Annotated in this window: 39 protein-coding genes and 2 pseudogenes (1 of these 41 cut by a window edge); 22 read left to right on the top strand and 19 right to left on the bottom strand. The window is 46.1% G+C overall.

The features are described 5' to 3' along the window. Positions 1–100 precede the first annotated feature (100 nt). Both CRECT_RS06405 and CRECT_RS06400 read left to right on the top strand, forming a co-directional pair. Positions 101–2,071 (top strand): methyl-accepting chemotaxis protein, encoded by a 1,971-nt coding sequence (locus CRECT_RS06405; RefSeq protein ID WP_002945855.1) that lies wholly within the window; start codon positions 101–103, stop codon positions 2,069–2,071. A gap of 517 nt (positions 2,072–2,588) precedes the next feature. After that, positions 2,589–3,017, top strand: a complete 429-nt coding sequence (locus tag CRECT_RS06400) for an EamA family transporter (protein WP_002945846.1) — start codon at positions 2,589–2,591, stop codon at positions 3,015–3,017. A gap of 489 nt (positions 3,018–3,506) precedes the next feature. On the opposite strand, the gene CRECT_RS06395 is transcribed toward CRECT_RS06400, so the two are convergent. Further along, a complete protein-coding gene (locus CRECT_RS06395) occupies positions 3,507–3,968 on the bottom strand; it encodes a methylated-DNA--[protein]-cysteine S-methyltransferase (RefSeq protein ID WP_002945836.1) in 462 nt (153 codons plus the stop codon). Positions 3,969–4,218: 250 nt separating this feature from the next. On the opposite strand from CRECT_RS06395, the gene CRECT_RS06390 reads away from it, so the two are divergent. Both CRECT_RS06390 and CRECT_RS06385 read left to right on the top strand, forming a co-directional pair. Beyond that, a complete protein-coding gene (locus tag CRECT_RS06390; protein ID WP_171992695.1) occupies positions 4,219–7,530 on the top strand; it encodes a bifunctional aconitate hydratase 2/2-methylisocitrate dehydratase in 3,312 nt (1,103 codons plus the stop codon). A 1,081-nt stretch (positions 7,531–8,611) separates the two neighbouring features. Continuing rightward, positions 8,612–8,758, top strand: coding sequence for a hypothetical protein (locus CRECT_RS06385; RefSeq protein WP_002944735.1), 147 nt, complete (start codon positions 8,612–8,614; stop codon positions 8,756–8,758). Between the two features lie 909 nt (positions 8,759–9,667). Here CRECT_RS06385 and CRECT_RS06380 read toward each other — a convergent pair. The 4 genes from CRECT_RS06380 to CRECT_RS06365 all read right to left on the bottom strand — a co-directional run bounded on the left by CRECT_RS06380 (position 9,668) and on the right by CRECT_RS06365 (position 12,734). Further along, positions 9,668–10,858 carry a sensor histidine kinase gene (locus tag CRECT_RS06380; RefSeq protein ID WP_039888217.1) on the bottom strand — a complete coding sequence of 397 codons (1,191 nt, stop codon included), beginning with the start codon at positions 10,856–10,858 and terminating at the stop codon, positions 9,668–9,670. Then, positions 10,851–11,513: a response regulator transcription factor gene (locus CRECT_RS06375; protein WP_002944807.1), complete on the bottom strand. Its 663-nt coding sequence runs from the start codon at positions 11,511–11,513 to the stop codon at positions 10,851–10,853. Before CRECT_RS06375 ends, CRECT_RS06380 begins: the two co-directional genes overlap by 8 nt. Continuing rightward, positions 11,513–11,758, bottom strand: a complete 246-nt coding sequence (locus CRECT_RS06370; RefSeq protein ID WP_002944746.1) for a hypothetical protein — start codon at positions 11,756–11,758, stop codon at positions 11,513–11,515. The genes CRECT_RS06375 and CRECT_RS06370 overlap by 1 nt, the downstream gene beginning before the upstream one ends. A gap of 64 nt (positions 11,759–11,822) precedes the next feature. Further along, positions 11,823–12,734, bottom strand: a complete 912-nt coding sequence (locus CRECT_RS06365; protein WP_002944781.1) for an AEC family transporter — start codon at positions 12,732–12,734, stop codon at positions 11,823–11,825. A 148-nt stretch (positions 12,735–12,882) separates the two neighbouring features. Here CRECT_RS06365 and CRECT_RS06360 point away from each other — a divergent pair, with 148 nt between their 5' ends. From CRECT_RS06360 to CRECT_RS06350, 3 genes are read left to right on the top strand one after another with little or no spacing between them, the layout of a single operon-like run. Further along, entirely contained in the window at positions 12,883–14,076 is a 1,194-nt protein-coding gene (locus CRECT_RS06360) for an efflux RND transporter periplasmic adaptor subunit (RefSeq protein ID WP_039888216.1), read from the top strand. Between the two features lie 17 nt (positions 14,077–14,093). Further along, positions 14,094–16,016 carry a MacB family efflux pump subunit gene (locus CRECT_RS06355; RefSeq protein WP_002944727.1) on the top strand — a complete coding sequence of 641 codons (1,923 nt, stop codon included), beginning with the start codon at positions 14,094–14,096 and terminating at the stop codon, positions 16,014–16,016. A 1-nt stretch (position 16,017) separates the two neighbouring features. After that, positions 16,018–17,373, top strand: coding sequence for a TolC family protein (locus CRECT_RS06350; RefSeq protein ID WP_002944763.1), 1,356 nt, complete (start codon positions 16,018–16,020; stop codon positions 17,371–17,373). 554 nt (positions 17,374–17,927) lie between these two features. On the opposite strand, the gene CRECT_RS06345 is transcribed toward CRECT_RS06350, so the two are convergent. The 3 genes from CRECT_RS06345 to tgt are packed head-to-tail and all read right to left on the bottom strand — an operon-like array spanning position 17,928 to position 19,961. After that, a complete protein-coding gene (locus tag CRECT_RS06345; RefSeq protein WP_002944826.1) occupies positions 17,928–18,119 on the bottom strand; it encodes a hypothetical protein in 192 nt (63 codons plus the stop codon). Positions 18,120–18,122: 3 nt separating this feature from the next. Beyond that, positions 18,123–18,815, bottom strand: coding sequence for a CorA family divalent cation transporter (locus CRECT_RS06340; RefSeq protein ID WP_002944824.1), 693 nt, complete (start codon positions 18,813–18,815; stop codon positions 18,123–18,125). Between the two features lie 9 nt (positions 18,816–18,824). Continuing rightward, on the bottom strand, positions 18,825–19,961 hold the full coding sequence (tgt, locus tag CRECT_RS06335; protein WP_002944812.1) for a tRNA guanosine(34) transglycosylase Tgt: 1,137 nt from the start codon (positions 19,959–19,961) through the stop codon (positions 18,825–18,827). Positions 19,962–19,996: 35 nt separating this feature from the next. Here tgt and CRECT_RS06330 point away from each other — a divergent pair, with 35 nt between their 5' ends. Genes CRECT_RS06330 through mog form a run of 6 tightly spaced genes read left to right on the top strand, consistent with a single transcriptional unit; the run spans position 19,997 to position 27,555 of the window. Further along, positions 19,997–21,400, top strand: a complete 1,404-nt coding sequence (locus CRECT_RS06330; RefSeq protein ID WP_171992694.1) for a COG3400 family protein — start codon at positions 19,997–19,999, stop codon at positions 21,398–21,400. Positions 21,401–21,433: 33 nt separating this feature from the next. After that, positions 21,434–22,471, top strand: a complete 1,038-nt coding sequence (gene aroB, locus CRECT_RS06325) for a 3-dehydroquinate synthase (protein WP_039888221.1) — start codon at positions 21,434–21,436, stop codon at positions 22,469–22,471. Then, the gene (locus CRECT_RS06320) at positions 22,468–24,054 is read left to right on the top strand and encodes a mechanosensitive ion channel domain-containing protein (protein ID WP_002944838.1); all 1,587 of its coding nucleotides are present in this window, start codon (positions 22,468–22,470) and stop codon (positions 24,052–24,054) included. Before aroB ends, CRECT_RS06320 begins: the two co-directional genes overlap by 4 nt. Continuing rightward, positions 24,051–25,346, top strand: coding sequence for a tRNA (N(6)-L-threonylcarbamoyladenosine(37)-C(2))-methylthiotransferase MtaB (mtaB, locus tag CRECT_RS06315; protein ID WP_002944820.1), 1,296 nt, complete (start codon positions 24,051–24,053; stop codon positions 25,344–25,346). The genes CRECT_RS06320 and mtaB overlap by 4 nt, the downstream gene beginning before the upstream one ends. Continuing rightward, on the top strand, positions 25,333–27,000 hold the full coding sequence (locus tag CRECT_RS06310) for an AAA family ATPase (RefSeq protein ID WP_002944784.1): 1,668 nt from the start codon (positions 25,333–25,335) through the stop codon (positions 26,998–27,000). Before mtaB ends, CRECT_RS06310 begins: the two co-directional genes overlap by 14 nt. A gap of 15 nt (positions 27,001–27,015) precedes the next feature. Next, on the top strand, positions 27,016–27,555 hold the full coding sequence (mog, locus tag CRECT_RS06305) for a molybdopterin adenylyltransferase (RefSeq protein WP_002944788.1): 540 nt from the start codon (positions 27,016–27,018) through the stop codon (positions 27,553–27,555). A gap of 945 nt (positions 27,556–28,500) precedes the next feature. Here mog and CRECT_RS06300 read toward each other — a convergent pair. The 10 genes from CRECT_RS06300 to pbpC form a co-directional block, all read right to left on the bottom strand. Beyond that, a complete protein-coding gene (locus CRECT_RS06300) occupies positions 28,501–28,674 on the bottom strand; it encodes a hypothetical protein (protein ID WP_002944756.1) in 174 nt (57 codons plus the stop codon). 366 nt (positions 28,675–29,040) lie between these two features. Further along, on the bottom strand, positions 29,041–31,374 hold the full coding sequence (locus CRECT_RS06295) for a DUF4214 domain-containing protein (protein WP_039888214.1): 2,334 nt from the start codon (positions 31,372–31,374) through the stop codon (positions 29,041–29,043). A 392-nt stretch (positions 31,375–31,766) separates the two neighbouring features. After that, on the bottom strand, positions 31,767–32,393 hold the full coding sequence (locus CRECT_RS06290; protein WP_002944773.1) for a DedA family protein: 627 nt from the start codon (positions 32,391–32,393) through the stop codon (positions 31,767–31,769). Positions 32,394–33,691: 1,298 nt separating this feature from the next. Then, positions 33,692–34,465 (bottom strand): MetQ/NlpA family ABC transporter substrate-binding protein, encoded by a 774-nt coding sequence (locus tag CRECT_RS06285; protein WP_002944789.1) that lies wholly within the window; start codon positions 34,463–34,465, stop codon positions 33,692–33,694. Between the two features lie 255 nt (positions 34,466–34,720). After that, positions 34,721–35,395, bottom strand: coding sequence for a methionine ABC transporter permease (locus tag CRECT_RS06280; protein ID WP_039888213.1), 675 nt, complete (start codon positions 35,393–35,395; stop codon positions 34,721–34,723). Then, positions 35,395–36,351, bottom strand: coding sequence for a methionine ABC transporter ATP-binding protein (locus tag CRECT_RS06275; RefSeq protein ID WP_002944726.1), 957 nt, complete (start codon positions 36,349–36,351; stop codon positions 35,395–35,397). The genes CRECT_RS06280 and CRECT_RS06275 overlap by 1 nt, the downstream gene beginning before the upstream one ends. 31 nt (positions 36,352–36,382) lie before the next feature. Beyond that, entirely contained in the window at positions 36,383–37,369 is a 987-nt protein-coding gene (locus tag CRECT_RS06270) for a diaminopimelate dehydrogenase (protein ID WP_002944730.1), read from the bottom strand. Positions 37,370–37,480: 111 nt separating this feature from the next. Further along, a complete protein-coding gene (locus CRECT_RS06265; RefSeq protein ID WP_002944733.1) occupies positions 37,481–40,429 on the bottom strand; it encodes a valine--tRNA ligase in 2,949 nt (982 codons plus the stop codon). A 130-nt stretch (positions 40,430–40,559) separates the two neighbouring features. Continuing rightward, positions 40,560–45,725, bottom strand: coding sequence for an alpha-2-macroglobulin family protein (locus CRECT_RS06255; RefSeq protein ID WP_002944795.1), 5,166 nt, complete (start codon positions 45,723–45,725; stop codon positions 40,560–40,562). Beyond that, positions 45,725–47,893 (bottom strand): penicillin-binding protein 1C, encoded by a 2,169-nt coding sequence (gene pbpC / locus CRECT_RS06250; RefSeq protein ID WP_002944790.1) that lies wholly within the window; start codon positions 47,891–47,893, stop codon positions 45,725–45,727. The genes CRECT_RS06255 and pbpC overlap by 1 nt, the downstream gene beginning before the upstream one ends. Before the next feature lie 103 nt (positions 47,894–47,996). On the opposite strand from pbpC, the gene fumC reads away from it, so the two are divergent. The 9 genes and pseudogenes from fumC to CRECT_RS06210 all read left to right on the top strand — a co-directional run bounded on the left by fumC (position 47,997) and on the right by CRECT_RS06210 (position 55,552). Further along, positions 47,997–49,424, top strand: coding sequence for a class II fumarate hydratase (gene fumC, locus CRECT_RS06245; RefSeq protein WP_002944766.1), 1,428 nt, complete (start codon positions 47,997–47,999; stop codon positions 49,422–49,424). A gap of 233 nt (positions 49,425–49,657) precedes the next feature. Then, positions 49,658–50,065, top strand: coding sequence for a hypothetical protein (locus CRECT_RS06240; protein WP_227932229.1), 408 nt, complete (start codon positions 49,658–49,660; stop codon positions 50,063–50,065). A 627-nt stretch (positions 50,066–50,692) separates the two neighbouring features. Then, a pseudogene (locus tag CRECT_RS13215) lies at positions 50,693–51,288 on the top strand (Kae1-like domain-containing protein). Between the two features lie 146 nt (positions 51,289–51,434). Then, on the top strand, positions 51,435–51,602 hold the full coding sequence (locus CRECT_RS12600) for a Kae1-like domain-containing protein (protein ID WP_407643368.1): 168 nt from the start codon (positions 51,435–51,437) through the stop codon (positions 51,600–51,602). Between the two features lie 36 nt (positions 51,603–51,638). Then, positions 51,639–52,052: a nickel-responsive transcriptional regulator NikR gene (gene nikR / locus CRECT_RS06230; RefSeq protein ID WP_002944845.1), complete on the top strand. Its 414-nt coding sequence runs from the start codon at positions 51,639–51,641 to the stop codon at positions 52,050–52,052. 136 nt (positions 52,053–52,188) lie between these two features. After that, positions 52,189–53,361, top strand: a pseudogene (gene nhaA / locus CRECT_RS06225) (Na+/H+ antiporter NhaA). Positions 53,362–53,365: 4 nt separating this feature from the next. Next, positions 53,366–54,649: a DUF2157 domain-containing protein gene (locus CRECT_RS06220; protein ID WP_002944787.1), complete on the top strand. Its 1,284-nt coding sequence runs from the start codon at positions 53,366–53,368 to the stop codon at positions 54,647–54,649. Next, positions 54,646–55,173 carry a GDYXXLXY domain-containing protein gene (locus tag CRECT_RS06215; RefSeq protein ID WP_002944822.1) on the top strand — a complete coding sequence of 176 codons (528 nt, stop codon included), beginning with the start codon at positions 54,646–54,648 and terminating at the stop codon, positions 55,171–55,173. The genes CRECT_RS06220 and CRECT_RS06215 overlap by 4 nt, the downstream gene beginning before the upstream one ends. Positions 55,174–55,405: 232 nt before the next feature. Next, positions 55,406–55,552 carry a hypothetical protein gene (locus CRECT_RS06210; RefSeq protein ID WP_157752384.1) on the top strand — a complete coding sequence of 49 codons (147 nt, stop codon included), beginning with the start codon at positions 55,406–55,408 and terminating at the stop codon, positions 55,550–55,552. Positions 55,553–55,643: 91 nt separating this feature from the next. Here CRECT_RS06210 and CRECT_RS06205 read toward each other — a convergent pair whose 3' ends face one another. After that, positions 55,644–57,671, bottom strand: the 3' portion of a protein-coding gene (locus tag CRECT_RS06205) for a YhdP family protein (RefSeq protein WP_002944839.1). 522 nt of this gene lie beyond the right edge of the window; only the last 2,028 of its 2,550 coding nucleotides appear in the window; its start codon lies off the right edge, out of view; the stop codon is at positions 55,644–55,646.

The raw sequence follows: 57,671 nt of genomic DNA, 5'->3' as shown, positions 1-57,671 counted from the left end.
TTTTTTAAGCGCAGTTTTATGCTAAATTTTAATTTTATTTAATTTTTAAAGTAGTAAAATAAATTTTTTATTTAAAAACTACAAAATTCAAGGAGAGAAAATGCGTTCTATTACAAACAAAATAGCAACGATGCTCATTATCTCGCTCGTCATTTCTTTTGCCGCTGTTTCGGCCGTTAGCTACTATATGGCCGAAAGCAAAGTGATAGAGCTCGTCAGCCAAAATCAGACTCAAATTTTAAAAGACGTAAATGCCGTTACGGATTCGTTTTTTAAAGACTATACCGATCTGGTGAAGAAGCTGGGCGCAAACATCCAAAAAGCCGGATATAGCGAGGATGAGTTGCTAAAGGTGCTGGTCTTTGAAAAAGAGCAGGCAAATTCCATCGTGAGCTATATTTACTTCGGCAGAGAGGATGACGGACACTATTTTCAGTCCGACAACACCAAATCCACTCCCGAAGCCGATAACTACGATCCTCGCAAACGCGACTGGTATATGCAGGCAAAAGCGGCTAATAAGGCTATATATACCGAGCCTTACGTAGACGCTATAAATCAAGCCTTGGTTATGACTTTCGCCGTGCCGATAAACGAGGGCGGTAAATTTGAGGGCGTAGCCGCGATAGATCTAAAAATCGACGCCCTAAGCAAAAAGATTTTAGATATGGGCAAGACCGAGCACGGTTACGTTTATCTGATGAATAAAGACGGCTCCGTTTTAGTTCATAGCGACTTGCGGCTTATAGGCAAAGTGCCGGAATTTGCTAAGACCGTATCGGATAAACTGACAAACAAACATTTCGATAAAAACGGCCTCATCCCTTACGTAAATCCCAAAGGCGAAAACGTAACGGCTAAGATTTTAGAGCTAAACGAAAACGGATGGCTGGTAGTCGCAGCCATAGGTGCGGATACCTTTTCTAGTAACACCTTGCCTTTGCTTAAAGCCCAAATAGTTTTAGCCGTAGCGTTTATAGTCATACTTTCGGTTATCGTATTTACGCTTCTTAAAAAATCCCTAAGCCCGATAAAAATCATCCAAGAAAAACTTGAAGATACGTTTAAATTCGTTACCTATGAGGTAGCTAAGGCTCCCGAAAAGCTAGACGTCGCCACCCGAGACGAATTTGGCGCTATGAGCCATGCGATAAACGAAAATATCGACAAAGTAGTCCAAGGTATCAAAAAAGACAGCGCTTTAATCGAGGAGATGAACGGTATCGCAAATCTAATGATCAAAGGCCATATGGGCGCTACCATCAAATCAGACCCCAATAACCCTGCGCTCGTTGAGCTAAAAGACCTGCTAAACCGCTTCTTTAGCTCGATCTCGTCAAATTTAAAAGATATCGCGCGCGTGCTAAACTCTTACAACAAAAACGATTACACTGCTAAGGTCGAACTAAAAGAGGAGCTGGAAAGCGACCTAAAAGATATGATCTTGGGTATACAGAGCGCAGGCGTTGCCGTCAGCAATATGCTAAAAGAAAACCTAAACGAAGCTCAAAGCCTGGAAGAAAAAGCCAGAGTGCTGGCAGAATCGATGAGAACTCTAACCCAAGGAGCCCATAAACAAGCGGACTCTATCCAAGAAAGCGCTGCTGCGGTCGAGCAGATGAGCAGCTCAATGAATGCGATAAGTCAAAAAGCTCAGGACGTAACCAGACAAAGCGAAGAGATCAAAAACATCATCGTCATCATCCGCGATATCGCCGATCAGACCAACCTCCTAGCTCTAAACGCGGCGATAGAAGCGGCCCGTGCGGGAGAACACGGTAGAGGATTCGCCGTCGTCGCCGATGAAGTTAGAAAACTGGCCGAAAGAACTCAAAAGTCCCTAAGCGAGATAGAAGCCAACGCTAACGTATTGGCCCAGAGCATCAACGAAATGAGCGAAAGCATAAAAGAGCAAAGCGAAGGCATAAATATGATAAATCAAAGCGTAACTCAAATAGACGAGATAACGAAACAAAACATCGGTATCGTAAGCACTACCAACGACATCACCGCACAAATAGACGATATGGCGAAGGTAATCGTAGCGGACGTAAGAAAGAATAAATTTTAATCCCGGCCGAATCAAGGGTGCAGGTTAAATTTGCACTCTTGGGTTTGGTTGGGTTTGACAAAAATTTGTCCGCTTTTATAAATTTACCCCGCCTTTTGGTATCATCGCGCATCTTAAACTTAGGAAAATCAATACAAATAGTCTTAGTTTCGTTAGCTTGCGCCGTTTTGGCGTCTTGCGGGCAAATGCCGTAACTTTAGCTACGTTTATTGCTAGCTTGCGGAGATAACGTTTACGCCATCGTAAGTCCGCTAAGCGCAGAACAAGCGATCGCCAAGATCAAAGTGGGCTCTTTGCCGTGTCTTCGCGCGCGGGCATTACGGCGCTCACAGCTAACGGCGAACTACGCCATATCCCGATCCGGCGATTTACGGGCGAGCAAATTTGCCCTCTTTTTAACTTTGCGCTTTTGCCAAATTTCGATCTATTTTTAAAATTTAACGTCGGTTTTGCTATAGCCCGGCGTCAAATTTAAAATTTACCCGAAATTTACTATAATCCCAAAAAAGGATAAAATATGCAAGAATGGGCTTTGTGGGCGTTGGCTTCGGCGGTTTTTGCCGCGCTTACGGCGATTTTCGCTAAGGTCGGGCTTGAGGGCATCGACTCAAATTTCGCGACTTTTATCAGGACGCTCGTTATCGCCGCGGCGCTGGTTTTGTTTCTCACGTATGCTAAAAAGTGGCAGCCGCCGGGCGAGCTAAGCGCGCGAAACTGGCTATTTTTGACGCTTAGCGGACTTGCGACAGGAGCGTCGTGGCTGGCGTATTTTAAAGCGCTTCAGATGGGCTCTGCGTCGCAGGTAGCGCCGATAGACAAGCTTAGTCTCGTTTTGGTCGTTATTTTTGCGGTTATGTTTTTAGGCGAGCGCCCGAGCGTCAGAGAGTGGCTAGGTATCGCGCTGATCGCTAGCGGCGTTTTTACGCTGGTTTTTGCAGATAAATAGCTACGCTAAATTTGATTGGGTTAAATTTATACCGTCTAATAAATATTAAAAACGCTATTTTTGGTGCCGCTAGCTAGAAAACGTCATCAAACTAAACGAAATTTTGCCTAAAAGCTTACTAAATCCGCTTTATCTAGGCGCAAAGCAAGTCGTTTTTAAAATCGCTTTTTTGCAGATAATTTAAAGAAACGCGCTAAGGCTTAAAGCGGTTTTGGCGTAAAATTTAGAGTTTTGATTTTGCTAAATTAGCGGTGTGTCGATGAAATTTATAAAGGGTAGAACCGATATCAAAACTCGGTAACGACGTAATCTTCGCAAATAAAACGGCGGCAAATTTAACCCGAATTTTATCAAATTCGCGCTTTGTAGAAGACTTAAATTTAAAAATTTAGTGGATAATTTGTCGTTTCGGGTCAAATTTGCGCCTCTTGATCGTAAATTTACATCCGATTTTACGTTTTATGCGCAAGAGTTACGCAAAAACCGAAATTAGTCCTTATACTTCGCTTCGTGCTCCAAAAGCCAAATTTTAGTCGCCAGTCCCTTGCCGCCGCTGTATCCGCCAAGGCCGTTTGAGGCGACCACTCTGTGGCAAGGCACGATGACGGGTATGCGGTTTTTCGCGTTTGCCGAGCCCGCCGCGCGAAACGCCTTCGGCCGCCCCGCCATCGCTGCAAGCCGGGCGTATGTGACGCGCTGCCCGTAAGCGATCTTTTGCAGATTTTCGTAAATGCACCTCTGAAACGCCGTGCCGCCGATGTTTAGTCGCGCTTTAAAGGTTTTAAGTTCGCCTTTAAAATAGCTTTCAAGCTCGCTTAAACAGAGCTTTAAATTTGCGTCCGTTACCTCCGTGCAGATAAACTCGCGCACGAAATTTAGCTCGCAAACTCCGCTCTCGTCGCCGCAAATCTCCAAAACGCCGATAGGCGAGTTAAAATACGCTTTTTGCACCTTCGCTCCTTTAAATTTTAAAATTTGAGCGAATTTTACTTCAAATTATTTTGCTTTTTGATAAAATTGGGCAAATTTAGGACGATAGCAAAATTTAAATTTTAACTCACTCAAAGCAGTTACCTACCAAATTTCGGCTTCGCTAATGCCGCTTAGCGCGAAATTTGGAGGCGAAAGCTTTTTGCTCATTAAAATTTAAATTATAAAAAGCAGCAAAACGACTTTGTAAATTTAAAAGATAGGAAAAGGGATGGATTTTTTCACGCAATACGAAAAACACGTAAAAGAGCGCGAGGCCTTAGGTGTGCCGCCGTTGCCGCTAAACGAGGAGCAAACGAGAAAAGTCTGCGAGCTTTTAAAGCTTGAAAGCGCGCACGAGAGGGAGTATCTAGGTTTGCTCTCGGGCCGAGCACCCGCTTTTGAACCCGGTAGTGAAGGTGAGGCGAAGACTGCAGCAAAGCTAAACGAAAATCAAAAGAGGGTAAAGCGGCTCATAAATTTACTCGCAAATCGCGTAAATCCGGGCGTAGACAACGCGGCAAAGGTAAAGACGGAGTTTTTAAACGAGATTATAAATCACGGGCTGGTTATAAGCGGAATCGATAAAATCGCCGCCGTAAATTTGCTGCGACCGATGCTGGGCGGATACAGCGTTATCGTGCTGCTTGAAAGTCTAAAAAACGCCGACGAGGCCATAGCGCAGGCCGCCTGTAACGCGCTAAAAGAGACGATTTTCGTGCATGATTATTTTAACGACGTGGCAGAACTTGCCAAAAGCAATAAATTTGCGCTCGAAGTCTTGCGCTCGTGGGCGGAAGCGGAGTGGTTTAAGGCGCGCGAGAGCCTACCGCGACGCATTAGAGCGGTCATATTTAAGGTCGCCGGCGAAACCAACACCGACGATCTAAGCCCGGCCGGCGAGGCCTACACGCGCTCAGACATCCCGCTGCACGCAAATGCGATGCTCGTTAAGCGTCAGCCAGGCAGTCTGGAAACGATCGGCGAGCTTAAAAAAAGCGGACTTGAGGTCGTCTACGCGGGCGACGTCGTGGGCACTGGCAGCAGCCGAAAGAGCGGCATAAACTCCATCCAGTGGCACCTCGGGCGCGAGATAGAGGGCGTGCCGAACAAAAAAACCGGCGGCATCGTGATAGGCACGGCGATCGCGCCGATATTTTTCAATACCGCCGAAGATAGCGGCGCGCTGCCGATCGTAGCCGACGCGAGCGCGCTAGAAACGGGCGATGTCGTCGATATCTACCCGTATGCAGGCGAGATTTTCTGCGTCGGGCGGGTAAATTTGAGCGCCGAGGGTAAATTTGACGGAGTTGAAATTTGCGGTTGCGAAAACGGCGGTAAATTTGCAAACAGCGATGCAGACGGCGTAAATTTGGGTGCTTATGCCGATGAACGGACGAATTTGGAAAAAGCAAACGATGCGGAGATCTCGTCAAAATCGGGTTTAAATTTAAGCTCGAATTTGACGCATGCGGACGCTTCGGTCGGTATCGCAGATAAAAAATCCGTGCAATGGATCAAATTTGCGAGCGACGGGACGAAAAAGGGTTTGGCTAGCGAAAACTACGGAAAATTTGATGGCGAGCGCGGCGGTGCGGACGGCAAAAAAAGCGGCGAAAATTTAACTTGCAATGCGGAAAAATTTGAAAAGTCGCAGAAATTTGACGGCTCTGTGATTTCGTCAAATTTGAGATCAAATTTAACATATTCGGATACTTTTACTAAAAAAATCGCAAATATGCAAAACAGGTCGAATTTGCAAAATTTAAACAAAAAAAACGGCGAAAATTCTCAAATTTCAGCTCAAAACCGACAGGCGGCGAAGAAATTTGCAAGCGAAAAAAGCAAAGGCGATCTTGCCGCGGAATTTGACGATAGATACGGCGGAGACGATATCTCAGACGGTAAAAACGCCAAACCTCAAGGCGAGCCGGTCGCTCGTTTTACGCTTTCGCCAAACACTATATTTGACGAGATTAGAGCGGGCGGGCGCATACCGCTCATCATCGGCCGCTCGCTTTGCGCTAAGGCTAGGGCGGCGCTAAATTTAGGCGCGGAGGATATATTCGCAAGACCCGCGCAGCCGCAAACGAACGAGAGCGAGGGCTACACGCTAGCTCAAAAGATCGTGGGCAAGGCCTGCGGCGTGGGGGGCGTTAGAGCCGGGCAGTACTGCGAACCCGCGACTTTAACCGTAGGCTCGCAGGACACCACCGGGCCGATGACGCGCGACGAGATCAAGGAGCTAGCTAGTCTTGGATTTTCAGCTGATTTCGTGCTGCAGAGCTTTTGTCACACGGCGGCCTATCCAAAGCCCAGCGACCTTGAAACGCAAAAGACGCTGCCTAAATTTATGAGCTCGCGCGGCGGAGTGAGCCTAAGGCCCGGCGACGGCGTCATACACTCATGGCTAAATCGCATGGTCTTGCCCGATACCGTGGGCACTGGCGGCGACTCTCATACGCGCTTTCCTATCGGCGTGAGCTTCCCTGCGGGCAGCGGACTGGTGGCGTTTGCGGCGGTGTCCGGAGCTATGCCGCTAAATATGCCAGGCTCCGTGCTCGTGCGATTTAGCGGGCGGCTACAAAAGGGCGTGACGCTGCGCGATCTGGTAAATGCGATCCCCTACTACGCGATCAAGCGCGGGCTGCTCACCGTCGAAAAGAAGGGCAAGAAAAACGTATTTGCGGGTAAAATTTTAGAAATCGAGGGGCTGGAGGAGCTAAAAGTCGAGCAAGCCTTTGAGCTAAGCGACGCCTCGGCCGAGCGCTCTGCGGCGGCCTGCGCGGTAAATTTGAGCCAGCAGAGCGTCTGCGAATACGTCCGCTCAAACGTCGCTCTCATCGAGGCGATGATAGAGGCCGGGTATGAGAGTAGGGCGAGCCTGGAGCGCCGCGCGGCGAAAATGCGCGAGTGGCTGGCGGCGCCCGAGCTGCTGCGAGCCGACAAAAACGCGCGCTACGCCGAGGTGATCGAGATAAATTTGGACGAGATAAAAGAGCCCATCCTAGCCTGCCCGAACGACCCAGATGACGTCGCGACCCTGAGCGAAGTGTTAGCCGATAGCTCGCGCCCGCATAAGATCGACGAGGTGTTTGTGGGTAGCTGTATGACCAATATCGGCCACTACCGCGCGCTGGGCGAGGCTCTGCGGGGGCTTGGAACGCTGCCTACTAGACTCTGGATCGCGCCGCCTACCAAGATGGATCAGGCGCTACTCGAAAAGGAGGGCTACTACGATATTTTCCGCGCAGTAGGCGCTCGCACGGAGGTGCCCGGCTGCTCGCTTTGTATGGGTAACCAAGCCCGCGTGAATGACGGCGCGACTGTGTTTTCGACCTCGACGAGAAATTTTGATAACCGCATGGGTATGGGCGCGCGCGTGTATCTAGGCAGCGCCGAGCTAGCGGCCGTTTGCGCCGTGCTGGGCAGGCTACCCGGCGTGAGCGAATATATGAACATCGTACCCCAAAAGCTTGCGGGCAAAGAGGCGCAAATTTATCGGTATCTAAATTTTAACGAGATAGAAAATTTTAAAATTTAAAGTTTCGCAAAAGAGTGCTCCGATTTGTGCACCGAGCTTGTTTGTGCGGCTTTTGCGTATGGTTTTTTGGAGACAAATCGGCTTTTTGCCCGCATTTGCTAAAGAGATTTTGTCGCGAGCGCACTCGGAGTTCGTGCGGTTTTGTCGTTAGGCCGCTTTTGCGGGTCTTGTTTGCGGTTTTGGCGATATCGCTTGCGAGGTTTGGTTGCTTTACGCATTTTGCTTGTTTGCGGGATCGGGTTTGATTTTATCGTAAGTTTTGCTTTTTATAGGGCTGAGGCGGCGTAACAAACTATGAAAATTCGGTGCGTAAATTTAATGATAAAAACCCGAAACTCCCGCAAGCGGCTGAAAACAAGAGCGATAGGATGCGAATTTCGCGGCCGTAACGGTTAAATTTGACGACAACCCGCTAAAACGTAAGCGTAAATTTTACGGATGAAAGCGGGCGCAAATTTGAGCCGATCGCTTCTTGTTTGCTTGCTTTGGGGCTGCGAGCGAGGAGAATTTTCACTCGAATTTCACCTGATGGCGCGAAGAGCGAGATTGATTTTTCGAGCCTGCGTCAAATTTTAGCTATGCGGGCGAAATGCTTTGCGCGAGGCTAAAACACGATTTTACCGTTTGCGGGCCTTGCGCGAAAAAACGAACAAACAAAGCTTAAAGAGCTGATTTGCGAGCTTGATCGGCCGATGGATAAATTTGCGGGATGCATCCTTGGGCGTATAGTTTTTGCGCCTTGGCAGCAAGAGCGCGACGAGATCAAATTTGCCTATTTGCCGTCGATTGCTCGCATTTTTGTAGCATTAAAAACGAGTAAAAGCGATAAACCAAGCTTGGTAAAATTAGCGATTTACGCTACGCCGACCGGCTTAAATTCGACTGAATTTAAATGCAAGCGGCGGTCGGAAACTCAAAGCAATCGCTATTTCGCCGATAACTCGAGCAATGCGACGCAAAAACCGAACAAAAAAGCAAAAATGAAATAAGCAAACTGAGCGCGAACGGCTACGGTATGGCGCTGCTATTTTCGGGGCTTGTCGCTCGATTTTAAAGAAAAAACCGCAAAGCCAAAAAGCTTTTGAGCTATTTTTATGTGCGTAAAAAGCTATTTTACGAGATGGTAAAAACCGCTCGCATCGTGCCGTTTTGCCGCATTAGTAGCATTTTAAGTCCGCAAATGAGTCTGCGCTGCAAGACGCCGCGGGATTACGAGGAGGCGTTTTAAATTTTGCGATTTTCGGGATCGGCAAACAAAGAGTGCGTTGCCTGGTTACATTTACAAGCAGCCAAAGCGCAAGCCCGTCCATCAAGGCGGGCGTCACGAACGGGATGCAAGAGATCTTAATCGGCGCGACCAACGTTTGAAAATGTTATCCGCGCATAGGTTTTGACCTGCCTGCGGACGTATATAAATTTGATCTCATCGGCCTAAGGCGCAAGCAAAAATCGGCACGGCAGAGTAAAAATTTCGGCTATGCTTTTTTCATAGGGACGATGCGGCGATCAATGAAAATTTCGCAAAGTGCGATAATACGGGCGATATGTATAAATTTGATTTAAGCTAACGGCTAAATTTCATCGATATACGAGGCTTATAAATAATCCGGCACCGCTTTACATCCTTTTTTTGCATCTGATTTTGCGAAAATAAATAGCAAAAGCGGGTTATAACCGCGGTAAAGACGGATTTTGCTCTGCTGCGATTTGTCGGCGCAAGCCCGTACATAGACTCGCGGTTCGTCGGTATGTCGCGTTTGCTGATTTTACGCCGCTACGATCGACATTCTAAACCTTTATCCGCGGCATTACTATAAAATTTAAAGCCCCTTGAAACGCTTTTGGAGTTTTTGATTCGTTAAATTCGCTTTGTTTTTTTCCGAGCTACCGGGCATAAGTCGGACCGGAAAATTTATAAGCGGCAAAATTTAGTAAAACGCCTACATCGCTGCCAAATTTAAATTTCTCGGCAAAGCGGCCCAAATCAAACAAGATAGGCTGAGTTGCAAGTTGCAAATCGGTAAACGTTGAAGTAGCGAGACTAAAGTCCGGTGGCAGCTAAAAACTATCGGGCCCGAATTTAAGCTCAAACGGTTTTAAACGGAGGTAGCTTTGATGCTCAACAAGCTAGTCAAATTTAACCCCTCCACCGAAGTGTAAAGGTGGTTTCTTTGCCCGGTTCGCTTTCGCAAGTTACGACGATAGCGTTGTTTTCGCAGGCTCTTTTGACCAGATTTAGCCCGATACCAAAACCGCCTTGCCCTTCGTTAAAGCGCGTGTATCGCTCGAAAATTTTATCCTGCTGTTCCTTGCTCAGTCCCTCGCCGCTGTTTGAGATCTTTAGCTCGTCTTTGCTTAGACTAACGGTGACGTAGCCGCCGGAGTTCGTGTATTTTACGGCGTTGCTTAACAGATTATCTACCGCGCGTTTTAACTCGTAGGTATTTGCGTTTATGAGAGCGTCTTTTAAATTTATCCTTAAATCAAGAGCGCGTTTGGCGAAAAATGGAGCGAAAAACTCGAGTCGTTCGCTTAAAACTTCTTTAAAATTTAGCTCCTCTTTAGGCGCGGCGCGAGAGGCGCCGAAGGATAAATACGTGAGGTCTTCGTAGATGTGACTTAGCGTTTTGGCTGCTGTTTCGATGTTGTTTATACGTTTTAGATTTCGCTGGCTTAGGCTCTTTTTATCCGCCGTTTCGATGCTCATTAGTATGACGCTAAGGGGCGTGTTTATCTCGTGCGTGGAGTCTTTTATAAAGCGATTTAGGGCGGTTATTTTGGCGTGCAGAGGCGCTAGAGCCGTTTTTGATAAGTAAAATGCGATTATCATCAAAATCGCTAAAATGATAAACAAATTTAACGCCGTGCTAATGCGTAGCAAATTTAGCTCGCTCGCGATGTCTTTGCCGCTTAGAGCGATTTTTGCGGTGGCTAGATCATCCGCGCCGTTTTCGTCCATATTTTGCAGTGCCTCAAATATCGCCACTCGACCGTCCGAGTCGATCGCGCCGCCTTCTTTGCTTTTGTCTTTGTCTCCGCCGTCAAATTTCGCACAATCCTCGTCGCTATATAAAATTTCTCCGCTTTTTGAGACGATGCAGGCCTTGACGTTTTTTTCGGCGGTGAAGTTTTTTACCGCGCCAATCCCGTCCATACGCGCTTTCATATAGATGCCCATCTTGATTTCTTTTAGATTTTTGACCTCGTTTGAGACGAGAGCTTCTTTTTTCATATTATAATCGTTAGTGAAAAAATAGCCCAAAAATATGGCGCTGGTAATGAGATAAAGCGAGAGAATTTTGACGATTACGAGTGAGCGCTCAGACATAAACATAGCCGTCGCCGCGCCTGTTTACAATGGCTTCTTTGCCTAAAATTCGGCGCAAATTTTTGATATAGACGCGCAGACTAAGCTCGCTGGGCTCTTCGTCGTAGCTCCAAATTTTCTCAAATATCGTCTCTTTGCTTAGCAGCGAATTTTTGTTTTTCAAAAATAAAGCCAAAAGCTCGCTTTCTTTGTTGGAGAGATTGACGATTTGTCCGTTTTGTCTGAGCGTTTTAGAACCGGGGTAAAATTTATACCCGCCCTCAAGAGCGATAAAATCGCCGTTTACGTGAGAAAATTTGCGTTTTAATAAAATTTGAATGCGAAGCAAAAGCTCTTTTAGTTCGTAAGGCTTTTTTAGGTAGTCGTCGCATCCGCTTTTGTAACCGATCTCTAAGTCTTGCAATGTATTTAGCGAGGTAGTAAAGATCGCGGGAGTATCGTTGCCAAGCTGTCTAAGTTCGGCTAAAAGGGAGAAACCGTCGCCCTTAGGCAGCTTAACATCAAATATCAGGATGTCGAAATTTCGCTCATATGCGACGTCAAGAGCCTGCTTTGCGTCGGCGCGAACGGTTACGTCGTAGCCTTGTTCGCTTAGGTATTCGCCGATCAGCTCGCTTAGGGTCTCGTCGTCTTCTACGAGCAAAATTTTAGTCATTACATCTTATCCTTTTTCATATCTTTCATATCGTCTTTCTTTTTACCCATATCGTCTTTCATCTCTTTCATATCGCCCTTCATTTCGTCCTTTTTTATCATCATATCGTCTTTTTTCTCCATCATGGCGTCCTTCTTTTCCATCATGGTATCTTTTTTCTCCATCATATCGCCTTTCATCTCGGCGGCAAAGATAGAACCTGTAACGAACAACGCGCTAAGCGCAACCAAAGCTAACTTTTTCATAGCATCTCCTTTAGGAAAATTTATGATGGAAGTTTAGCCAAGAAATGTGAAACGAGCGTGAAATTTAAGCCATAAAGCTAAAAATATACGACAAAAACGGCAAGCTAATAAAACTAAACGCCACTCCGACGGCCACAGCGGCGACTGCCAGCTGGCTATCAAGCTCGGCTTTCATTATCATCGCGCTTGCCAGCACCATCGGCGGCATCGCGCACTGCAAGATGCCGATCATCCAAATTTGACCGAAATCTACTCCGAAAATTATCGTAATCAGTATGAAGATAAAAGGCGCCACGAGCATCTTGCCCGCAATAACGACGGCGGTAGATTTGTAGCAGCTTTTGATACTACGAAAGCCAAGCCCTATGCCGATCGCAAAAAGCGCGACGGGAACGACGCTTTGCGCGAAAAGATTTAACGCATCGAAGATGACGTTTGGAAGCGGAACTCCGCGAAGCAAAAAGCCTAAAATCAGCGCGACGAACGGCGGAAATTTAACCACTTTCATCACGTTTTGAACTAGCGAAACCTTTGCCGGAGCGCCCAAGGCCAGGACAAAAGGTCCGAAAATGCTAATCGGAATCGAGGTGGCTAGCTGATCGTAAAAGATAACTTCGTTCATCGCGCTCTCGCCGAAAAAGCCTTGGATGATGGGCATACCCATAAAGATCGTATTGCCAAACATCCCCAGCAATACGGCGCTTACGGTCGTGGCTTTGTTAAATTTTAAAAATCTGCACGCGAAAAATATCGCCGCAGCGCCGAGCATAGAGCAGGCAAAGCCCGTGGCAATGACGTTAATAAGCGTGGTGTCGATATTTACGTGATAAATTTTGTCGAAGATAAGCGCCGGAAGCGCGAAGCAAAGCGCGTAGTTTATAAAAACCGAGGCGTTTTTTTGCTCGAAGACCTTAAATTTTTTCGCCCCGTAGCCCGAAGCGATAATGATAAAAATGGATAATAATTGCGTGAACATTTTTGCGTAATCCAAATTTTAGATTTTAAAGATACGATTATACGGCGGCTAATATTAAAGAATAATAAAATTTAGCGGGAATATTTAACTTTCCCTTAACGCCTTTTTGTATATAATCCCGCATTTAAATTTAAAAAAGCGGAAAAAAATGAAAAAATTTATCAAATTTGTCCTATTTTTAGCTCTTGTCGTGGGCGGGGGCTACTACTTTTACGATAAGAATTTTAACGTCCCGCAGGTAGATCAGTTTATCACTTCAAAAGCCGTTCGCGGCGAACTTATAAAAAGTATCGAAAGTAACGGCGAAATCTACGCCACGGAGCTAATCGACGTGGGCGCGCAAGTTTCCGGGCAGATTAAGAAGCTTTACGTAAAATTGGGCGATGTGGTCAAAGCCGGAGATATGATAGCCGAGATCGACGGTTCCACCCAGCAAAATAACGTCGATACCAAAAAAGCCCAGCTTGGGATTTATGAAGCCAAACTAAACAGCGCTCGAGTCGCGCTTGAGATTGCTCGAAACAAATTTGACCGAGAAAAAGAGCTGTATGCTAAAAATGCGACATCTAAAGAAGATTTTGAAAATGCAAAAAATACCCTCGCGATAAATGAAGCTTCGTTAAAAGAGATACAGGCTCAAATAATCCAAGCCAAAATTTCGCTCAGCACCGCTCAGATAGATCTGGGATATACGAAAATCGTTGCGCCAAAAGACGGCGTGATCGTTTCGGTGCGCGTCGAAGAGGGGCAAACGGTTAATTCAAACCAAACTGCGCCGACTATAGTAAATATCGCCGATCTCTCCAAGGTTCAGCTCAAAATGGAGATAGCCGAAGGAGATATTACGAAGATCAAAGTCGGCTCGGTAGTGGAGTATTCGATCCTTTCCGAACCGGACCGCAAATTTAAAACAGTCATCAGCTCCGTTGATCCGGGACTAACTACTTTAAGCAACGGTAATTATTCTACTACCGCTAACTCCTCTTCCGGATCGTCGAGTTCGAGTTCGTCGGCGATTTATTACTATGCAAAAGCTATAGTCGATAATAGCGAAGGAATTTTACGTATCGGTATGACCACGCAAAATACCATTCACCTTGAAAGCGTGAAAGACGCCGTGATCGTGCCGAGTATGGCGATAAAAAAAGAAAACGGAAAGCACGTTGTTTATGTATTAAAAAGCGACAAGAGCGTGCAAAGGCGTGAAGTGCAAATCGGGCTGGTGGATAGTTTAAGAACTCAGATAAAAAGCGGTGTAGAAGAGGGCGAGGATGTCGTAACCTCAAAGAGCACTGCCGCTGAACTAAGCGATATGGTAAGCGCTCCGATTTACCGAATGTAGCTTTGCGGAGTATGTATGTGATAGAACTTAAGAATTTAGGCAAACAATTTAGGCTGGGCGATACCGTCTTTGACGCGCTTAAAGATATTGATTTAACCATAAGAAAGGGTGAGTTTATAGCCATTATCGGGCAATCGGGTTCGGGCAAATCCACTCTTATGAACATCCTTGGCTGTCTTGACAATCCAAGTTGCGGCGAATATTTGCTTGAAGGCAACAACATATCAAATCTAAGCGGCGATGAGCTAGCGAGGCTTAGGCGCAATAAATTCGGCTTTATTTTTCAAAGATATAATCTTTTAAGCACGTTAAACACGCTACAAAACGTTTCCTTGCCAAGCGTTTATGCCGGCGTTTCCAAAAAAGAACGCGAAGAGCGGGCGAGTGAAATTTTAAAAGGGCTCGGACTCGGCGATAAGCTTGAGAGTTTGCCGAACAAACTTAGCGGCGGTCAGCAGCAGCGCGTCAGTATCGCAAGAGCGCTCATAAACGGCGGCGAGATCATTTTAGCCGATGAGCCTACCGGTGCGCTTGACAGTCAAAGCGGAATGATGGTGATGGAGATTTTAACGAATTTGCATAAAGAGGGGCACACTATCATAATCGTAACCCACGATCAAAATATTGCTTCTTACGCTCATCGCATCATAGAGATAAAAGACGGTAAAATTTTAAAAGACAGCGTCAAAAAAGATGAAATTTACGATATCGATCTAAAAAAACCAAAGCAAAAAAATTGGTTGAGTTTTTATAAGGATCAGTTTATAGAAAGCTTTAAGATGTCCGTCAATGCGATATTTAGCCATAAGTTGCGTTCGCTTTTAACGATGCTTGGTATCATCATAGGCATAACATCCGTTATCAGCGTAGTCGCGCTGGGCAACGGTTCGCAGCGGCAAATCCTCTCCAGCATTCGCGGTATCGGCACGAATACGATCGATATATATCCGGGCAAAGGGTTTGGGGATATGCGTGCAGGTAGGATTAAGACGCTGAGTATAAGCGATGCCGTGATGCTCTCTCGTCAAGACTACCTCGACAGCGTTACTCCGAACTCTACGACCATAGGGACGCTTACTTTTGCAAACAAATCGGCTTCGGCCACTTTACGCGGCGGCGGATCGCAAAGCCTTGAAGTGTTGGGACATAAGATAAAAAGCGGACGTGTGTTTAGCGAAGAAGAAGTTAAAGATTCCGCTTCGGTGATAGTGATTGATCATAATACTAAAAATGAATTTTTCCCCGATACCGATCCGCTTGATAAAACCATACTTTTTAATAAACGTCCGTTTAAAATAATCGGCGTTTTAGCCAAAAACGACCTGATGGATACCAGTATGCTTAGGACATATACCACGTATACGGCGGTTATTAATAAAATCACCGGAGACAGGCATATAACTTCCATAACCGCCAAAGTAAAGGATGAAGTGAATGCTCAAATCGCAGAGCGCAGCCTCACTGAAATTTTAACGCTCAAGCACGGCGCGCGGGATTTTTTCACGCGCAATTCCGATAGCATTAAAAAAACCGTCGAAGAGACAACGCAAACTATGACGCTTCTCATATCCTGTGTCGCGCTTATCTCGCTTGTCGTTGGCGGAATAGGCGTTATGAATATCATGCTGGTTTCGGTAACGGAGCGAACTAAAGAGATCGGCATACGGATGGCTATTGGCGCCAGGCAGAGCAATATCTTGCAGCAATTTTTAATAGAAGCGGTGTTGCTTTGCGTTATGGGCGGCATTATCGGCGTGGGGTTGTCATTCGTCATCGGTTCCGTATTTGACAAATTCGTGCAGGGTTTTGAGATGGTGTTTTCAAATGCTTCCATCGCGGTAGCGTTGCTAACCTCAAGCTTTATCGGCATAGCCTTTGGTTATATGCCCGCTCGCAGCGCTTCAAAACTTAATCCTATCGATGCGCTATCAAGGGAATAAAATGAGAAAAATTTTAACGATAATCGCCGTAGTTTTTTTTAGCGGCTGTGCGGCGACACAGATAAACAAAAACTACGAGCAAATTTTGCTCGACGCTAACGCAAGCTCAAATTCGACGGCAAATTTTACGTTGGAGCGCGACTGGTGGAAGGGCTACAACCAGCCGCGGCTAAACGAACTAATCGAGCTCGCGCTAAAAAACAACATAGATCTTGCAAAATCTGCAATCGCCGTAAATAAAGCCCTCGCGCAAGCAGGCGTCTTGCAGGCCGATCTCGTACCTAGCTTTAACGCAAATTTGGGCGCGGAAACGGGTAAAAATATAAAAACCGGCGGCAGTTGGAATGAGAGCTATAAAAGCGGCGTTTCGCTAAGCTACGAGATCGATCTGTGGCGCAAGCTCGCAAGCTCGGCAGATGCCGCCATATGGGAAGCAAACGCCACAAAATACGACCTGGAGGCCGCTCGTCTCGCACTCGTTAGTAGCGTCGCGGAGAAGTATTTTGAGATACTTTATCAAAATGAGAGCGTAAATTTATATAAAATTTTACTGCAAAATTATAAACAGCTTGAAACCGTCGCGAGGGCGAAATTCGAGCTTGGCAAAGAAGAAGAGCTAAGTCTAAAGCAAATCAAAAGCTCTATCCTCTCGGCCCAAAACAGAATCCTAAACGCGCAAAAAAGTATCGATGCGGCGGAGCGGACGTTGCAAAATCTGCTAAATGAGAGACCGGGATTTGAGCTAAATTCGGGTGGAGATTTGAGTGAGGTCTCGCCGCAGGGCGTAAATTTAAATGTTCCGCTTTACGTTATCGGCGCGCGCCCTGATTTGCAAGCGGCGATCGCGCGCATAAAAGAAGCCTTGTTAAACGTGCATTCAAGCGAAAAAAGTTTTTACCCTAGCGTTACTTTGGGCGCGGGGCTGAGCGGCGGCGGAAATAGCGCGAGCGATGCGTTTAGCTTAAAATTTCTAAACGGAAATGTTGCGATAAATTTGCCGTTTTTAAACTATTCCAAGCTTAAATCAAGGTTAAAGATCTCCGAACTAACCTTTGAGACGATGAAGCTAAACTACGCGCAGACGCTAACGACCGCGCTAAACGAGATTGACGCGAGCTATAAAAATCTGCAAAAAGACGAGGCTGTTTTGCGAAATATAAATGAAAATTTGCGAAATTTAAGCTCTATCAGCGACATCTACAAGCTAAAATACGAACTGGGCAAAACAGAGCTGAAAAACTATTTGGAGGCGCAAAATTCGCTGCTTGAAGGCAGGGTAGGCATGCTCGCGCAAAAATACAAAATCCTGCAAGATGAAATGAACGTATATAAGGCGATGGCGGGACGAGCGGAGTAAATTCGGCTAAAATTCGTTGCTTAAATTTGAGTGATTTTTTGACGGTAAAATTTATCAGCATAGTCAAATTCTAGTGATTTTATTTCTGTCAAATTTTGTCGATAAATCGCGTTTTTAAGTCTATTGCCAAATTTGTGCCGCGGCTTGCGAATTTCACATTTTGATTAAAAGGTCAAATTTAGCGGCGAGCTAAATTTGACCCGTGACCCTTTATCCCAAATTTGTTCAGTCGTTGATTGTTTTTACGGTGGAGTTAAAGTTAAATCAGGTTAGAAATTTTCAAATTTAGCGTTACTATTTGGCGTAAATTTTGCAAGCAAATCGGCTCAGTCGGCGGGACGATTTTGCGCTCAGACAAAGATTGCTTATGCTTTGGATTTTGTAAAAACGTCAAATTTTACTCTTTAAAACTCTCTTCGCAATTATAACAACCCGATTTCTCGCCGTCGCCCGCCCGCTTTTTTAAAAGCTCTTACTTTTGCGGTGTCGGTTTTTACGCTCGGCCTTTTTGTATAAGCGCGCCTAGCTCGCTGCCTGCTTCGTAGGCGTTTTTGTCATAGACGATTTATGCACCTGCTTCGCTTTTTTGTAGCGAGCTCTCCCTGTGCGCGCCATCCCGTAAAATACTCTTCCGCCGCCGTGCAAGCTTGCATATCGCCGGCTTTGCAAGCCGTTTGTTGCTCGACTATCCTACTAAATGCCGCGCTTGCGCCAAAAAGCGCCGTAAAAAGTAAAATTTTATCCATTTTTTACTCCCGCCTTTTGCCCAGAAAATAAAACAGTCCCGCTAGCGTCGCAAAAAGCGCAAGCATAGATCCGGCGACGATCGCCGTGCCGTTTTGAAAGCCATTTAGAAACATCCCGTTCGTATTCATCCCAAAAAATCCCGTGATAAAATTTAGCGGTAAAAATAGCGCCGAAAGTAGCGTCAGGATATATATGTTTCGGTTGATTTTGTCGTTTTTTAGGCTCTGTATATGCGCGTATATATCGTCTATCCTGGCGGCATTTTCGCAGGCTGCATTTTTTAGCACGCCGGCTTCGTAGACGTAGTTTTTTAGCTGTTTTTTAAGTTCGGGTCTTTCGTTCTGACAGATCGCCAGAGCCTCGTAAAAGTGCGAAATTTTATTTTGAAATTTGCGTATTTCGTATTTTAAAATCGCGTGCTTTTTTATAAATTTAGTAAAATCCCTCTTGCCCGCGTAGATTTTCTCGTAGCTTTCAAGCTGGGCAGAGTGCTCGGCGATCTTGGCGCGAAACTCGCTCGTTATCTTTTTTACTACGCGGATAAACTCCTCCGCGCCGCTCTGGCTGCCGTCCTGGGCGTAAATTTTGTCGTCTTTAAAGATAAATTTATAGTTTTGTTCGCTGCCGTCCGTCACGAGATAGACGTACTCGCACTCCTCGTCGTAAAAGTACCCCGAGATATCGCGCTCGCTCACGGTTTTGCCTTATATGCTCGGCGCGTCTTTGCCGCGTTTAGCGTAGAAATTTCGCCTAAATTTTTCAAATTCGCCGGCCGTTATCGCTTCTCTCATCTGCCGCATCAAATTTAGATAATAGTGCAAGTTATGTAGGCTTGCCAAACGGAAAAACGTCAGCTCACCCGCTCGGTATAGGTGGCTAAGATAGGCGCGCGAGTAGTTGCGGCACGCATAGCAGTCGCACTGGGGATCTATCGGAGCGGGATCGGCGGCAAATTTTGCGGACTTGATATTTATCTTACCAAAACTCGTAAATAGCGTGCCGTTGCGCGCGTTTCGCGTCGGCATCACGCAGTCAAACATATCCACGCCGCGGGCTACGTTTTCTACGAGGTCTTCAGGAGTGCCTACGCCCATGAGATAGCGCGGACGCGCCGCGTCGATGTAGGGCATCACGGCCTGTACGGTGTCGTACATCTCCTGATTACTTTCGCCTACGCTAAGTCCCCCGATAGCAAGGCCGTCAAAGGGCATCTCGCACAGCGCTTCGGCGCAAAATTTACGCGCCGCCTCATCCGTGCCGCCTTGGATTATTCCGAATATATTTTGCGTGAGCCCTTCGCCTTTGTCTTGCTTAAATTTATGATAATCTATCGCCTCGCGCGCCCATTTTATCGTGCGTTTGATGCTTAGTTCCACGCGCTTTTTTTCGGCAGGAAGCGCGACTAGATCATCAAGGATCATCATGATGTCGGAGTTTAGGTCGTACTGGGTATCTAGCACCGAGCGCGGCGTGAAATAGTGCGCGCTGCCGTCGATGTGGCTTTTAAATTTGATGCCGTTTTCGTCCGGTTTTGAGATTTTGCTTAGCGAAAAGGCCTGAAAGCCGCCGCTATCGGTTAAAAACGAGCGGTTAAATTTAGTAAAGCCGTGCAGGCCGCCGAGCTCTTTTACGACCTTGCTGCCGGGGCGCAAGTAGAGGTGATAGGTGTTGCCTAAGATGATTTGGGCGCCTAAAATCTGCATCATATCCACGGCGTCTAGGCTCTTTACGGCGCCCACGGTACCTACAGGCATAAACACGGGCGTTTTGATCGTAGAGTGAGCGGTCGTTAGCGTGCCCGCGCGCGCCACACCGTCGGTTTTATCTATACTAAAAGTCATTTTGATATAATAGTCCCTTTAAATTTGGAGTTTTAATGAAAAATATCTTGATAGTTGCGGACGGCATTGTAGCGAAACATTTCTTAGAAAGACTATTCGTAAGCAGAAGCAGCACGCATCACTACGTCGTTATCGCTTGTGGAGACGAGGATTACTCGGACGTAAATTTAGAAAATTTTACCTTTTACCGCTTTGATCCGACTAGCCTTGATAGGCTGAGGCAGGCTGCTAGCGGCTATTTCAGCCAGTTTATGATAATGCTAAAAGACGGCTTTGAGACGATTAGCGTCTATAACAATCTGCGCCAAATCAGCAAAAAAACGGAAATTTTGATGCTTGATCTCTGGGGGCTTAGCGGGCTGGAGGACGACTCGCACCTAACGGTCTTGGACGCGCGAGCGGTGCTAACGGCTAGGCTCATGGACTTTTTACCAGATATCCCCGTCGTGGCCGATAACCTAGGCCTTGGCAAGGGCGAGATAATGGAAGTAAAAGTGCCGGTGGGCAGCTCCTTTATGTACCGTCACATCAGCTCCATAACGCAGAAAAAATGGCGCATCGCGATGATTTATCGTGGCTCAAATTTCATGATCGCAAAGCCTAATTTAATGATCCTGCCGGGCGACGTTTTGCTGATAGTGGGCGAACCAAGCGTGCTTTTAAGCGTATTTAGAAGCGTAAAAAAAGAAACCGGGCAGTTTCCAAACCCGTTTGGGCATAATATTTATCTGTTTTTAGACATGAAAAAGATGGGCGAAAAGCTGTGCATAAGGCTGCTTGAGCAGAGTCTAAAACTGCACGAAAAGCTAAACAACAGGCGCCTTTTCGTCAAGGTCGTAAATCCTGCGCTAAATTTAGCCTACGAAAAGCTAAAATCCGTAAACGACGAGATGGCGACGGTGATGTTTGATTATTTCGGGGGTGGAGTAGGGCAGATAAAAGACGATGTTTTTAAAAACGACGTCGGGCTTGTGGTGACGGATAATAAATTTTTCTCCGCGCACAAAAGGCTGCTTTTCGAGCTAAAAAAACCAGTCGCCGCCATCGGTAAAAGCGACATCGACGAGATCAAAAAGGGCGTGGTGCTAAGTAGCGGTTTTGGCGACGAGATAGAGAGCCAATCGGCCGTCATCATGGACTGCTGCTCGCAGCTTGATATGCCCATAACGCTTTATCACTTCGGCCGAAGCGGCGCGGACGAGGAGATGGAGGAGCATTTTGACAGCTTGGCTAAGATTTTCGGGCGTAAGATCGAAGTCGTGGAGGACAAAAATTCAAATCCGATTTTAAGGCTAAAAAAAGAGCAAAATTTGCTCCAGTTCGTGCCGTTTACGAAAAAGATCAGTAAAAAAGACGCCTTTGCGGCGTTTTCAAACGATATGAACCGTCTTTACGCGCGCCTTAGCGATAATTATCAAATTTTTATACCGATAAATTAGGCTATTTTGGATAAAATAAAAGCGGAGAATAAGATGAAAATAGATATAAAATTTGACGGCAAACCCGGCTACGGCGTCTATATAAACGAGCTAAAAGAGCTTAAATTTGACGCTAAAGTCGCTATCGTGACCAACGCAAAGGTAGGCGGGCTTTATCTGCAAAATTTACTCTCACGCATAGATTGTCCGCAAAAATTCATCATCAGCGTCCCAGACGGTGAAGAGTATAAAAATATGCAAACTATCGAGGCGATTTTAGAGCAGCTTTTTGTCAGCCGCCTTGACCGCAGTAGCGTGATCATCGCGCTTGGCGGCGGAGTGGTGAGCGATATGGCGGGCTTTGCGGCGAGCATTTTCGAGCGCGGGATCAAATTTATAAACATCCCGACTACTCTGCTAGCCCAAGTTGACGCGAGCGTAGGCGGAAAAACGGGCGTAAATAACAAATTCGGCAAAAATCTGATCGGCTCGTTTTATCAACCAAGCGCCGTTTACTGCGAAACCGGGTTTTTAAAGACGCTTGAAAAGCGCGAATTTGCAGCGGGACTTGCGGAGGCCGTAAAGATGGCGATAACCTTTGACGAAAAACTATTTTCGTGGATGGAGAACGCAAATTTGACTGATGAGGCGAATTTGCAAAATTTAATCTACCGCTGCGTGCAGATAAAGGCCGCCGCCGTAGAGGTCGACGAGCGCGAAAAGGGCGTGCGTGCGGTGCTAAACTACGGCCATACCTTCGCTCACGTGATAGAAAACGAAACAAACTATAAAAAATATCTACACGGCGAGGCGGTGGCGATCGGTATGAATATGGCTAACGCGCTAGCGGTAAAGCTAGGCCTCATGAGCGAGGAGCAAAAGGCGCGCGTGGCGGAGCTTTTAGTTAAATTTGACTTGCCGATAAGCTACAAGGTGCCAAATGCAAGCAGCTTTTACGAGGCGTTTTTCCTTGATAAAAAGGCGGAAAACTCCGCGATCAAATTTATCCTGCCGCGAGGTATCGGCGCATACGAGATACGAAAAGACGTGCCGCGCGAGCTCGTGATGGACGTTTTAAGAGAGTTTGAATGAGAAAAATTTTATTTATTTTATTTTTTGCGCTCTTTGCTTATGCGCTAGATGATATACCTAGCGATTTTAACGGGACAAAAGAAGCCCAGCTAGCCGAGCTAAACGCCTCTTTGGCCTTTATCGAGGATGAGCTGGCCGATAATATCTGGGCGACTCGCTACTCAAACTATAACACCTTTCAAAAGCTAAGCGCAGAGCTTGAAGGAATCGAAGCAGCGATAAAAAAACAGGCTAAAAATACCGAAAAAGTGCTCGAACTACAAAAAAAGCAAAGCACGTTAAAAGAGCAGATCGAGCTTTTAAGAGAGTTTCAAAAAGCGCCGTTTTCCAGTATGATAACGGCTCCCGAGATAGAAATTTTACAAAAGATAACCAATCCCGTCGCCGTGATCTCGGGCTTTTCATACATAAAGCAGCTTAGAAGCGAAAAAGACGAGTATAAGCACCGCTTGGAAGGGCTTTCTAAGACGACCGACGAGCTAGCTAGAAAAGAGCAAATTTTAGCCCAGATCGTAAAGCTAAGCGAGGAGCCGCAGTTTAAAGACGAGCTAGATGGGACCAGGCAGGAGCTAGCGGAATTTAACGCTGCGGCCGACATCGCAAAGACTACCTACGGAGTGTATGAAAAGCGCGTAAATGAGGCGATAAACCGCACTAGCGAGGATATCAAGGCGCAGATGAAAAAGGCGCTTGATATCGGTATATTTATCGTAGTCGTGATCGGGCTTTCGTTTTTGTTTAAATTTATCATCAAAAAGACGATCACCGATAACGAGCGCCTCTATACGGCGAATAAATTTATAAATCTCGTAAATATTACGCTCATCATTATGATCTTGCTTTTTGCCTATATCGAAAACGTGACTTATCTCGTCACGGTGCTGGGCTTTGCATCTGCGGGTATCGCGATCGCGATGAAAGATATGTTTATGAGTATGCTCGGCTGGACGGTGGTGGTTTTCGGCGGTAGCTTTCACGTCGGCGACCGCATAAAGGTGCGCAAAGACGGAGAGGACGTCGTGGGCGATATCATCGATATCTCGCTGCTTAGGATGACCATCTACGAGGACGTTACGATAGTCACGGTAAATGCAAACCGCAGAGCGGGGCGCATTATATTCGTGCCGAATAATTATATCTTCACCGATCTTATCGCAAACTACTCGCACCAAGGTATGAAGACCGTCTGGGACGGTATCGACGTCGTTTTTAGCTTTGAATCAAATCACAAAAAAGCCGCCCACATCATCAAAGCCATCGTGCGAAAATACTCCAAAGGCTACACCGAAATCGCCAAAAAGCAGATGAGCAAGCTGCGAAATCAATACAGTATCAAAAATCCAAACGTCGAGCCGCGCGTATTTACCTTTATCGAACCTTACGGCGTGAAAATTTCGGTCTGGTATATGGCAAACGCCTTTGCCACGCTATCTTTGCGAAGCACGATAAGCGCGGAGATCATGGAAGCCATCGCTAGCCACGACGACATCGTGATCGCGTATCCTACGCAGACTATCTATATGGACGGGCGCGTAAAAGCCGGCGAGTCAAAGCCTCTGGCGGAGGGCGGCGAGGAAATATGAATGCGAATTTAAACTCAAATTTGACCACGCAAGAGCCGCGCCGAGAGAAAGTATTTTTTAAAACCTTCGGCTGCCGCACGAACATCTACGACACCGAGCTGATGAAAAGCTACGTCAAAGACTACGATATCGTTAGCGACGAAAACGAAGCCGACATCGTAGTGGTGAATTCCTGCACGGTCACAAACTCCGCAGATAGCGGCGCGCGCAGCTATATAAACGGCATAAAAAAGCGAGGCGCTAGAGTGATACTAACGGGCTGCGGCGCAGTAAGCAAGGGCAAGGAGCTGTTTAGTAAAAGCGCGGTTTTCGGCGTGATAGGCGCGAGTAAAAAAGAGGATATAAATGCGCTGCTAAAGTCGCAAGATCCGTTTTTCGAGCTGGGAAATTTAAAAAGTATCGACAAAAATATCGTAACGAACTACGAAAATCACACCAAAGCCTTTATCAAGATCCAAGAGGGCTGCGACTTTGCCTGCAGTTACTGCATCATCCCCGCCGTTCGCGGCAAGGCGCGCAGTATGGATGAGGAAGCGATCTTGCGCGAGGCTAAAATTTTAGCTTATAACGGCTATAACGAGCTGGTGCTAACGGGCACAAACATCGGCAGCTACGGCAAGGATACGGGCTCAAGCCTAGGTCGCTTGCTAGGTAGGCTCGGTAAAGTAGGCGGCATAAAGCGCATAAGGCTAGGCAGCATAGAGCCCAGCCAGATAGACGAGAGTTTTCGCGAAATCTTACGCGAGAGCTGGCTGGAGCGGCACCTGCACATCGCGCTTCAGCACACGAGCGAGGCGATGCTGCGCATTATGAGGCGGCGAAATCAGGCCTTTAGGGATTTGGAGCTATTTTTGGAGCTTAGCGAGATGGGCTTTGCGCTAGGAACTGACTACATCGTTGGGCATCCGGGCGAGAGCGAAGAAATCTGGAGCGAGGCGCTGGTAAATTTTAAAAAATTTCCGCTCACACATCTACACTGCTTTGCGTATTCGCCGCGCACGGGCACGCACTCGGCGGATATGAAAATGGACGTTAGCGGTGACGTGGCGAAGGCTAGGCTTAAAACTTTAAAGCAAATCGTAGCGGAAAATAATTTTAAATTTAGACAAGAGCATGCCAAAAAAGGCGGGAGCCTAAACGTGCTCGTCGAGCAGCTAAACGGCGAATTTTACGAAGGCTTCGATCAGTTTTATAACAAAGTAAAAATCAAAACGGATAAGCAAATTTTAAAAGAGTGGGCGGTCATAGATAAATTTGAAGTAAAAAGCGAGGGCGACTATGCGCAAATTTAAGCTAAATAAACAAAAGATCATCATGATTTTGACGGCTATTTTGGCGATCTTGCTAGCCGTTGCGGTAGGCAGAAATCAACCCAAAAATATAATGTACGAAAGCTATGAAAAGCTGCTAGAGGGCGATATGATCGCAAGCGCGACCGTAAACGGCGGCGAGCTGGAGCTCACGACTAAGGGCGGCAACAAATACATCATCGTAAAAGACGGCGTGGACATGCGCGCTCTGGTGCAAAAAGTGCCAGTCGATCTAAAAAAAGAGACGCCCGTGCTGGATGAAATTTTAGCCGTGCTAGCGCTGATAGCTATTTGTTTTGTGGGGCTTGCGGTTTATGCTAGGTTTAAAAAACAAAGACTAGCCGCTCAAAACGAAAATCAAAAAGCAAACGTCTATGAGTATGAAAATATTGCCGCTAGCTCGGTGGCTCCTGCTATCTCAAACGTCAAATTTGACGACGTGGCGGGCATAAAGGACGTTAAATTCGAGCTAAGCGAGATCGTGGATTTTCTAAAAAATCCGACGAAATATAAAAAATTCGGCATCAAAATGCCAAAAGGCGTGCTGATGGTCGGGCCTCCTGGCGTGGGTAAAACGCTAGTGGCAAAGGCCGTCGCGGGCGAGGCGGGAGTGCCGTTTTTTTACCAAAGCGGCGCGAGTTTTGTTCAAATTTACGTCGGTATGGGCGCAAAACGCGTGCATGAGCTGTTTTTAAAGGCTAAAGCATATGCGCCCTCCATCATCTTTATCGACGAGATCGACGCCGTGGGCAAGGTGCGCGGCGGCAACCGAAACGACGAGCGCGAGGCCACGCTAAATCAGCTGCTGACCGAGATGGACGGCTTTGAGGATAACTCCGGCGTCATCGTGATCGCCGCAACCAACCGCATCGAGATGATAGACGAGGCGCTACTGCGCTCGGGACGATTTGACAGGCGCATTTTCCTTTCGATGCCAGATTTTACCGACAGGACGGAGATCGTAAAGTCCTATCTGAAAGACAAAAACACGAGCGTAGAGGCGCAGGACGTAGCGCGTATCAGCGTCGGTTTTAGCGGGGCGGCGCTTTCTACGCTGGTAAATGAAGCCGCGATAAATGCGCTAAGACGCGGCGTCGAGATAATCGAATTTAGCGATTTTGAAAGCGTTTTAAACAAAGTCCTGCTCGGGAAAAAGAGGATTTTGAGCTACAACGACGAGGAAAAGCGCATCCAAGCGCTCTATCAGGGCGCAAAGGCCTTGGCGGCGTATTGGTTCGGGATAGAATTTGAAAAAATTTCGCTCGTCGAGGAGCAGTTTATGCGCCCCGAGCGAGAGATAGAGTCGCGCTCGCAGATGTTTGCTCGCATCAAGGTCTGTTTGGCGGGTATGAGCGCGCTAAAGATGGTCAAAGACGATACGTTTTCAAACTCCAACGCCGACATCCAAAAGGCCCGTGAGATCGCGCAAAATATGGTCTTTGAGTATGGCATGGGGCGTACCTTTACGCCAAGCGCGGCGGAGGCTGAGGAGCTACTGCAAGAGGCATACGCCGAAGTCGGGACGTTTCTAGCGGGGATGAAAACGCAGCTGGAGCGCATCAGTGAATATATAGAAATTTACGAGAGTATAGATAAAGACGCGCTTAGTAGGATAATAAAAGAGTATTACAACTAAATTTAAGGAGAAAAAATGAAAGTAAAAATAGGCATATTGACATTGAGCGACCGCGCTAGCGAGGGCAAATACGACGATCTATCGGGCGCGGCGATAAAAGAGGTTTTGGATGGCTGGATAAAAAGCGAGCGCGAATATTTTTACGAGGTGATACCTGACGAGATCGAACTCATAAAAGAGCGCCTAAAGCATATGATAGACGTGCTAGGCTGCGATCTGGTGCTAACTACAGGCGGCACGGGGCCGGCTCCTCGCGACGTGACGCCGGAAGCAACCGAAGCCGTGTGCGAAAAGATGATGCCCGGCTTTGGCGAGCTAATGCGCGCAGCTAGCCTAAAATACGTCCCTACGGCGATCCTATCGCGCCAAACCGCAGGCATCAAAGGGCACGCGCTCATCGTAAATTTACCCGGCCAGCCAAAGGCGATCAGGGAGTGTCTGGAGCCCGTATTTCCGTCGATTCCATACTGCATCGATCTGATCGGCGGCGCATTTATCGAGACCGACGAGAGCGTGATGAAGGTCTTTCGCCCGAAACAAAAGAAAATTTCGTAAGCCTTGCATTTTAAATTTTAAAAAAGAGAATTTGACGAGCTATATACGCTTACATAGTTTGCCGGGTTTGGCATTTTGAGCGAAATATACGGCTAAATTTACGGCTAGCGGATTACTTTTTGGGTTGCCGTTTGCTTTTTGCGGTATGTATTTTGCGCGTTTGCGATGATTTTGCGCTAAATTTTACTAATCGATTTTATTTGAGGATTTTACGAGCGACCAGGCATTGTTTGCGAGCCTAGAAGGTATTTTATCGTTACGGCATTTTCGGTTTTGGCATTTAAAGTAAGATCGCCCCGCAAGCTCCCGATCAAGGTTAGAGTCGGCGACGAGTCGGACGGTAAAATATTTTGCCCAAAAGCTCTTTGGGCCCCGAGTGTTAAAATTTTAAACAGCTTTTATCTGCCGCTTGCTTTTTGCGGCGCATATACGCTTTTGCATCACAGCGGTCGATGTCCGCTTGCATAGCGCTTGTTTTATGATTTTTCGGTGTTTTTGGGCAAGCGTAGGCATTGATATTTTGCATAGCGCATTTATATGCGCGCTTTGTTTTGCTGCGACGTTTTGCTTATGAAAACCAAACTTATCTTTAAAATTTGACGCACTTGCAGAAGCGAATTTTGCCTTCGTGGTTTAGTTAAATTTGACGGGCTTAACTGCGGCATTTTGGATGTGAAAAATTAAACCGATAGATCAACTATACGGCTTTGTTGCAATCGCATCTAAATTTAAGCAAAATTTAACGGCTTGAAAAACCGCAACTTTTTTAATATAACAAAGTAAAATTTACGCAAGAAAAAGCGCAAAAACCATCATTTATCACCGTTTCGACTGCGGCAAATGCGGATATCAAGAGGCGCTTGAGGTTTTATCCGGAGTAGAGAGCTAAAATTTTAGTAAAAATTCCAAATATTTTTCCGCGCTTTTTTGCACGATTTTGGGATTTTAGTCAAACAAGAAGCCGTAAAATACGAAGTTTTCCGCAGTGACCATATCCGTGAAATTTGTCATAGTTTTAAACGGGCTTAGCATCTCGTCCATTCCTACTCTCGTTTCGCCGCCCGAGTTTAAAGCTTCTGCCTTTGCCCGCCTCGTAGTTAGCCGTCTTTTTATCTGCAAAAACTGCTATCGCCGTCTTTTTGCCTTGCGGTTTTGCCACCTCTTACTGTTGTAGGCGAACGCGGCGAGCGGCTTGCGTCAATAGCGAATTTTATGAGATTTTGTCAAAATTCTCGAGCGTTTCTTGCTATTTTTACACCAATGTTAAATTCGGATACGGTTTGTATAGTTCAAATTTCACAGCCTACGCTATCTGAGCTTTGTTCGCGCACGAGTTTGCGATGTTTGAGCGGGCTAAAGATAAGAGTTTTTATATTTTATTCTTGTTTTGCGGTTTAAAAATCCGGTATCGAAAATATTACGGAACAGGGTAAAAAGAAAAGTAGTCTTTGTAAGCGTAAAAGCCTACAAAGACTTGATTTAGATTTAGCTACCGGTGATTATATCGTTAGCTTCCAGATAATCTCCCGTGATTTTACCTACGAGAGTTACTTCATTATTAGTGATATTGCCATCATTGTTTTTATCTTCTATTTTATAGATTTGAGTGATCTTGTTTGCGTCATTTCCTTTTACTAAAACGGTTGATGATTTGCCGTTTGCTATGGATTTGAAAGTTTTTCCGTTTCCAAACAGCTCTGCGAAATCAGCGTCTGAATAATTTTTACCGGCTATATTTTCAGCCATATCGACTTGATATATATTTCCATCTGCCATTTCTAGATCGGCATTTTTAGCAGTAGTTAAATTTTCCTTGTGCTTAACGCCCAAATTTGCAAAATCAACCTTATCATCCGCGCTAAAGTTTGTTATATCGACGCCGCTCGCATTGGATTTAAGGGCAAAAGTATCTTTTGCATTACTTGCCGCTATAGCGCCCGTTACATCTGTTATTTTTAGATTATCGTCGGCGGCGAATTTATCTTTGAGAGAGTCGTATTGCGCCTTTGTGAGAGATAAAGTTCCCGTGTCGCTTATGTCGATTCCCTTGATTTTAGCTTTTGTAGCATCATTCATGATATCGTCTAGTTTGCTCGCTATAGCTGCGGCGGTATCTTTTATATCAAGCTTTCCGTGATCCAAAATCTTTTCCGCGATAGCCTTAAAGTCCTCCGCTTTTACCGCTAGGCTCGCTATGCCGCCTTTTAATTCAAGAGATTTTACTTGAGGTTTTGAAGCGAATTCTTTTGCCTCTTCGGCACTCTCCACTTCGGTGACTTTTAGTTTTTCATCCGCCGCAAATTTATTAATGGCGTTTGCAAATTTTTTCGATACCGTTATTTCTTGTTTTGTTTGTTCGTTGGTTTTGATGGTTTTGATCTTTTTTATGTTTGTCTCTAGAGTTTGCAAGCTTGAAGATGTAAAATTAGCAGCACCGTCCAATACGCTAAATGTTCCGTCCTCTGCCTTGCCTTTTAGTATCTCCAGTTGAGCTATCGTTACATTTAATGTCTTACCCTCTTGCATCCTAAATTCGGCAACTTTATTGTTCTTTGCGATATCGATATCGCCTTCGTCCAGACCCGTGATTTTAAACTTATCGTCATCGGCAAATTTATCGCCTATGGCTTTATATTGTTCTTTTGTGATTTCTAAGATATTGTTATCGCTTATGTCGATATTTTGGATCTTTGCTTTATTTTCAACCGATGCAATTTCTGCGAGTTTGGCCTTTATATTTGCAGCCGTGTCTTTTAGCATAAATGAATTATCGCCGGCTTTATCTTTTAGTTTTTCAAATTCTTCAACGCTGACTTCAAGCAAATTGCCCTTTTTTAGCTTAAAAGTATCTACTTTATCGTTTAGAGCCAGTTCTTTATCTGTTTTTTCGAGCTCGCTTACTTCTATGGTATTTTCTTTTGAGAGCTTATCGGCCGTTAGTTTATTAAATTGCTCTTTTGTGAGCTTGATAGCTTCCGAATCGTCGCTAGATTTTATGCTTTCTATTTTATCGGCTTTAGCCACTATGTCCGCTATTTTATCATTTATAGCTTTTGTTGTATCTTCTATGGCAAATTTATTATTTGCGTTTTCAGGCTTTACACTCTCTTCTATAAATTTAGCAACGCTGACCTTAAGGGTCTCCGGCTCTTTAGGTTTTAAAGCCTCTTCTACTTGTTTTTCGCTTTTGCCGGTGATTTTTGATATTACTTTGATTTTTGAGGCAGACGACAAAGAATTTTCAAGTTTGGCGGAGTCTAGGTTTAGGTTGCTTTTTGACTTTATGATATCTTTTATTTGTTCGATAGTAGAGGTTGCGGTTATGGCATTGTTTATTTCTTGAAAAGATTTTAAAGCGGTAGCTTGATTTCCCGCCGGTAAATTTTGGATCGCGTCGGCTACGGCGTCTGAAGCCAAAATTTTATTTACTAAAAGATTGTGAGCCGCTTTGGTGGCTTCGTCGGTGCTGCTTGCGTACTTCGGATCGGCGGCCGCTTTTAGTAGCTCCGTTACCATCGTGCCCCTATCCGTGCCGCTTTTAAGAGCGTTTAGCCAAAACGCCTTACCCTCGGCATCGGAATTTGCGTCTTTGTTTAGAGTGGTTTTATATATGTGAGCTATAAAATTTTCGTCAGAGTTGAGATTGCTGCCGAAAAACTCTTTTGCAGGCGCCGAGTTTAGCATGCTGTTTGCGATATCGGCCAATGTTAGATTTTGGCTGCTCGCTACGTATTGCCAATACTTGTTTCCCGAGCCCTCTCCGGCTCTTCCGAAAAGCGTAACGTATAACGCTGAAATTTGTGATTGAGTTATATTCACAACTATCTCCTTTATAAAATTTATTTAAACGTTACGATTGTATCAAAAAATTAAATCTAAAAAGCTTAAGTTAGCTTGAATTTTTTGTTTTTTGAAATACATTATATATTTGGAGGGGGGGGCGATACTATAACAATTATTTATAGCTATCATCGATTGCCGCCTTTTGCACGAAACTTTTTTATACAAAAAATCGCACGAAAGCGCGGTAAATACAGCGTCAAATTTCTATCGTTGCGACCGGTTATACTATAAAACCGCATAAGAATAGTTTTTGCGACGGTCTGTCGAGGTAAAAATTAATCAGGCGAAATTAACAATGCAAATTTGAATTTTAAATTTATGCTTTTATCCGTAAGCGCATAAATTTGACTAAATTTCGCTTTAGCGTTTTATTTCACCTCGTTTGCGCCGATTTTCGGCCTTTTGCTTTGGCGTTTGACGTAAAAAATATAAAGCGAAGTGATGAGACCGATTGCGGCTAGCATAGCGACCACGATGTGGCTAAACGCGCTCTTGTCGTAGTTTTTGCCTAGATAATACCCGACCGCTAGGAGCACGGCGACCCAGATGCCTGCGCCCAGAGTCGTATAAAGGCTAAATTTAAAAATATTCATCTTGGCAATGCCCGCGGGCAGGCTGATATACTGGCGGATACCGGGGATCAGGCGGCAGTTAAAGGTCGAAATCTCGCCGTGAGCGACGAAAAACGCTTCGAATTTGTGCATTTTCTCATCTGTGATACCGATGAATTTGCCGTATTTTAGCACGAGCTCGCGCCCGAAAAAGTAGCATAGGTAGTAGTTAAATACGGCTCCCGCGAGGCTTCCTGCCGTGCCCGCCGTCCATGCCAGAGCTAGGCTCATTTGCCCTTGGTGCGCTAGATAGCCCGCCGGGATCATCGCCACTTCGCTTGGAAACGGGAAAAACGAACTCTCTAAAAACATCATCAAAAAGATGCCCGCATACCCCCACTCGCCGACGGTTTGGATGATAAAATTTATAAACTCTCCCAGCATTTTTCTCCTTAAATTTAAAATCTTGATTGTAGCAAACGGCAGTAAAATTTTAGCTTTATGCGCGCGGGGGGGGGGGGGTAAATTTAAGGGCGGCGTTTTTTGGAGATAGGCAAATTCGGCGACGCGGCGGGCGAGTTTTTAAATTTTAATTACGAGATAAATTTGCGAGACCCGGCTTTTGGTATTTCTTCTTTTGGCTCGCCGTATCTTAGTATAAATTTATGCTCGGTTTTGGGGAGTCGCGATCCGGCTCCCTCGCGTTTTTTAGGACTTAATATCAAATTTTTTGCGCTAACCGCGGCAAAATTTGAGCCGAAATTTTGCGAAATTTAAATTTTCCAAGCTTAGATTTTGACTAAAATTACAAAAACGCCGTAAAGATAGCCGTAAATTTGATAAAATCGGAGCGGTAAAATCAAATAAAAAAGGACGTGCCGCGATCAAATTTAAGTTAGCGATTTAACCGTACCCGCTTTGAAAGCTAAATTTATAAAGTAAAATTTGAGCAGAATTTGACACTCGAAGCCAAAATTTTGACTCAAATTTTATCGATCAATTTTAAAATCGACCGAAATTTAAGCTCGCAACTTACGTCAAAACGCAAGCCGTGCGAAATCAAAATACCTTCGGCATCGTCCGCCATACAAAACATTCGTCCGGTCGCCGTTTTAATTAGAGCCTTGATTTTGGGCTATTTTTATTGCCGGCTTTAACCGTGAATGTTGGCATAGGCGGGCTTTGCGCGCTTTTGACGGTCGGGGGCGTTCTTTTAGGACTCATACAGTCTGGACGAAATTTATACCGACGGCGGCCGGCCGGGCTTTTATCAGGCGTGCGAAGTATCTGCGCGTCCTCAAATTCGACGAATTTAGACGTTTAGGTTTCTTTGTGCAGACGGGTTCTTGTTAAGAATTTTGCGGGATGTTTAGCGCCTTGTTGTCGTTAGTAGGGTTGGGCTATCGCCGCGGTCGAGCCATTTTTTGGCTCGTTAGGGTTTTGATTAAAACCCGCACGAGACGTATCGCCGCCGTATGCGGACGGGTTTGGCTCGGTAGTCGCTTAATATTTTTGCGTGAGATACGAGTAAAACGATAGCCGTGACGGCGAACTATTTATGCCGCGAAAAAACAAAAGGACGAAGTTAAATTCGCTAAAATTTTATTATATTTTTTAAGCGATGCTAAAAAAGCTTTTACGCCGCTTAATTTTAAGAGCGGTTTTTAAACTAAATTTGGGATTTTGTTGTTTCGTTAAATTTGCCCGCGCCGCTAAATTTGAGCGGGCGGAGCTAAATTTGATTAAAACGACGGGATTATCGCGCCTTTGTATTTTTCCTCGATAAATTTCTTTACTTCGGGGCTCGTGACGGCTTTATCCAGAGCCTTGATTTTCGGGCTATTTTCGTTGCCCGCTTTGACCACTATGTAGTTGGTATACGGGCTGTCTTTGCTCTCAAGCACGAGCGCGTCTTTGGTCGGGTTTAGGTTGGCGTTTAGAGCGTAGTTCGTGTTGATAACGGCGATCGTAACGTCATCAAGCGTGCGAGGCACTTGAGCGCTCTCGATCTCTTCGAATTTTAGCTTTTTCGGGTTTTCCGTGATATCAAGCGGAGTTTTTAGAGGGTTGTCGTTTAGCTTAATCAGACCTGCGGTAGCTAGCACGTCAAGCGCGCGGCTCTCGTTTGTCGGGTCGTTTGGTATCGCTACGGTGCTGCCGTCTTTTAGCTCTTTGATATCTTTTATCTTTTTAGAATAAACCCCCATAGGCTCGAGGTGAATGCCCGCGGTTTTAACTAGATGAGTGCCTTTGTTTTTGTTAAATTCTTCAAGATACGGCAGGTGCTGGAAGTAGTTGGCGTCCAGATCGCCGTCTTCGGTGGCTAAATTCGGAGTAGAGTAGTCGTTAAATTCTTTGATCTCAAGAGTAAAGCCGTCTTTTGCCAGGATCGGTTTTGCGACTTCTAAAATTTCAGCGTGCGGAACGGGCGTAGCGCCTACGACGATTTTTTCGGCGGCATTTGCGGCGACCGTTAGGCTTAGAGCGACTAGAGAGTATTTGAGTAGATTTTTCATTTTATATCCTTTTAAAATTTAGCCAGCATTTAAAAAAGGATATGAGCGGAGGCTTAAATTTCTTTTTAAATGCTTAGCGCAACTAAGCGCTTAAAAAGAAATTTTGCGCTTAGCGTTAGTCTTTCGACGACTTAAATTTAGTGAAACGACGCATTTCGCACATATCCGATTTCATTTTCTATCCTTTCTTTGCAAAATTAATTTCGGGATTTTATGCAAAAAAAGTTTAAAAGAAAATAAAATCAGACGCAAAAATCATTTCTTTGTGATCTTATAAATAAAATTTCCTAATGATTGGAAAATTTGAACCATTATGATTAAAATCACGACGGTATAGAGCATGATATCGGGGCGAAACCTCTGATAGCCGTAGTTTATCGCCACTGAGCCCAGTCCGCCGCCGCCGACCGCGCCCGCCATCGCCGAAAAGCCGATGATAACGATAAGCGTGAGCGTGATGGAGGCTACGATGCCGGGCAGTGCCTCTACGAACATCACCTTAAATATGATCTGAAAATTTGAGCTACCAAAGCTCCTAGCGGCCTCGATGATGCCTTTATCGACCTCTTTTAGCGCGCTTTCTATGAGCCTAGCGATAAACGGCGCCGCGCCGATAGTAAGCGGAACGATAGCCGCGCTAGTGCCGATACTAGTACCTACGATCAGGCGCGTGAGCGGGAAAAGAACGATGATGAGGATGATAAATGGAAAGCTTCTTAGCGTATTTACCGTGATATCAAGCGTGATAAATAGCGGTTTGTTCGGTTTTAGGCCGTCCTGCGCCGAAAGAACGAGCAAGATAGCGGGCACTAGACCGATCAAAAACGCTAAAATCGTAGAAACCACGCTCATATAGAGCGTCTCGCCGATAGCCGGGAGCAAAATGCGCTCGAAAACGTCGGGAAATTTAGAAAAATCGATACCAAGCATCACGCCACCTCCCATAATACGCCGCTTTGCTTGATATACTCGGTCACGCGCGCTTCGTCTTTTGGATCGATGTTGATGACGAGCGAGCCAAGGACGTTTTCGTTTAGCTTTTCAAGCTTGCCCCAGACGATGTTAAAGTCTATGTTTAGCGTGCGCGCCATGTGGGTGATGACGCTGTTTTGCGCGACTTCTTTTGGGAAAAAGAGCCTGATATTTACGCCCTCGCTCGGCAAAATTTCATTCACGCCGAGAAATTCCTTCATCTTTTCGTCGGGTTTTAAAAATAGCTCCTCGATCGTGCCGCTACCGATTATCTTGCCGCTTTCTAGCAGCACTGCGCGCCGCGCGATGCTTTTTACGACTTCCATCTCGTGCGTGACCAAAACGACGCTGATATTTAGCGTTTGATTGATCTGTTTTAAAAGCTCGAGTATCGAATTTGTCGTATTTGGATCAAGCGCCGAGGTCGCCTCGTCGGAGAGTAAAATTTTTGGACTTAGCGCAAGGGCACGGGCGATGGCGACGCGCTGCTTTTGTCCGCCGCTTAGCTCGCCTGGGTAGCTTGCGGCTTTGTTCGCAAGGCCTACGAGTTCCAGTAATTCGCTCACTCTTTTTTTGATTTCGCCGTCTGAGTAACCCCAAAATTTAAGCGGAGTCGCGACATTTTCAAAAGCCGTTTTTCTCGCCATCAGCGCGAAGTGCTGAAATATCATCCCCACATCTCGCCTAAGCTCTCTTAGCTCTTTGTCTTTTAGCGCCGAGATTTCTTTGTCAAATACCTTTAGGCTACCGCTTTGATAGTCCTCTAGGCCGTTTATGCAGCGCAGCAGCGTGCTTTTACCCGCGCCGCTGTGGCCTACGATGGCGAAAATTTCGCCTTTTTCTACGGTTAGGCTGACGTCGTCTATGATCTGCGTCGCTCCGTAAAATTTCTTTAAATTTTCTATTTTTATCACTAATTTTCCTTGTTTTTTAAAACGCGTAAATTTATAAAATTTCGCGCCTTAGCTCATCTGCGCTCTTTGGCGAAAGAAGCGCCGGAGCGATGTCAAACACGCTAAATGCGCCGCGCTCGCCCCTTTGCGCCAAACGATACGCCGCGCGGGCGTAGGCCACTAGCACGCTTGCGGTAAATTCGGGATTTGAATCAAGCTTTAGCGAAAACTCGATTAGATGCTTATTTTCTCCGCGCTCGCCCGTCGCTCCGCTTCGCAGGACGAATCCTCCGTGAGGGATGCCGCCGTGCTCTTTTTTAAGCGTCGCAAGACTTACGAAATGCACGCTCGTGTCGTAGTCGGCGAAGTAATTGGGCATCGTTTTTATCTCTTTTTCTATGCGCGCTTTATTGGCGCCGTCCTCGGCCACGACGTAGCACTCGCGCAGGTGTTTTTCGCGCGTGCTAAGTTTCGGGTTTTCGCCTGCGCGGACTCGCTCCAATTCACTTTCTATCGGCACGGTGTATTGGCGCGCATCCACAACGCCCTCGATCCTGCGGATGGCGTCGGAGTGGCCTTGGCTCACGCCTTTGCCCCAAAACGTGTAGCTGCTGCCGTTTTGCAGCACGCTCTCGCCAAATAGTCTGTTTAGCGAAAACAGACCCGGATCCCAGCCCACGGCTATGATGCCTACATTTCCGCCCTTTTTGGCTGCGGCGTCTACCGCGGCGAAGTGCTCCGGGATTTTTGCGTGCGTATCAAAGCTATCTACAACGTTGAAATTTAGCGCAAACTCGGGCGTCTGCGTCGGCAGATCCGTCGCGCTACCGCCGCAAAGAACTAAAACGTCAAATTTGCCCTTGTGCGATAAAATTTCATCCGCGCTAAACACGGGCGCGCCGCATGTTTTTACTTCGCTCGGGTTTCTGCGGCTAAAAACGGCCGAAAGCTCTAAATCCTTGCTATTTCGCGCGGCAAGCTCCACGCCGCGACCCAAATTTCCATATCCCAAAACCGCTATTTTTATTTTTTCGCTCATTTTTTTATCCTTTTTTAAATTTTTGCGCGTAAAACGGCGCGCCGCAGGTCAAATTTAACTGCTCAAGGCGCCGTTTGGGTCCGATAAGCCCTGACGCAAAAACCGAAAATATTAATCGGCCGCTCCCAAATTTGCTAGCTCGCTATCTACTTTTTCCAGCTTTTGCGCGGCGCTAGCTAGCCCTTCGCGGTTGGCTTCGACCACGGCTTGCGGAGCGGAGGCTACGAATTTCTCGTTATTTAGCATGCCTGATAGCTTTGCTATCTCTTTTTCCAGTTTGGTTTTTTGCGACCGCAGTCGCATGATAACAGCGCTCATATCCACGCCTTCAAGCGGTACGAATGCTTCTAAATTTTCGCTCACGTCGCGCGCTGCGTTTTCGATTTTAGCGTCGCAAAACTCGATTTGTTCGCATTTAGCCAGCAGCGCGATATAATTTGTCGCCTTGGTCAAATTTTCGTTTCCGTTTAGCTTGATGAAGGCTTTTGCGATTTTTGAATTGCCTTGCTCGATGGTCGCCTTTGCGCGGCGGATCGCGACGATGGCTTCGATCACCAGCTCAAAGGTCTTTTCTGTCTGCAAGTCGCGCTCGTTAGCCTGCGGATACGCCTCTATCATGATCGAGCTTGCGCTTTCTAAATTTGAGCCGCTAAGCTCGTGGAAAAGGAATTCTGAGATAAACGGCATAAACGGGCTAAGCAGTCTCATAGCCTCTTTAAATATCGCTCCAAGCTCCCTTACGCTGCCTTTATCGGCTTTGCTAAGCTCGATGCCCCAGTCGCAAAACTCGTCCCATAAAAATTTATAAATAGCGTTTGCCGCGTCGTTAAAGCGGTAGGCGTCGATGTTCTCTCGCGCTTCGCGCACGCACTCGTTAAAGCGGCTTAATATGTATTTACCGAGTTTTGTTTCGATTTTGGCGTCGCTTAAATTTGCAAATTTAGACTCGTTTAGCAGCAGGTATTTGCTCGCGTTGTAAAGCTTGTTCGTAAAATTTCTCACGAGCTTCATCTTTTCGTCGCTTAGCTTTATATCGCGTCCCTGCACGGCAAGTAGCGCAAGCGTAAAGCGCAAGATATCGGCGCTGTACTCATCGATGCTAACGAGCGGATCGATGACGTTACCTAGGCTCTTGCTCATCTTTCTGCCTTGCTCGTCTTTAACCAGAGCATGCAGATAGATATCGTCAAACGGCAGCTTGCCTAGCGCGTTTTCGCCCTGAAACATCATCCTGGCCACCCAGAAAAACAAAATATCAAAGCCGGTGATTAGCAGGTTGTTCGGGTAAAATTCGGCCAAATCGCCGTCAAACCATTTCTCATTTTTTAGCTCCTCGCCGTTGCCCCAGCCAAGCGTGCTAAACGGCCAAAGCCCCGAGCTAAACCAGGTATCAAGGACGTCCGGGTCTTGATGGAAATTTGCGCTTTTGCATTTTGGACACTGCGTCGGTTCGCCTTCGTCCGCCCACTCGTGTCCGCACTCGCCGCAGTAAAATACCGGGATCTGATGTCCCCACCATAGCTGGCGCGAGATACACCAGTCGCGAAGCTCGCGCATCCAGGCGTTAAAGCTGTTTATCCAGTGAGCCGGGTAAAATTTAGCTAAGCCTTCGCCGACCTTTGCGATCGCGTCGTCTGCGATCTGCTTTTTGACGAACCACTGCTTTGAGATATAGGGCTCGACGACGTTTTTGCAACGGTAGCAGTAGCCGACTTGATTTTCGTAGTCTTCGATCTTCTCGACGTTTCCGAGCTTTTCTAGCTCTGCTACGATGACGTCTCTGGCCTCTAGTCGCTCAAGCCCTTTAAACTGCGCGCACTGCTCGTTTAGGATGCCTTTTTCGTCAAAAACGGTGATAAACTTTAGATCATGCCTTTTGCCGACCTCGTAGTCGTTGGTGTCGTGCGCGGGAGTAACCTTAACCAGGCCGGTACCAAACTCCATATCGACGTGTTCGTCGGCGATGATCTCGATCTCGCGACCGATTATCGGCAGGACGACTTTTTTGCCGATCAAATTTTTATAGCGTTCGTCGTTTGGATTTACCATGACGGCAGTGTCGCCGAAGTAGGTCTCTGGGCGCGTGGTCGCAACAACGATATACGGCAAACTCTCGCTTTGATATGCTTTGTTGCGGCTCGTCTCGCTCGAATCTTTGCAAGAGTTTGAATTTTGCTCGCTTGATGAACTATTTGTTCTATCTGCGCTCTCAAAATTCTGCGCAACTTGCAAATCTTCATCGCGATACTTTGCCTCGTCGTCTCCGGTTAAAATTTCGTCGAAATTTTTGTTGTTTGAATTTGTGCTTTTGTTTGCTAAATTTTGCGCCGCGTTCGCCTCATTCGCGCTCGCCTTGTAACCCGCAAATTCATCGCACGATACTTCGGCTTGTTTGCTTAAATTTGATGCGGAATTTTCGCTCAAATTTGAAGCTTCGTCCGCGAGATAGTATCTCAAATGATAAAGTTTGCCTTTGTTTTCCTTGTGCTCAACCTCGATGTCGCTGAGCGCGCCGTCGTGCGTACACCAGTTTATCATGTAGTTTTCGCGTACGATGAGCCCTTTTTCGTAGAGATTAAGGAAGGCTTTTTTGACGGCTATCCTGAGCCCCTCATCCATCGTAAATCTTTGGCGCGACCATGCTGGAGAGATGCCTAGTTTTCGCATCTGATGCACGATCATACCGCCGCTTTTTTCTTTCCATTCCCAGACTTTTTCTACGAATTTTTCGCGTCCGAGCTCTTCTTTTTTGATGCCTTGAGCTAGGAGCTGCTTTTCAACGACGTTTTGCGTGGCGATACCTGCGTGATCAAGGCCCGGTTGCCACAGCGTTTTATAGCCGTCCATTCTTTTGTAGCGCGTTATTATGTCTTGCAGAGTGAAGGTTAGCGCGTGCCCGATATGAAGCGAGCCCGTTACGTTTGGAGGCGGCATCATGATGCAAAATTTACGGCCGTCTTTGCAGATGTTTTTGTTTGCGTCTATCTCGAAATATCCGCGTTCTTCCCAAATTTTATAAAATTTATCTTCTACTTCTTTTGCGTCGTAAAATTCCGCCATATTTTATCCTTAATAATCGTTTAAAAAATGTCGGATTTTACTACAAATTTGCTAATAATATGTTTAAAATAGGTTGTTTTTAAGATTAGGCAAAGAAAGCGAAGCGGCTAAAAAACCGCTTCGCAAAGGATTATTTGACGATAAATTCGTGCTGAGATAGATCGTAGTCGCTCATACTCTCGTCATACATATTTTCGGTGATGACCGCAGGTAGCATGCACTTACCGCTCATAACGACGCGAAGAGGCGTGTAGAGCACGTGCGCGTCCTTGCTAGCGCCCAAACTATAAAAGCTCAAAACTCTGTCGTCCTCGATGTTTTGATGCTCGAGCGTTATAGAGTTCTTCGTAGCTTGGGTTCTTGCGTTTGGCACGATGTTTTCGTTGATCACCTCAAAGCAAGGACTGATCGTCTCGTTTATCACGCCGTTTCTGATAAACTCATTCGTTCTAAGAGAAAGCTTTGAGTAGATGATATCGTTTACCTTAAGCGCGTTGATATCGATCTCCTTGCCGTCTTTGCCGACGAAGGTTCTGTAGATATCAAGCCCTTTTTTGTCAAATTTGTGATTTACGTCTAGTTTTTTGTAGCCTGACGCGCTAACGCCTAGATACACGGCTGCGCCGTTTTGGGGCACGATAGTGATCTCGGGCTTTTTAGGAGCGATGTTGATAGCTCCGCGACCGTCGAAATTTAGATCGTGTCCGTCGGCGATGAGCTTAAATTTGTTCTCGCTTGAGACGTCTTTGATATATGCTCTTAGCGCTCTTAGCGTAAATGCGCGCTCCTGCGTCGAATGTAGCTTATCTACGCGAGCGATCAGGTAGTCGGCTAGCTCGTCGCTAAATGCGTTTTTCTCAAAGTGATTAGCGTGTAAAAGTAGCATAAAGGCCTTGTTTCTGATCTCTGAACCGAAGTTATCGGCTAGCTCGTTTTCGCGGTTATAGGCTGATTTATTTAGCTCTTTTAGCACTTTTTCGCTCTCTTTATTTAGTCCCTCGTTTTTGAGGATCGCCGCCATCAAGTAGCCTTCAAGCGCACTGCCTTGGTATCTTTTTTGATCGTATAGAGCGTTTAGCTTTGATCTATCGAGCTTCTTTTGCGTGCTTAGGACGTAGGCTGCGTAAAGGGATTGGAAGTTATCGTTGCTGCCAAACGCCTTTAGCCAGTCGATCGCTTTGTTTTTTACGTAACTATCGAGCGCAAAGCCTGATTTTTCAAGCGTAAATAACATATCGATAGCGTAGATCGAGGCAAAGTTGTTTGTGTAGCCTAGCTGATTCCAATAGCCGATGCTGCCGTCTGTTTTTTGCATCTTGACGACGTCTTGCATACCCGCTTCGACAAATCTTCTTCTGTCGGCTTCTTTTGCCTTAGCCTCTTTAGAGTCGTCTCCGCCAAGCACTAGGAAATTTAGCTCAAAAAGCTTGCTTGAGCGCTGCTCGGAGCATCCGTAAGGGTAATTTACGAGCTTGTCGCTATTTGCGCTTAATACGCCTTTAATAGAGCTTGAAGCGTCGATCCTGATGCGCTTAAACTCCTCGTCGAGCTTAAATGTTTTTTGCTCGGTAGCCTGGAAATTTTTAGCGTAAGTGCTAAGCGGATAGGCGTGGATGACGTCAAGCTTTTGCGAGTAGGAGTAGCTGTTTTTGCCGTCGTTTGCGGTGAAATTTATATAGGCTTTGCCCGTAGCGTTAGCGTCGATCGTGAAATTTAACTTCGCGTTTTCTTCTGGTTTTAGCTCGATACTATCGACGGCTAGCTGCGCGTTTAAGTTCGTATCTATGTTTAAGGCGACGGTTTTTGGCTCTTTAGTCGTGTTTATCACTCGTAGTGTGTAATTTACCTTATCGCCCTGTATCAAATACGCCGTTTGCGTAGGTTTTAGGATGATATCGTCTTTTACCTTGACGGCATTTACGCTAAAGCCCAGTTTATCGCCGATGACGCTAAGCGCGGCCAAATTTATCTCGGAGTTAAAGTCGCTAGGCACCTCTACGTCAAAGTTCGCTACGCCATCCGCGCCCGCTTTTGCGGTTTGCATTTTGATGTAGGTTTTTACGTTTTTCTTATCGACCGGGCTGGCAAATTTAGCCATTCTCATCTCCATAAGAGCAGCCGCCGCGTCACCGCCGAAGTTTAGCACCTTGCCGTCTTTTTTAAATCCGCTCAAATTTGCGTAGATATCATAATCAAGCACGCCGTCGTTTAAAATTTTGTCAAAAAAGTCAAGAGGGCTTTTTAGCTTTTGATTTGTTACTTGAAGTACGCCTTCATCGACCGCAAATAGCGTAACCTCCGCATTTGGCTCGGTTTTTACGCTAGCTTTAAATTTGGAGTTTGACTTCACGACTTTGGGCGCTTCGATGCTAACGTTTGTCGCTCGGTATGATTTGTCCGCTTTTGCATAGACTTTGTCGTAGGTTCTAAACGGCAAGACGTCGCTGTCGGCTACGCGCATGATGGATGCCGTGACGTAAAGTCCCTCAAAGTCGAAGTCGAGGTCAAATTTGGCGTTTGCGACGTTATTTTCTATATTTACGACTTTATATTTTTTGACGTTTTCGGACTCGACCGTGACGATGCCGATACCGCTTTTTAGCACGGAGCTAACGTCTACGTTTAGCGAGTCGCCTTTTTTATAGACTTTTTGATTTAGCTTGATTTTAGCTTTGGCCAGCTCTTTTGTAGGTTGCAAAGTGCCGCCGTAGTCCCAGCCGCTAACGTAGATATCTAAATTCGCCGAGTGGCCGCTTAGGATATCGGAAACCACGACTACGTAGTCGCCGCTTTGTTTGAAATCATAAACGAACTCGCTGCCGCTTAGAGTATCGCTAAAGACTTTCTCGTAGCGTTTGTTCCACTTTAGGTAGCCGTTTCTATCGTAGTTGTAGTCCCAGATGGCTTTTTTGATCTCGATGGCTTTTTGTCTATCTTTTAGCTCTTCGCCCTTAAACGGATCGATGCTGACGAAATTTAGCGTTAGCTTGGAGTTTGCGTCGATGTAGGTGTCGTTTGCTCTGACGCCGACCATCGCGTCAAAAGGATAGACGCTAAAGTCCTTGCTCGCGCTCACGTTTTTGCCGTCGTCGTTAATGGTAAATACCGCAGCGCCTTTTAAAACGCTCGCGATTTTGGCTCTGCTTTGCAGCTTAAACGCCGTTTCGCCTTTGCCTTCGCCGTCTAGGGTTACGGGCTTGATAAACTGATCCAGGCCGTTTGCGGCGTATTCGCCGTTGCTAAATTTATACTCTTTAAATTTATCGTTTTTATAGTCTTGCTGATATAAATTTAACGCCACGTCGCCGTTAAGATTGGCTGCCGCCGCACCGAAAAGATAGTTGCTTTGCAACTTTACGTCTATTAGATCGTCTAGAGCGTAAATTTGCTTATCCAGCTTGACCTCGTTTTTGATGCGTTGCGGAGTGAATGACTCGACCGAAAAGCTGTAACTATCGATGATTTTATTTGCAAAGATCACTTCAAATTTAAACGATCCCGTTAGTCCGGAATTTACCGGCTCGTCGAAATTTATCACGCCAAGCTCGGTCGTATTTACGCTTTTATTTAGAATCACTTTGTTTTGCGGATCTCTGATTTTTAGCTTAACGGGCATATTTGAGAGGCTCTTAAACAGCGCGTTTTTGATGATGATCTCGCCTTTTATATTTTCCTGCGGGCGGATGATGTTGCTGGCAAAATGCAAATAAGCGTTATAAATTTCGCTTCTATCTTTGACGTCTAAATTCGACTCCTCGTTTAGGCGTTTGTTTTGCGATAGAGCGATGAAGCTTTGCTCCTTGCCCAGCGTTAAAACCGCGCTTGCGACGTCTTTGCCGATGTCTTTTTTGTTAAATTTAAACACGCCTTCGTCGTTTGTGATGCCGCTTGCGATGAGATTGTTTTTGACGGAGTAAATTTTGACGTCCGCGTTTGCGACCACTTCGTTTTTACTTAAGCGGTTGGCAAATAAAAATATCTCATCTTTAGAGACCTTCATACTTAGGCCGATATCGGTTAGGTAGACCGCTTTTTTGACGCTTTTATCTTTGTCGTAGTAGATCGTGACCAGATAGATGCCGTCGCCACCCTCGGCAAAGTCAAGCTTGATCTTGCTTTTTTGCGTTTCATTTTGAGCGCCGCCGATCTCGTAGTTTTTGCTGGCGACCTCTTCGACGTAGTTATCCAGCGGAGTCTCGGTAAAATTTAAAAAATACCTTAAATTTTGCTCTTTTAGCTTCTCGACGACGACCTTAGCGGTGTTTGTATTTACGCTTTTTACGCCGATCTCGCCCAGGCTCGACATATACGTGCCGCTATCGGTAAACTCCAAAAACGGTTTTAGATCGCCGAATGCGACGTTAAAGATAGAGTTTTCTCGTAGCATCGAGTAGCTGTCGCCAAAGCCCTTGTAGAAGGTGATTTCGTAGGTAGTTTGCGGTTTGAAGTCGTTGCTGGTGATATCGATGTAATAGTAGTAATACTCCCCGTCTTCGCTTCTATGACTGGTGTATTCTATGTCGCTGACCTCGAAGCTGTTTACGCCCTTGATCTTGATGAATTTTTTAATATTATCAGAATCTATCCAATCTTTAAGATAAAGTCTAGCCGCTAGTTTGCCGTTATCTAGGCTAGCGCCCTCGACCTCGTTTAAAAACATAGTCTTAGCTTTTGGCCTATCGACGAAATTTTCGTCCGGGCTTGAGACTTTTTGCACGACTTCAAAGTCGTCGGCCAAATTTACGCCGGAACTGTTTTTTAACTTTTTAGAGATTGCAAATACCAAATTTTCGCCGCTTTCAAGTAGCTTTATCTGAAAGCTTTTAGGCGTTTTGGCTACGATTTTATATTTGATGTTTTGTTTAGCCAAATTTTGCTTGTCGTAAATTTTAAAATTTGTGGCAAACTCATCCTCGCTAACCTCGTCGTTAAATACCGCCAAAAAAGTATCTTTGGAGTATTCGATCATATTTGACAGCATAAAGTCTTCGCTGTAAAATTTAACCTTGCTCTCGCCTTTTTTGCACGAGTAGCTTACGCCTTTTGCCAGCGGTTTTTTAGGGTAAAATAAAATATGGTTCGATCCGTATTCGAAGGCTCCGGTAATCCCCGGCTCGCACTCGATTATTTTCTTGTGCGTGACTTTGCCGATGAGCGACTGCTCGCTTTGAGCGTATTTGACGCCAAAGCTTATTGAGCCGTCCTCTAATGCTTTGATCGAGCCGTCAAGCGTAAAGGCGCTTAAATTTGATACCAAAAGGCAACTTAGGCTTAAGCCGATTAGCTTAAAACGCATTAAAACCTCCTTATTTCGATATTGATTTCGGTTAAATTCGAATTTTCATCCAGGCACCCGAGCTTATGTTTGCCTTGCGTTAAATTTAACGTATTTTCGCTCGCGTTTTTTACTTTTTCCCATTCGTTTTCGTCTGTTTTGAGGTATATTTCCTCGCCGACATACGCGTAACATTTTAACATAACTTTGGTTAAATTCTCATCGCTTAGCAAAATTTGATTATTTGACGGCGTCGCAACGAGAGGTTTGTAGCTTTTAAATTTATAATAACAAGGGCTGTCTTTGATATCTTCTTGCGTGATAGCGCCGTATTTGAGTAAAAATCCTACCTCGTCGCCCCTGATACTCTCGCAGATATCTTTTAACGCTACGCCCTCTATCCGCCAGTCGTCTTCCTCATCTCTGCACTCTTTAAATTTAAACGCGTCAAGGCAGGTTTTTTTGCTCTCTATGCCGCTTGGCGCGTTCATAAAAGATAATTTTTGCTTTTGAGCCAGCAGTTTAAAGACATCAAAAACCGTGCGCGAAGCGTCGCTAAATCCGCTTAAATTTTGCGTCTTTTTGCCGTTAAAGTTACCGAACCACACCGCGACCGTGTAGTCGTTATTTACGCCGATCGTGTAGATATCGCGCGAGCCATAGCTGGTGCCGGTTTTAAAGGCGATTTGAGGCGTGTCTTTTGCGTATTGCCATACGACGCCCAGATAGCTGCGAGAAGCGGAGGAGAGCATTTTTGACGTTAGATACGCGCTTTGCGGGCTAATGAGCCGTCCGTAGCCTAGTAGCGTCTTACCCGCAACCTCTAGCGGTTTTAGCTCGCCGCCGTTTGCGTAGATAGTGTAGAGATGGGCTAAGCTTAGCAAGCTCATCTCCGCGCTTCCAAGCGCGATACTGCCCGCGTAAAATTCCTTTGAATAACTCACCAAATGCACGCTAGAAAGCAGCTCGTAGAGCGAATTTTCGCCAAGTTTGTTGTTTAGGCTAACGGCCGGGATATTTAGGCTAAGCGCTAGCGCCTCGGTCGCCGAGATGATACCGAAAAACCTACTGTCGTAGTTTTTGGGCGCGTACTCTCCGAGGAAAATTTCGGTATCTATCATCTGGCTTTTTGGCGTGATGAACCCCTCGTCGAGTCCTAGCGAAAATATAAACGGCTTTAGCGTGGAGCCCACGTTTCTACTCATCGTTACGCCGTCGTTTTGCCCCTGCGGAGCGCGCCAGTCGTGCGAGCCTACGTATGCCGCTACGCTCATATTTTTATTGTCGATGATTATCCCCGCGGCGTTATAGGCGTCTTTTGATTTTAGCGAGGTTGCCGTATTTTTTAGCGCGTTTTCGAGTAAAATTTGCAAATTTAGATCTAAATTTGAGTGCGTAACGCCGTTTTTTAGAGCTTGAGCGGCGTAGTGCCTGGCCTTATAAACGGCATCGTAGCGTTTGTTTTTAAAGGGCTCCCTTTGCGCTCTTTGGAATGCGCTTTGGTCTATCACGCCCGCTTTATAAAGCAACTTGACGGCGCGGTTTTTTAGCGCGTTGATATTTGATTTTTTATCTAGGCGGTTGGCGTTAGGATTTTTTGGGATCGTGCTTAAAAGCGCGCACTCGGCGATACTAAGCTCGCTCAAGTCTTTACCGAAATAAAACCTCGCCGCAGCCGCCGCCCCCTCGATGTTTCCGCCGTATGGAGCGAGATTAAAGTAAAAATTTAAAATCTCGTCCTTGCTGTAATGCCACTCAAGCTGAAGCGCGGTAAAGATTTCTTTAAATTTATTCGCGTAGGTACGCTCCTCTCGCTTCATCATGCGCGCGACTTGCATAGTGATCGTGGATGCGCCGATGCGGTTAGAGTGCGTGAGATTGTGCGCGGCCGCGCGGATCATAGCAAAAGGATTTACGCCGATGTGGTAGTAGAAAAATTTATCTTCAAACAAAATAACGCTATCTTTTAGCGTCTGCGGGATGTTTTTGGCCTCAAATCTCCAAATTTCGTCGCTGCTAGGCCGAAGGGCGACGATCCGGCCGTTTTTGTCAAAAAGTATGAGCGAATTTTCCCGTTTTAGCGCTTTGACGTCGAGCGGATAAGCAAAGTCAAGCGCCAAAAAAGCTACGAAGCAAAGTAGGGCAAAGGCGGCGGAAAATTTGATAAATTTAGCTAAAACTCTTTTCATTGTTGCGATTATATCGAAATTTACGCGTAAATTTTCGCAAGATTAAATTTATGAGAGTTGATATATAATCTAAAAAATATAAAATTTTTATGAAGGAGCAAAGATGCAGTATAGAATAGAAAAAGACACGATGGGCGAGGTAAAGGTTCCGAATGAAAAATATTGGGGTGCGCAAACGCAGCGCAGCCATGAAAATTTCGAGATCGGAGTAGGGCTGGAGACGATGCCAAGGGAGGTCATAGAGGGCTTTGCCTATCTAAAAAAGGCGTGCGCGCTGGTTAATCGCAAGCTGGGCCGTCTAGACGAACCTCGCACCGAGGCGATCGCGCAGGCGTGCGATGAAATTTTAAACGGCAAACTGGACGGAAATTTCCCTCTAGTCGTGTGGCAGACGGGCTCGGGCACGCAGTCGAATATGAATTTAAACGAGGTCGTTTCAAACCGCGCGATGGAGATTTTGGGGCTAAATTTCCGCGATAAGGCGGCACTGGACGCCAAAGACGCAAAATTCGTGCATCCAAACGATCACGTAAATAAAGGCCAGAGCTCAAACGACACCTATCCTACGGCGATGCGAATAGCCTTTGTGCAGCAGCTTCAAAAAAAGCTGCTGCCGGCGATAGAAAAACTTGAAGCGACGCTGAATAAAAAGACCGCCGAGTTTGCGGGAATCGTAAAGATCGGCCGCACTCACCTGCAAGACGCCACGCCGCTCACGCTCGGGCAGGAATTTAGCGGCTACGCGCACATGCTAAAGGCGAGCAAGGCGCAGATCCTAGCTACCATGCCGTTTTTAGAGGAGCTTGCCATCGGCGGCACCGCGGTGGGCACGGGGCTAAACTCGCACCCGAAATTTAGCGAGATGGTAAGCGACGAGCTAAACGCGCTAACGGGCACGGCGTTTAAATTTAAATCCCATCCGAATAAATTTCACGGCCTAACCAGCCACGATGCCGAGGTGTTTTTAAGCGGCGCGCTAAACGGCCTGGCGGCAAATTTGATGAAGATCGCAAACGACGTGCGCTGGCTGGCAAGCGGACCAAGATGCGGCATCGGCGAGATAAACATCCCCGAAAACGAGCCGGGAAGCTCGATAATGCCGGGCAAGGTAAATCCGACGCAGTGCGAAGCCGTCACGATGGTCGCCGCGCAGGTGATGGGCAACCACGTCGCGATCTCCATCGCCGCAAGCCAGGGCAACTTCGAGCTAAACGTCTTTAAGCCGGTGCTTACGTACAACCTCATCCAAAGCATCCGCCTGCTAAGCGACGCGATGAACAGCTTTGAGAAACACTGCGCGTGCGGCATCAGCGCAAACTCTGCGAAAATCGACAAACTGCTGCACGAGAGCCTAATGCTCGTAACCGCGCTAAATCCGCACATCGGCTACGCAAATGCCGCCAAGATCGCCAAAACTGCCCATCATAACGGTACGACGCTACGCGAAGAAGCGATAAGATCGGGTATACTAACCGCCGAGGAATTTGACGCGTGGGTGGTGCCCGAAGATATGATCGCGCCGAAGGAATAGATTCGGTCGCTTGATTTTTGGGCTCGGTAGAATTTGCACGTTTCGGTAGAATTTGATCGTTTTGATGAAATTTAATCGTTTTAGTGAAATTTAATCGTTTTGCGTGGCGTGCTTGCCTTGAGCAATTTCGCCGAGCCCTCTTTAAAATCCGTAAATTTAAAAGCGAAATTTGCGGATTTGCCTTAAATTTTACTCAAATTTGCCGATATGCTTTTAAATTTAAAGGCGCGGCGATGGATGTAAAAATAAACATAAATTTAAGCTCAAATTTGATGAATTTCGGCAAGAACGACTTTGCGGTCGCAGGCGGGGCAAATTTAAACGCGGGTCCGCTAAGTTTAAAAAGCGAAAATTTGCAAAGCGGCGATAGAGGTGATATCTTGCGCGGTGCATCAAATCCGGCCGGCGGCGCAAACGAGAGCGAAAGCAGCGCCGATATCCTAAAAAAGCAGCTTGAAAAACTGCAAAAACGGCTAAAAGAGCTTGAAGTCGCGATCAAGCAAGTAAAAGCCGGCAAAAATCCCTACGCAAAAGAGATGGCGGCTTCGCTTGAGGCGCAAAAGGGTGCCGTATTTGCGCAGATAATGCAAATAAGCGCGCGAATTTTGCAAATGCAAGCCGGAGGCAACAGTCAAATTTGACGCCTTAAATTTGCCGTTTGTAAAGTCAAATTTAAGTAGCGTAAATTTGCGTTTCAAATTTTAAAAACTCAAAAATCCTAAAACCTTTAAACTAAATTTATAAATTTAGAAAATATGGCGATTTTAGTCTTAAAATCTTAAAAACACAAAAACGCTTTGTTAAATTTATTTTTATGTATTTTATTTATTTTTAGTTTTTTCTCGCAAAAATATTACTAAAAATAATAAGATTTTTAATTAATTTTTTACAAAATAATAAATTTTAAATTTAAGTTGAAAAATTTCATATTTTAAAGCTATTTGATGACGGTAAAATCAAACTTTACTACGTTGTCAAATATACCAAAATATATCTTATATCAAGAAGAAGGCATAAAAGACGACGTCCCGATTAGGATAAACTAGCGACTTAACGTGCTTGCCGCGCTTTTGACTCTAAAAAACGGATCGATCGGCGAAGTTTTAAAAAGCGGATTTAGCGAGCGCGATTTTATGAAGTGGGCATGTGCGATGACGACATTTATGGCGTTGCCTGCATCAATGGCGCCGACGGTGGGCTAGAGCCGCCGAGCTGATGATACCCCTAATCTGCGATCTAAAAACGTTGCGACCTATGAGCTATTTTGCATGCTAACCCAGCTTTTTAGCGAGATTTACGAGTTAAAATTTGACGAGATCGCCGCTGATTTGCGCCCGCATTTTTTAAATTTGAAATTGGCGCGCCGATACGCTGCAAATTTCAGCTCAAAGATCACGCAAATTCGGCATTATCACGCGCATTTACTCTCGGTGATTTTAGAAAACGATCTGGACGCAAAGCGCGAGTATTCGGGCTTTTACTTTGACGGTACGAGATACGGCGCAGACGGGAGCGTCCGGGGCGGAGATATCCTAAAAGCGCGCGGCAAGGAGTGTGAGCGGGTTTGCAGATTTGACGAAATTTTACTGATCGGCGGCGAAGTTAGCGTGAAAATATCCGGCAGATCGCTTATGCCGCGATATTAAGATATGACCTAGAGCGCGAGGCGGAGGCGTTTTTGGCCAAATTTGAGCCCGCTAAGCTAAAAAATCTAAAAATCCTGCACGAAAAGCAAATAAGCTGCGTCAAAACCGGCTCGCCCGGGCGCATATTCGACGCGCTTGCGGCGGTGATCTTGAGGTTTGATAGCTCGGCTGCGAGGGCGAGGCGGATGAGCTTGGGGCGCTTTATGATGCAAATTTAGACAATTTGAAATCGGGAGTGATAAAATTTTTTTTAAAAAAGCCTTCAAAAGAGTTTTAAAAGATGATGCAAAAACGGCTGCGACGGGCTTAAAAAGAGCTTGCAAAGCTCGTAGCGGACATAGCTTACGCGCAAGATCGCGACGTTTTGCTCGCGGGCGGAGTTTTTCAAAATAAGACCCTGCTTGAAAATGTAATTCTAATTCTTAAGCAAAAAAGTAAGAAATATTACATAAATAAATATTTTTCTGCAAACGATTCTTCTATCGCAATCGGCCAAATCGCATTTGCGTTAATATATATTAAAGTTTTCTGATGTATAATAGGTAATAATTTCTTTAAGGAGACGATAGTGGAAAACATCATAAGATTTAGCGTATCGTTGCCAAAACAGTTGTTAGACGAACTTGACAGCAAGATAAGCGCTCAAGGCTATGCTTCAAGAAGCGAATTTACTCGCGATCTGATTAGGGAAAAAATCGTAAATGACAGCTGGAAGGACGCGGAGGAGGAACTCATCGGCGTTTTGACACTTGTCTATCTGCATCACCAAAACGATCTCGTCGTAAAAATGATAGACATCGAACATAAGGCAAACTTAAATATCGTTTGCACGACCCACATCCACATAGATCACAACAATTGCCTAGAGACTCTGATACTGCGCGGAAAAGCCGGAATCATCGAGAAATTTTCAGAAAAAATAGGCGGACTAAAAGGCGTGAAATTTTCAAAGCTCACTAAAGCCGCCGTCCCGCGCTCGTAATCCTTAAAACGCGAGTAAAACTGATAAATTTTATCAAATTTGCCTGTAAAATTTCGTTTCGTTTTATAAGGTATTTAGGCCTTTAATGATAAAATCTCTTAAAATTGTTATTTTACTCAAGGCTAAAATTTGAAACATATTTTTTAAAAATTTCGTCCAAAACGAGGCGAGTTCGGGCATCTTGCTCATACTTGCCGCGATTTTTGCGATGATATTTCAAAACGGCTTTTTGAGCGAATTTTACAACTCTTTTTTACGCATAAATATGGGCGTGGTTTTCGGCGAATTCGGCCTGCAAAAGCCGCTTATTTTATGGGTGAACGACGGGCTCATAGCGGTTTTTTTCTTTCTTTTAGGACTTGAGCTAAAGCGCGAGATAGCGGGGGCGAGATGCGAAATCCCGCTCAGATCGTGCTACCTGTCGTGGGTGCGGCCGGCGGCATCGTCATGCCCGCGCTCGTTTTTTACGCGTTTAACCACGCCGATGCTTTCGCGCTAAAAAGCTGGGCGATTCCGACTGCGACGGACACGGCGTTTGCTCTAGGTATCATAATGATTTTGGCAAAAGAGTGCCGGCGAGTCTAAAAATTTTCCTCGTGACGCCCTCTATCATCGATGACGTTTGCGCAATTTTGATAATGGCGATATTTTACAGCGGCCACCTCTCGGCGATGTCGTTTATGGTTGCTGCAGCGGCTACTTTAGGGCTTTTGGCTTTAAATTTAGCCGGTGTAAATAAAAAAGCCTGCTACGTGATTTTGGGCATTATTCTTTGGGTGAGCGTGCTAAAATCGGGCGTGCATGCGACGCTAACGGGAGTCGTGGCGGCATTTTTCATACCGCTTAAGGCAAAGAGAGCGAGGGCTCGATGCCAAAGCAGATCGAGCACGACCTGCACGGCTACGTAGCCTTTTTCGTGCTGCCGGTGTTTGCCTTCGTAAATGCCGGCATCTCGCTAAAAGGCATCGGGCTGGAGCAGATTTTCCACCCCGTGTCGCTAGGCGTCATACTGGGGCTGTTTGCGGGCAAGCAGCTAGGGGTGTTTGGATTTTGCTTTCTTGCGATAAAATTTAAGCTAGCAAAGCTACCGAAATACTGCAACCCGGCTCAGTTTTACGGCCTTTGCTTGCTTACGGGTACCATCTTTACGATGAGTCTTTTTATAAATTCGCTCTCATATCACGACACCTACGAGTTCGCGTACGCCGATAAGCTCGCGGTGCTAATCGCGTCGCTGATCTCGGGCGTGACGGGCTATGCGGTGCTCTACTGGGCCGGGCGACACAGGATAATGAAATGCGTGGAGTAGAAAAATGATGATATTTCATAAAAATTTTCTCGCAGACGAGCTTGCGAAGTGGCGAGAAGAAGGGCTGATAAGCGACGAGGCGGCACGCAAGATAGCGGCTAGATACGATATAGATTTATCGGGCGCAAACGAGCGGCGAAGCTTTATACTAAAGCTCGTAGCGTATCTGTTTTTGGCGCTTTCTCTATTTACTTTGGTCGGCGCAAACTGGGAGGAGCTGCCGCGCGCCGTGAGGCTAATCATCGTGCTTGGCATACTGGCGGCGGTAAATTTTAGCGGAGTTTTGGCGCAGAAAAACGGCAAAGAGACGCAGGCTACGACGCTGTTTTTTCTGGGTAACTTTTGCTACGGCGCGGCGATCGTTTTAGTCGCGCAAATTTACCATCTAGGCGAGCATATGCCAAGCGGCGTGCTGCTGTGGGCGGTGGGAGCTTTGGCGCTTGGGCTTGCGACGCGTAAATCCATCATCACGCTACAGGCTCTTGTTTTGGGGCTTGTTTGGTTTTTGATGGAGTTTGAGTTTAGCGGCGTTTCGCACGGATTTTTGTTATTTATAGTGGCCTGCGCGGCGGTGCTTTGGCGCGACGATTCGCGGCTGCTGACGGGCGCGCTTTTTGCGAGCGTGTTTGCTTATATCGTCTCTTTCGTGCTTTACGAGAGGTATTTTCTAGCTGATTTGCGCGTGGACGACGCGTTCTACGGCGTTCATTTTTTTGCTCTTAGCTACTGCTTGCTCGCGGTTTGCGCTTCGTTTTTATTTGAGAGGGCGGGTAAATTTGAACTCGCTTTTTATCTCAAAACCGTCGGCATCGTCTGCGGCGCGGGTATCTTGTGCTTTGATATGTCGCTTTACGAGGACTTGCATTTTTCGCGTCCGTGGCCTTATGGCGCCCAGAACTACGAAAATGTTTTAAACGGCGTTACATTTTTAAAAAGCGTGTTTGGAGCGTTGTTTATGGCTTTTTGCGCGGCCTCTTTGGGACTTGCGTTTTACTTTAAAAAGTACGCCGCCGCAATAGTCGGAGCGCTTTTGGTTGCGCTGCCGTTTATCTTAGACGCGTTTGCGGGCTACGAGGAGGGCGTGTTTTCGCTCATCGGCGTTTGCGTCGCGGTCGCTCTTATCAAGCAAAATAATATGAAATTCGGCATAGCGCTTATCTTTTGGGTGGCGTTCGTGCGATATGTGGATCTAGTGGGCGATTACGTCAGTGCTAGCGCGCTATTTTTGGTATTTGCGCTGGTGGTGCTCGGCGTGTCTAAGATCTCTAAAAAAAGGAGCGCAAGATGAAACTAAAGCTGATTTTTACCGCGGCGGTATTTCAAATTTTGGCCGTGATAGCGATGCTTGCGTATGCGTATGCGCCGATATATTTTGGTAAAGATATCTTGATACGAACTACGGTTTACGATCCGCGCGATATGTTTCGTGGCGACTACGTGCGCCTTAGCTACGGCTTTGCCGGCATTTACGAGTTGGATAAACGGGGCTTAAATTTAAGCAAAAGACGGCAGCTGCACGGCACTGAAATTTACGCCGTTTTAAAGCAAGATAAAGACGGCAAGTATAAATTTGACAGATATAGCTTTGAGCGGCCTAACGGCGGGACGTTTTTAGCGGGTAGGGTTGATTACAATACCGCGAAATTCGGTATCGAAGCCTTTTTTATGCCGCCAAAAAAGGCGCGGCAAATGGAGCGAGATATGATGGAGTTTAACGCCACGGCCGTCATCAGCGTGATGGATAACGGCAAAGCTCGCATCAAAGATATCGTGATAGAAAAGCCAAATGCGGGCGAGTCCGGCGGGCGTTAAATTTATCGGCGGTCAAAGGGGCTAAATTTGACGATCTTGATTTGGGCTCAAATTTAGCCTGAGTCGTCAAATTTAATTCGGCTCAAATTTGAGTCAAATTGACGCGACCTAAATTTGCGATCAAATATAATCCGACGTGCCGCCCAGAGCTTGAAAATCTAATAATTAAAGCGGGATTTTAACATCTAAGAGTTTGATTATTCCCAAAAAATCGCCAAGAAGAAACAAGTATGTGAAGATTACGTATGCTCGCCAAATGCTCACGATCACGCCCATACTTACGCGGACGGCGCGACCCGCTCGCATGCTAACGATCACGGCGGACGCGCGGCAGGCAAATATAACGGCGATAAATTTGACGCCAAAAACGCCGCCGTAAAATCCAAAATCGCAAACGACGAGGAGGGCGGTTTCGCCTCTAAAAATTTAACCCGCAGACTAGCTGCGCAGACGCTTGCGGCTCGTTAAATTTACTCAAATATCAAAAACGGCGCTTCGAGCACGTTTCTGATTATCTTAAACGGCGAGAGCAGCGCGTCTTTTAGGATTTGCGTCGAGTACTGCGGCTTTTGCAGCGTTCCGCGCACTTTGATGACGGTCGAGAGAGTGCGGTCTTTGCCCAGCACGATCTGATTTACGAGCGGGATCTTGCCGATGATGGAGCTGGCGTCCTTTAGCAGTTTTAGCTCCAGATCCACGTCGATCTCTTTGGTTGCGAGATTTATCGTGCCGTGGCCGCCGATATCCGCGCTTGAGCTCTCTAGCTCGATGGCTAGGAATTTTAAAATTTCTCCCTTTTTCTCAAACAAAATTTTGCCGAATTTCACCGGATAGCCGTCCGCGCCGAAGTCAGGCGTCTTAAACACGAGCAGGGAGGGCACGGAGTTTAAAAACGTGAGAAGCTGATTGTAAAACGTGTAGTCTTTTAACGTGGCGCCGATCAGCCTTACTTCGCCCTTAAAATCATCGGTGCTGCCGCCTAAAACGCGCATTTTAAAGCTGCCGCCCTCAAAGCTTTTGATGTTAAAAATCGAGTTGATAAACTCGCCTCTGATGTCGTTTGCCGACATTTCAAATTTTTTGTCCGATTTTATGAGCGAAAAGTTGCCGCGAGCGGGCTTGGCGTCAAATCTCACCGTCCCGCCCGTGCTCTGGCCGCTATAAGCTAGCAGGTCCAGAGTCGCGTTAAAATCTTTTAAAATCAGCTTTGAGTCCTTGGCCTCAAACTCGATGTCATTTTCCCTGTCGGTTAGATTTTCGTCGCCGTTAAGCGCCAGATCAAGCTCGTTTATAAAAAGCTCCGTTTTGCCGCCCGAGATTTTGAAATTTAACTCGCCGCTTTTGCTCTTGCCGGTTGCGCCCTTGGCGTTTACGTCGATCACAAAGCTATCGGCACCATATGGCGAGCCGTCTTTTTTAAACAGCGGAGTTTCAAATTTAACGTCGTTAGCTTCGATGCTAAGATTTTCAAAATCTTTGGTTTTTATATTTACGCCGCCTTCAGAGATTTGTAGGCTTTTTAGCAGCGGCGAGTAGGGCAGTAGGCTCTTTACACCCGGCAAATTTATCTCGTTTTGCGCGCCGAATTTTAAACCCAGCGCGGCGGGCGAAGCGATGTCTAGTTTCGTATCCTTGCCGCTAAAATCAAGCTTAGCCGCAAACGGCACCGTGCCCAACTTTAAAATTTCGTTTTTGCCGAAGGTCAAATTTAGTTTATTTATCGTGCCGTTTATGTCGCCTGCGAGCTTGTCCAGATCAAGATTTACCGCCGCATCCGCGCTAAAAAAATCCATCCCCGTATTTTTCGCGCTTATTTTTAGCTTTTTACTCGCCAGCTCCACATCGGCGGTTCCTACGTTAAATTTCGCCCCCGCGATCAGAGTCTGCCCGCCGTTAATCTTAAATTTGCCTTTTGCGGTCACGTCAAGCGGATCAAATTTGATATCAAGCGCGAGTTTGCCGTCCGTTTTACCGCTTAGCTGCTTTATCGGAACCTCGATGTCGTAGGCTTTTAGTATGGAGTTTATGCTTTTGTCGTAGATGGCCGAGGTTTGCAGATTTAGCGTGAGCCCCGCGCCTTTTTCCTCGAAAATTTTATAGATTTCAAGATTTGTTCCGTTTAGATTCTTGCCCTGCCATTTCGGGTTTTTTAGCGTGAAAAATAGCGAGCCCTTTTTTAGCTCGACATCGACTGCTTCGGCGGTCGCGGCGGGTAGCTTTTCGTGAAATTTAACTTTTACGTTCTTAGAAAAACCCTGCGCGCTAAGCTCGTTTAGATATGGCTCCTGCGAGCCTAGGTTAAATTTACCCCGAAGCGATTTTACGAAGTAGTTATCCGCCGTGATATAGCCGTAGATCCAGCTTTTTATCTCTTTATCCAGCCCCGTTTTTGCGCCCAGCTCGTCCATAAAGCCCCTTAGGCTGGTCGCGTTTATGTCGCTTAGCTCGTATTTTAGCTCGCCTTTTTTGAGATTTACGGTAGCGTTTCCGTTTAGCTC

The organism is Campylobacter rectus (genome assembly GCF_004803795.1).
In the GTDB taxonomy this organism is placed as follows: Bacteria; Campylobacterota; Campylobacteria; order Campylobacterales; family Campylobacteraceae; genus Campylobacter_A; species Campylobacter_A rectus.
Note: the sequence above shows the minus strand (reverse complement) of the source record. Positions and strands in the feature narration are given on the sequence as shown.

Excerpts from the sequence above, each read along its gene's own strand:
- CRECT_RS06405 (WP_002945855.1), top strand. The coding sequence starts at position 101 with ATGCGTTCTATTACAAACAAAATAGCAACGATGCTCATTATCTCGCTC.
- CRECT_RS06400 (WP_002945846.1), top strand. The coding sequence starts at position 2,589 with ATGCAAGAATGGGCTTTGTGGGCGTTGGCTTCGGCGGTTTTTGCCGCG.
- CRECT_RS06390 (WP_171992695.1), top strand. The coding sequence starts at position 4,219 with ATGGATTTTTTCACGCAATACGAAAAACACGTAAAAGAGCGCGAGGCC.
- CRECT_RS06380 (WP_039888217.1), bottom strand. The coding sequence starts at position 10,858 with ATGTCTGAGCGCTCACTCGTAATCGTCAAAATTCTCTCGCTTTATCTC.
- CRECT_RS06375 (WP_002944807.1), bottom strand. The coding sequence starts at position 11,513 with ATGACTAAAATTTTGCTCGTAGAAGACGACGAGACCCTAAGCGAGCTG.
- CRECT_RS06370 (WP_002944746.1), bottom strand. The coding sequence starts at position 11,758 with ATGAAAAAGTTAGCTTTGGTTGCGCTTAGCGCGTTGTTCGTTACAGGT.
- CRECT_RS06365 (WP_002944781.1), bottom strand. The coding sequence starts at position 12,734 with ATGTTCACGCAATTATTATCCATTTTTATCATTATCGCTTCGGGCTAC.
- CRECT_RS06360 (WP_039888216.1), top strand. The coding sequence starts at position 12,883 with ATGAAAAAATTTATCAAATTTGTCCTATTTTTAGCTCTTGTCGTGGGC.
- CRECT_RS06350 (WP_002944763.1), top strand. The coding sequence starts at position 16,018 with ATGAGAAAAATTTTAACGATAATCGCCGTAGTTTTTTTTAGCGGCTGT.
- CRECT_RS06345 (WP_002944826.1), bottom strand. The coding sequence starts at position 18,119 with ATGGATAAAATTTTACTTTTTACGGCGCTTTTTGGCGCAAGCGCGGCA.
- tgt (WP_002944812.1), bottom strand. The coding sequence starts at position 19,961 with ATGACTTTTAGTATAGATAAAACCGACGGTGTGGCGCGCGCGGGCACG.
- CRECT_RS06330 (WP_171992694.1), top strand. The coding sequence starts at position 19,997 with ATGAAAAATATCTTGATAGTTGCGGACGGCATTGTAGCGAAACATTTC.
- aroB (WP_039888221.1), top strand. The coding sequence starts at position 21,434 with ATGAAAATAGATATAAAATTTGACGGCAAACCCGGCTACGGCGTCTAT.
- CRECT_RS06320 (WP_002944838.1), top strand. The coding sequence starts at position 22,468 with ATGAGAAAAATTTTATTTATTTTATTTTTTGCGCTCTTTGCTTATGCG.
- mtaB (WP_002944820.1), top strand. The coding sequence starts at position 24,051 with ATGAATGCGAATTTAAACTCAAATTTGACCACGCAAGAGCCGCGCCGA.
- CRECT_RS06310 (WP_002944784.1), top strand. The coding sequence starts at position 25,333 with ATGCGCAAATTTAAGCTAAATAAACAAAAGATCATCATGATTTTGACG.
- mog (WP_002944788.1), top strand. The coding sequence starts at position 27,016 with ATGAAAGTAAAAATAGGCATATTGACATTGAGCGACCGCGCTAGCGAG.
- CRECT_RS06290 (WP_002944773.1), bottom strand. The coding sequence starts at position 32,393 with ATGCTGGGAGAGTTTATAAATTTTATCATCCAAACCGTCGGCGAGTGG.
- CRECT_RS06285 (WP_002944789.1), bottom strand. The coding sequence starts at position 34,465 with ATGAAAAATCTACTCAAATACTCTCTAGTCGCTCTAAGCCTAACGGTC.
- CRECT_RS06280 (WP_039888213.1), bottom strand. The coding sequence starts at position 35,395 with ATGCTTGGTATCGATTTTTCTAAATTTCCCGACGTTTTCGAGCGCATT.
- CRECT_RS06270 (WP_002944730.1), bottom strand. The coding sequence starts at position 37,369 with ATGAGCGAAAAAATAAAAATAGCGGTTTTGGGATATGGAAATTTGGGT.
- CRECT_RS06265 (WP_002944733.1), bottom strand. The coding sequence starts at position 40,429 with ATGGCGGAATTTTACGACGCAAAAGAAGTAGAAGATAAATTTTATAAA.
- CRECT_RS06255 (WP_002944795.1), bottom strand. The coding sequence starts at position 45,725 with ATGCGTTTTAAGCTAATCGGCTTAAGCCTAAGTTGCCTTTTGGTATCA.
- pbpC (WP_002944790.1), bottom strand. The coding sequence starts at position 47,893 with ATGAAAAGAGTTTTAGCTAAATTTATCAAATTTTCCGCCGCCTTTGCC.
- fumC (WP_002944766.1), top strand. The coding sequence starts at position 47,997 with ATGCAGTATAGAATAGAAAAAGACACGATGGGCGAGGTAAAGGTTCCG.
- CRECT_RS06240 (WP_227932229.1), top strand. The coding sequence starts at position 49,658 with ATGGATGTAAAAATAAACATAAATTTAAGCTCAAATTTGATGAATTTC.
- CRECT_RS06220 (WP_002944787.1), top strand. The coding sequence starts at position 53,366 with ATGATGATATTTCATAAAAATTTTCTCGCAGACGAGCTTGCGAAGTGG.
- CRECT_RS06215 (WP_002944822.1), top strand. The coding sequence starts at position 54,646 with ATGAAACTAAAGCTGATTTTTACCGCGGCGGTATTTCAAATTTTGGCC.